Raw genomic sequence first — 57,462 nt, forward strand, 5'->3', positions numbered from 1 at the left:
CGCCCACCCTGGTCCCCGGGGCCCGCCACCTCACCATGATCTCCAGCCCCCGCCAGGTCGCGGCGGCCGTGGAAGACCTCGCGCACACCCGCGCCGCCGCGCCGTTGGCGACTGGCGGTCCGGGGCGGCCGTAACCGCTCGCCGAGGACGGCCTCCGACCCGGTGTGCCGTCCTGCCTCAGCGCTCGGTGCCGGAGGCGTCCTTCAGCCGTACCGCGCACTCCAGCAGCAGCGCGTGGACGAAGGCCTGGGGCAGGTTGCCGCGCAACTGGCGCTGTCGTACGTCGTATTCCTCCGCGAACAGCCCGGACGGTCCGCAGGCCGACCGGGTGCGTTCGAACCAGCGCAGCGCGCCTTCCCGGTCGCCGAGATGGCGGGTCGCCAGCGCCATGGTGAACCCGCACAGCAGGAAGGCACCCTCGGCCTCGCCGAGCGGGATGCCGGGGTGGTCGAAGCGGTACAGGTATCCGTCCTCCGTCAGACCTTCCTCGACGAAGGCGCGGGTGATCGCGTTGCTGGGGTCGTCGGCGGGCGGGCAGCCGCGGGCCAGGGGGAGCAGCAGGGCCGCTTCGGGGCCGTCGTCGTCCGCCGCCCGGCGCCAGCGTCCGTCGGGGCGCAGACAGCGGCGGCGGGTCTCGGCGTAGACCACGTCGGCGGTCTCGGCGCAGCGGCGGCCGACCGGCCCGGGCATGACCTCCGCGATGCGGCGCAGCCCGCACACCACGCTCAGCCGGGAGTGGGTCCACCAGCGGTCCTCCAGTTCCCACAGGCCGGCGTCGGGCCGCTTCCAGTGCGCCCGCACCGCGTCCAGCGCCACCCCCACCGCGCGCTCGGTGTCCCGGTCGAGCCGGTCGAGGCGGGCGGCGGCGGCGAACAGTTGGAGCGCCTCGCCGAAGGTGTCGAGCTGGAACTGGGTGGCCGCATGGTTCCCGACGCGGTCGCCGCCGCCCGGATAGCCGGGAAGCGGCAGTCGGCGCTCCTCGGGCACCGGACCGCCGTCCACGGTGTAGGCCGGGTGGACGCCGTCGCCGTCGGCGAGGACGCGCTCGGCGGTGAACCGTACGGCGTTGTCGAAGAGGGGATGGGGCCCGTGGGCCGCGACGGCCAGGCCCGCGTAGCACTGGTCGCGCAGCCAGGCGAAGCGGTAGTCGTAGGTGCGGCCGGTGTTCGCCCGCTCCGGCAGCGACGTGGTCGCCGCGGCGACCATGCCGCCCGCCGAACTGGTCAGGCCGCGCAGCACGGCATAGGCGTGGCGGGCGTCGCGGGGCGCGACCAGCGTGGAGCAGTCCGGGATCGCGCGTCGCCACTCCGCCTCCGTACGGCGCCACAGTTCGCCTGGATCCAGGGCGTCCTCGGCATCCGCGGTGGCGAGTTCCAGGACGAGGTCGTGCTCCTCGCCCTCGCCCAGCCGGAACTCCCCGCGCAGTCCGGACGCGGGGTCCCAGGACGCCCGGTGCGCGCCGAGGAGCCGCAGCCGCAGATCGCCCGCCCGGGCCGCCCACGTCCGCCCGTGGAGGCGCGCTTCCCGCATCCGGTCCGTTCCGAAGCCGGGGCGGGGGTCGAGGGACAACCGCAGGCGCGCCCGGCCGCGTTCGACCCGTATCCGGCGCAGCAGCACCAGCCGGTCCACGGACGCCGGCATGGCCAGCGCGTCACGGCACTCGATCACGCTGTCCGCCGTCACCCAGCGGCTGACCCGGATGAGGGTGCCGTCCTCGTAGTAACCGCCCCACACCCGCCACCGGTCCACGGGCTCGACCGCGAAGTGGCCGTTGCCGCCGATGAGGGAGGAGAAGACCGCGTCGCTGTGCCAGCGCGGCGCGCACAGCCAGACGATCCGTCCGTGCGGATCCACCAGCGCCCCGCGCTCGCCGTCGGCGAGGAGGGCGTACTCGCGCAGGACCCACGGGGGGCAGATGTCCTTGTCCTCTGGCATACCGTCTCTGTCGTTCATGGAACGGGGTCTTTCCGGGCGGACGGGCCGCGAGCCGGCCCGTGCGGGACAGCCGAGCGCCGACGGCAGCCCTGCCCGGTGCGCGCGGCGGGCCTCCCAGGAAGAACCGCGGCCGCGTCCTCGTGCACCCAGCGATACGCGCCGCCGCGACAGGCCCGCCGCGCCACCGGCCAAGGCTGCCAGCACGAGGAGTGACCCGCCTTCCCCGACTTGAAACCCCCTGCCGCGGCTCTCCCCGACTTCGCCACCGATGCCGCGCCCGTGACCGCGAGTCCGGCGTCCTCGGCGGAACCTCCTGCGGCCGGCCGGGGGGCGGATCTGTCAGCGGATGACATGGGTTCGCGTCCTCAATCCTTGAGGTGGAAGAGTGCCGGCATGCGTCGAAGCGGTCTTCCACGCCATCCACCTCCAGTTCGGCCCGCTCCAGTCCGTCCCCGGCCTGATCGTCGCCGACTCCACCCTGGCCGTGCACCCCACAACCCGTCACGACGGCCGAGGCGTTGACACGTCGGCGACCGTGCCTTCCCGCTCCAGAAACGAGACAGCCTTCATGACCGCCGCCCTCTCCGGCCCGGCCTTCTCCGTCCGAGACATCCCCTTCAGCACCTACGGGTCCTGGTTCGACCTCTCTCCCGTGGTGGCGGAGAAGACGTACGCCGAGGACCTCCACCTCGTCTCGCACCAGAACGGCATGCACGCCGTCCTGCGCCTGCTGCCCGTCGCCCCGGCCACCGCCGGCCGGGTCCCCACCCGTGTCGAGGCGACACCCGGCCTGCTCACCTGGCGCGCCGACAGCGGACACATCGACCTCGCCTACGAGTCACCGGACACCGTCCGCCTGCGGGGGAGCGGCCCCGGCATCGGTGTCCTCGCCGCCGCACACAGCCTCACCCCGTTCAGCGGAACGTACTTCTTCCACGACCCGGCGGCGGACGCGCACGTGTTCACGTCGTACGAGACAGGACGCCGCTACCGCGTCACCGTGCTGTCCGGCAGCCTCGCCGGCGTGACGGGATCCCAGGCCCTGGGCGGCGGCGACCGCGGACTCACCGTGACCGGGGGAGCCGACGGCACCTGGGAGATCGCGATCGAGGAACTCGACACCGCCCGCCCGCCGTACAGGTCCCGGGCGGCCTTCGACGAGGTCGTGGAGTGCGCGCGGAGCAAGTTCGCCGCCTTCCTCGACGCGGTGGCCCCCTGGCGTTCGCCCGAGACTCCGGCCGCCGAACTCGCCGCCTATGTCGTCTGGTCGGCGACCGTACGGCCGACCGGCCTGGTCACCCGGCCCGCCGTTCTGATGTCCAAGCACTGGATGGACAAGGTCTGGAGCTGGGACCACTGCTTCAACGCCCTCGCCCTGGCGCCCGGCTGCCCCGAACTGGCCCTGGACCAGTTCGCCCTGCCCTTCGACCACCAGGACGCCGGCGGCGCCCTGCCCGACTCGGTCACCCACTCGGAGGTGCTGTACAACTTCGTCAAACCGCCCATCCACGGCTGGGCCTTCGCCCAGCTGCGCCGACGACTGCCCGCGCCCCCCAGCGGGGAGCAACTGGCGCAGATATACGACAGGTTGAGGCGCTGGACCGACTTCTGGCTGACCGCGAGACGCGCCCCCGGCGCCCGCCTTCCCCACTACCAGCACGGCAACGACAGCGGCTGGGACAACGCCACCATCTTCGACCCCGAGCGGGTCGTCGTGAGCGCCGACCTCAGCGCCTTCCTGATTCTTCAGATGCGTGAACTCGCCTTTCTGGCAGGCGAGTTGGGGAGGGATGGTGAGGCGCGCCGGTGGACCGAAACGGCTGCGGAGACCCAGACGGCACTGCTCGACCAGCTCTGGACCGGCGACAGATTCGTCACCCGCTCGGCAGCCACCGCAGACACCTGGAGCAGCGACTGCCTGCTCGACCTGATGCCCGTCGTGCTCGGCGAGCACCTGCCCGCCGAGATCGGCAGGGCCCTCGCCGACCGCGTCAAGGCCCATCTGACACCCCACGGCCTGGCCACCGAACTGCCCACCTCACCGCACTACCTCGCCGACGGCTACTGGCGCGGCCCGATCTGGGCCCCCGCCACCGTCCTCGTCGAGGACGGTCTGCGCCGCGCCGATCACCACCGACTGGCGGACGACATCAGCGCCCGCTTCCGCGCCCTGTGCGAGACCCACGGCTTCGCCGAGAACTTCGACGCCCTCACCGGAACGGGCCTGCGCGACCGCGCCTACACCTGGACCGCCAGCAGCTACCTCCTGCTGGCGGAAGCACACGCACACCGGCACGGCCGCTGACCGGCCACCCGGAACGCCCTACATTCCCCCAGGTCAGCGACATCTTATCGATGATGACAACGGTCACCGGTGCAGCCTTTGGTGATTCACTCCACCATGCGTTTCACTGCGGCGAGGACACCCGCCGCGAGGGGGAAGGCGTACGACATGAGCGATCACGGCCACGGTCACGGGCCGGGGCACGACCACGAGGCCGGCGGGCACGGGCACGGCGGGCACTCCCACGGGGTGTCGGCGGACGCGGACCGCCGCTGGCTGGGCATCGCCCTGACCCTCATCGCGGCCTTCATGGCGGTCGAGGTCGTCGTCGGCGTCATCGCCGGTTCCCTGGCCCTGATCTCGGACGCGGCGCACATGCTCACCGACGCCGCCTCCATCGTCCTCGCGCTGATCGCGATGCGCCTCGCCGCCCGCCCGGCCCGCGGCGGCTACACCTACGGCCTCAAGCGCGCCGAGATCCTCTCCGCCCAGGCCAACGGCCTGACCCTGCTCCTGCTGGGTGCCTGGCTGGCGTACGAGGCGGTACGGCGGCTGATCAGCCCGCCCGAGGTCGAGGGTGGCCTGATGCTCGCCACCGCCCTCGCCGGCATCGCCGTGAACGTGGTCGCCACCTGGTGCATCTCCCGGGCCAACCGCAGCTCCCTCAACGTCGAGGGCGCCTACCAGCACATCCTCAACGACCTGTTCGCCTTCGTCGGCACCGCCGTCGCCGCCCTGATCGTCGTCCTGACCGGCTTCGACCGCGCCGACCCCATCGCCACCCTCGTGGTGGTCGCCCTCATGGTGAAGGCCGGCTACGGGCTGCTGCGCGAGTCCGGCCGCATCTTCCTGGAGGCGGCGCCCGCCGGCATGGACCCGGACGCCGTAGGCGACCAGCTCGTCGGCCACCGTGCCGTCGTCGAGGTGCACGACCTGCACGTCTGGCAGATCACCTCCGGCCAGTCCGCGCTCTCCGCGCACGTCCTGGTCGAACCCGGCGGCGACTGTCACGCCGTCCGCCGCGACCTGGAGGACCTGCTGCGCCACGACCACGGCATCACCCACACCACGCTCCAGGTCGACCACCTCGGCGAGGGGGCCCGAGCCGGAACCCTGCTGCAGATCACCGCCCCCACGGCGGACGCCCCCGAACACTGCGACGACGCCCACGGCCCGGTCCACCGCCCGGGCCCGCACGACCACTGATCCGGGCCCGCGGCAGCCCGTGCCCACGCCGCGGTCCGACCGGCGCACGGACGGCTCAGCCGAGCCGCAGGATGTCGTCCACGGGCCCGAACGTGACCATGGCGGTCACGCCGCCCGCGATCTCGCCGCGCAGGGGCGACAGGGCGACGCGCGACCGGGCGGCGAGTGAGTCGTCCCCGAGCAGGGTGGCCGTATGGGCGTTCACGGCCCACAGCGAGTCGTACAGGTGATCGGCAGGAGGTGCGGGCAGGGCGGCGGCGGCCCGGTGGGCCGCCGTACGGTCGCCGCGGGCGAGGTCGAGGAGGGGCTGGACCCAGGGTCGGTAGGGACCCCAGTCGAGGCCGGGGTCGGTCGGTGCGGGGCGCCGATGGCGGATGCGGACCGACAGCAGCGCGAGCGGGAACAGGCCGGCCTCCACTCCGGGCATACCGGCCCCGGCGAGATCGGCGGCGAGGCCGCGATAGGCGTGAGCGACCTCCGCGGGGTCGCTCGATCGCGCGGCCAGCAGCATCGTCCGGAACCCGGCGGTGAGGACGTGGACCAGGGGCGTCTCGTGACGGTCGGCGAGCCGTTCCACGGTGACGACGTGGTGGTGCGCGGTCTCGGCGTCACCGCGGGCCGCGCAGACCTGCATCCGGATCAGACGGCCGAGGATCTCGAACAACGGCAGGTCGTGCCGCGTGGCGAGGTCGATGAGCTCGCCGCCGATGGCGTCCCGTTCGGCGGTGCGCCCGGGACGCTGGAAGGACTGCACGAAACGGGCGTTGAGCGCGAGCACCAGCAGGCCCGGGTCGTGCAGCTCCCGGGCGAGACGCTCGGCCTCCGTCGCCGCCTCGGCGGCCCAGCGGTCCCGGCTCCCGCGGTGTTCGAGCCCGATCGTGGCCAGCAGCCGTGCCCGCAGCGCGGCCGGCGCCTGCGGTCCGAGCCGCCGCAGGGTGCGGCGGGTGGTCGTGACCAGCGCCTCGGCGCGTACGGGGTCGTCGGCGCGCGTCCAGACGGTGGGGACGTCGTACGCCGCGATGACGCGGGCGGTGAGAGCGGCATCGCCCGTCCGTTCCGCCTCCGCGACGGCCGCGGCGCGCTGCTCCTGGGCCAGGACCAGGTTGGTGCCCCCGGTGATCGCGGCGGCACCGGCGACGGTGCTCATCGTGCGCAGCCGGGTGTAGGTCCCCGTCGCCTCCGTGCGGGTGAGCAGGCGCCACCGGTCCTCGTCCCGCGGCGCGGGCGTGAGGTGGGGAGCCTGCCGGAGGATGTCACGTTCGAGATGGTCGAGGCCGTCCGCCGAGGTGAGCCCGAACTGTTCAAGGAGCCGGGCTCGTGCGTCACGCAGCACCGCCAGCGCGTCGACCTGGCGGCCTGCTTGGTAGAGCGCGTGGGACAGCAGTCCCCAGGCGGGCTCCCGCCAGGGGTGCGCGGCGGTGAACGCCTCCAACTCCGGGACGAGCGGGGCGCCTCGTCCGAGGTCGAGCACGGCCCGGGCCCGCAACTCGACGGCCTGACTGTGCAGTTCGGCCAGCCGGGCACGCTCCGAGGTCAGCCAGGGCGAGGAGTCGAGGTCCCCGTACGGCTCTCCCCGCCACCAGGAGAGCGCCTCGCCGAGCACGTCGACGACCTTGCCGTCGGGTACGTCGGCCACCGTGCGAAGGGTGTCCTCGAACCGGTGGGCGTCGATGTCGGTCCGCGGAACGCGCAGGGCGTATCCGCTGCCGACGGTCTCGATGACGGACGAACGGCCTCGCGGGGGACGCTCCGGCTCGAGGGCTCGGCGCACCTCGGCCACGAAGGTACGGATCGTCCCGGCCGCGGTGGACGGAGGGTCCGCCCAGAGATCGTCGGCCAGCACCGCCAGCGGGACGGCCCGGCCGCCGGCCGCGACCAGCCGGCCCAGCAGCTCACGGCGGCGCCGACTGCCCACCGGCAGCGGGCGGCCCTCGGCATCCGTGACCTCGATGGGCCCCAGCACCCTGACCACGATCTTCATGCCTCCATTGTCATCGGCGGGCGCTGACCCACTGCTGACCGGCCTCGCCGAGGCTCTCCTCGTCCCCGCACCGACCGGTGAGCCGCGGTGGCTCACGGCTTCGGACGGGGCAGAAGGAGACGGCACCGATGAGCATCACCATCCCGGGGTTCGAGACCCGGTCGTTCGCAGGGGCGGACGGGATCGAGCTGAACGCGGCGGTCGGCGGCCAGGGGCCGGCGATCGTCCTGCTGCACGGCTTTCCCCAGACGCGTCTGATGTGGCGGCACGTCGCCCCCGCCCTGGCCGAGCAGCACACCGTGATCTGTCCCGATCTGCGCGGCTACGGCGCCAGCGGCAAACCGGAGGCGGTCACCGAGGACACGTACGCGAAGCGGACGATGGCCGCGGACGTCGTCCGTCTGGCCGACGCCCTCGGGTGCGAGCGGTTCGCCCTCGTCGGGCACGACCGAGGCGCGCACGTCGCCTTCCGGGCCGGTCTGGATCACCCCGACCGGGTCAGCCACCTGGGCCTGCTGGACATCGTCCCCACGCTGGACACCTGGAACGTCCTGCACGGGGTGGGCGCGGCGGTGGCCTTCCACCTGTACCTGATGGCGCAGCCGCCCGGTCTGCCCGAGCGGATGATCGCGGACAGCGCCGACGCGTTCTTCGGCCACTTCCTCGACGTCTGGGCCACGAGCCGCGACGCGATCCCGGCGGACGTGCGTGCCGAGTACCTGCGCGCCTGCCGGAACGCCGTTCCGTCGATCGTCGCGGACTACCGCGCCACGGCGACCGTCGACATCGCACACGACCAGGCCGACCTCGAAGCCGGCAACCGGCTGACGATGCCGGTGACGGTGATCCAGCAGGACTGGGGCCGGCAGCTGGGGTTCGACGCCACGGCGATCTGGCGTCCGTGGACCACGGATCTCCAGCACTTCACCACCCGTGCGGGCCACTTCATGGCGGAGGAGGCGCCTGAGGACATCACCACGCTGATCCTGGGCCTGCTGAAACGCTGATCACCGGCCCTGCCGCGAGGGGTGGAGCTGCGGGGCAGGGTGTTCGATCCCTTACGAGGGAGAGGGTGCCGTCCTCTCCGGAGAGTGCCTGGCCCCGGCGGCCCCGCCCGAGGCCGGTTCGGGCTGTGCGTAGAGGATGTCGCGCGCCTGTTCCGCGGCGCGCATCATGCTGTCGGCGACGAAGTCGACGAAGCGGGCGACGTTCTCGAGGCGGACGGCGGCGGGTGTGTCGGGGCCGAGGAGGCCGACGCCCTGCCGCGCTGTCCTGGCGAGGTCGGCGTTGGACCGGGCGGCGGCGATCATGCCCGTGAAGAAGACGTCGTTGTCGACGAGGTAACGGTCGCGGCGGCGTTCGTCGCGTTCCCGGCGGATGAGGCCCTGGCTGACGAGGAACGCCGTCGCCTTGGAGACGGAGGCGGGGCTGACGTCGAGCCGCTGGACGAGTTCGGACGCGGTGAGGCTGCCCGCGTCGGTGGTGTACAGACAGGTCAGCACCCGGGACATCATCCTGGGCAGCCCTTGCTGCATGAGGAGGGTGGTGAAGGTCTCCTCGTACTCGCGTACGGCCTCACTGTCGCGTCCCTGGTCCCGCTGGGCCGTCCGGGGTCCCCGGGGGGCCGTCTGCCTGCGCCGGTGGGCGCGGCGTTCGGTCGCCCGGTGAGCCAGATCGGCGCGGTAGGCCGTGGGGCCGCCGTTGCGCATCACCTCGCGCGTGATCGTGGAGGTGGGGCGGTCGAGACGCCGGGCGATCTCCGCGTAGGCGAGCCCGTCGGCCAGCCCCGTCGCGATCTGCTGGCGCTCCGGCTGAGTGAGCCTGCCTCCGGGCATCCCGGTCTCCCCTCGATCTCCCTTGCAGCGCCCGAGCATAGCGTTCGCTTTTCTTCAAATGCAACGAGCGGGACCGCTCCTCATCGTCGGTCGGCGACCAAGCGGAGAGCCGGTGCCTTGCGGAGCCGGGTGAAGGTGACGATCAGGGCGACGGCCTGGACGACGGCGCAGGCCATGAGGACGCGGCCGAGGTGGGCCGGTGGAGTGAGCGCGACGAGAACACCGGCCGCGGGGAAGGGCAGCAGCAGGATCAGCATGGTCAGCGAGAGCGTGGCGCCGAGTGCCGTGGACGGGATGATCACGGAGCGCACCGTACGCAGCACGACCGTGAGGCCGCCGTCCCCGGCCATGAAGATCGCCACCAGGATGGTGTAGGAGGCGTAGGACGGCGCCTGGGGGACGGCCAGGCAGGCCGCGGAGGCGAGCGTCGCGGACACCACGCCCACCGCCCACAGGTCGAGCCGGCTCAGGACGAGACGACAGCAGGTGATCGCCAGCAGGGTCGCCACCGCGGCGGCGGACCACATGGTGCCGACGCTGGCCGAGGAGCGGTGGAACGTCTCCACGACGATCACCGGGCTGGCGGACTGCAGCAGACCGAGGGCGAGGTTCGAGCAGGTCAGTCCGGCCACGAGCCAGCCCAGGGCGGGCAGCTTCAGCAGAGTGCGCATCCCTTTCCGCAGTCCGCTGACCTGTCCCGCCCCGTTCGTGGACGCGGCGCGCAGCGGCGTCGGCGGCGTCTGCAGACCGAGCACGGCCGCGAACAAGGACACCGCGCTCAGGCATCCGAGCATCCATCCGGGTCCGGCCAGCAGCAGGAAACCGGCGAGCAACGGGCCGATGACCGTGGCCGTCTGGTCGATGCCGACGAGGACCGCCTGGATGCCGTGCGGCCGTGCCGCCCCTCTTCGCGTGACGACCGCGCCCACGGCCTCGTTGGCGACGAAACCGAACTGGGAGAGGGTCCCGGTCACGGCCGCCAGCACCAGGATGACCGCGGTCTCCGCGGAGCCCCGCGGCAGCACGATCAGGGCGACCGCCGCGACCCCCACCACCGTGGCCCGTCCGAGGGATGCCAGGAAGCACACGATCGCCGCGCCGCGCCGGTCCACCACGTTCCCGGCGAGGACGAACGCGGCGATTCGCGGGGTCCATTCCAGTGCGAACGCGAGGCCCGTCAGTGACGCCGAACTGGTAATGGTCAGTACCAACAGCGGCATCGCGTACGTGGACATGGAAAAGGCCAGCGCATCACTCGCGCGCGGAGCATAGATTCGCCGAAAGAGGCTGCCGGACGGAATGGCGGCATGCCGACCCGCGGGCCGGTCCTCGTGCACGGTGATGGCCAAGAACAGGGCTTTCGGTGAGGAGTGCTGAGGGGGACGGAAAGCGGCGGTTTCCCGTTCGGAAATACGCTGTGCGGAAATGAACTGTGCTGCGGCAGATCTCGCAACGGTGACAGGGAAGGGAAACTGACCTGCCGACGTTGGCAGTTGACGCCTGAACTATACCGCCCTCATACCGCTCGTATAGATGCGGTGCCGAACCCTTCGGCCGGTCCTGCGCGCGGATATGAGGTCATACCAGACGGATACCGATACTCGCCCTTTCGGAGTCCGGTTCGTTACGTACCGGCAATGGCGGAATCGTGCCTTCCGTGATGCAGTCGAGCTGTGGCCCGATTCGACGGAATTCGGAAGAAGATCGGCAATCGCCGGAGACACGGCGAGGGCGAAACCGCCGCCATGGCGGAACGGCCCTCCCGGCTGACGGACCTCGTGGTCGCCCTGGTGCTGGGGGTTGCCGATGCCCTGGCGTTGGCGGGCTTCGCCATCGTCATCGTCCTGGTCGGAATGGGCAACTCCGGAGACGGCACGGGTGGAGGTGCGCCACGTCATCCTGGCTTCTCCTACTCGGGACTCGCCCTGGCCTGGGTGCTTCCCGCCCTTCTCGCGCTGTCGACGTTCATCCACGCGCGTCTGCGGATGCCGGTCACCACGGTGGTCCAGGCACTGTCCTTCGGCGTCGGGACCCTGCTCGCGCTGGCCGCGACGAACATGCTGCTGTCCATCGCCTGACCCCTGTCAGGACGCCGCGTTCATCAGGTCGAGGGCGCTTTGCTGGCGGGCGGCGTCCGACGGGTCGAGCGGGCCGGCCCAGTGGAGTCCGTAGGCGTCGAGGGCGTTGCGGTCGCTCGCATGGGCCGAGTCGGCCTGGCGGGCGATGTAGGAGGTGTAAGGGCGGTCGGAGAGCTGGGCGTTGAAGGCGCTCAGGCCGCGGATGAAGGCGCCCTTGAAGGAGGGGCCGTCGCCGCCGCAGCCGTTCGTCTCGCACGGTTCGCGCAGGATTCCGCCCAAGTTGAGCGCCGAGGACGTCGTCGAGGCGTCACCGATCTGCCGTCCGGCCGTCAGCAGACTCGAGTCGCCCGTGGCCCGGAACAGTTCGGTCAGTCCCCCCAGGAGCACGCCCTGGTTGTACGACCAGGCCGTGGACCCGTTGTTGCCGCAAGTGGACAGGTCGATACCGTCGTTCACGAGGTGCGAGCCGTTGATCATCCCGGTGCCCCTGAACCAGGACCACTCCGCGTTCGCCCGGCCCAGATAGACCGTGTCGCCGCCGATGCGGTTGTGCAGGGCCGCGTTCAGCTCCAGATAGAGGGAGTTGGCGATGGCGTTCTTGTACGTCCGCGCCGTGCTCCACCACACCCCGCCCCCGCACGTGGAGTCCCAGTACCGGGCCATGTGGTCGGCGTCGGCGCGGGCGGTGTTCAGATAGCGGCTGTCACCGGTCAGGTCGTAGGCGTCGACCCAGGCCAGCCCCCACCAGCCTGTGTCGTCGATGTAGTCGTTGCGGAACTGGCCGCCCTGGGCGTCCAGTTGACGGTCGTAGGTGGTGGCCAACGCGTATGTGTAGCTGGGCATCCCCGAGACGCGGATGTTGTCGATGATCGCGGTCAGGGCGTTGGCGGAGTTCCACCAGCCGGTGGTGTCGAACAGACCCGTGGAGGTGTCGTACGACTGCATCAGCGCGGTCGCCGCCGCCGTGGACCGGCTCCAGGCGTTCCAGGTGGTACGGGCCCACGGCGTGCAGGCGATCTCGGTCCGGTCACCGGCCTTGCCGCAGGCCCGCAGCGCGCCGACGCCGTGGGCGTTCCAGTCGTCGACGTTGTACATCAGCGTGCGCCAGCCCCGTTGTCCGGAGGGGACGGTGGTGTCGCCGAGCTTGCTGCCCGAACTCCAGGTGCGGCCGCCGTCGAAGGAACGGTCGAGCCAGACCTCGTCGCCCGGGCTGCCGTTGTCGACCGAGGCCCAGCCCATCGCGTCGGTGTCGTCGAAGTGCAGCGTGACGGCACGGGAGTAGACGGTGGCGGTGACGGGCTGCCGGTCCTGCGGGGACAGGGCCGGGTCGCGGGTGTCGCAGTACTTGTTGCAGATCACCGCCGTGTCGGCGGCGCCTGCGACACCCGTGCCGACCGGGGTCAGCAGGGCCAGCGTGGCCACCAGACAGGTTCCGATGCTGCGGATGTGCCGTGCCGTCGGGTTCATGTCGGCTCCAGGGACGTGGGGGTGGGAGCTCAGGGAGTGAGATAGCAGGTCTTGCGGACGCCGGGCAGCGGATCGGTGCCGAACGCCGTCGTCGCGCAACTCACGCCGCCCGTGAAGGACTTGTAGACGAAACTGCCGCGTGCGCCGTAGGCGACGGTCTGCTGCCCGCCGAAGGCGCAGCTGCCGCCCTCGTCGGCGCAGGCGGTCGCGTAGCCGGCCGGACCGCCGGTGGCGGTGTAGCAGGTCTTGGCCTCGCCGGGGATCGGGTCGCCGAACCTGGTGTTGGTGCAGGGGGTGTCGCCGGAGGCGGTGAGGGTGGTGAACGCGCCGAAAGCGCCGTAGGCGACCGGCTGTCCCGCGACGGCCGGGCAGGTGCCGCCCTCGGTGACACAGGCGGTGTAGCCGGGCGGGCCACCGGCGGGCGGCAGGTAGCAGGACTTGACGACGCCGTCGACGGGATCGCCGAAGTGGGCGTTGGAGCAGTCGACGGAGCCGTGCGCGACCTGGTGCGCGAAGTTGCCGTTCCCGCCGTAGACGACGTCACGGTTGTAGCCGGGGACGGAGCAGGTGCCGCCCTCGCTCGCGCAGACGGTGTACCCGGACGGGCCGCCCGCGTCGGCGACGTAGCAGGACTTGACGAGATTCACCGCCGGGTCACCGCCGAAGGAGGCGTTGCCGCACGCGGTGCCGTCGGTCACCGTCTTGTACGTGTACGTCCCCGCCCCGTACGCCACCGCCCGGGTGCCGCTGAAGGAGCAGGTGCCGCCCTCGCCGGCGCACCGGGTGAAGCCCGCGCGCAGGGCGCTCGTGCCAGGGGTGGCGGGCGCGGGCGGATCACCGAGCCCGGTCGCGGTCACGCTGTAGCTGCCGGGGGAGACGCCGGTGAGGTACACGTAGCGGTCGTCCTGGCTCGCGCCGGCGATGCCGGGGACGGGGGTGAAGGAGCCGCCCCGCCACACGACGGCGCCGTTCACCGACACCGAGACGTCGCCGCCGGACTTCGGGACGCCGATCCTGCCGGTGGTCCCGCCCGGACTGGTCAGCCGCGCCGCGTAGGTGCCGGCGGCAGGATCGCGCGACCACGAGGCGTCGACGGTGCCCTGGGGCATGGTGATGCGGCCCTCGGCACTGCTCAGGTCGCCGGGGTGCGGGACGAAGCGGTAGGCGCCGGTCGCCGACTCGGGCGCGGTGCCGAGCACGTCGAAGGTGAGCGTGGAGGTGGGCGCCGTTGACCAGCCGTGAGCGAGGCTCATGTACGAACCGCCGTACGCGAGGCCGCCGTCGGCCCTCACGCCCTCCCAGAAGGTGCTCCGGGTGCCGATGTCGCTGTCCAGCATGTGGCCCCAGGTGCGGCGGATCTGGGCCAGTGCACCGTAGTCGTCACCGGCGGTGAAGCGGGCGTTGAGTTCCATCCCGCCGGCGAAGGGCGACACGTTGCCGCCCCACTCGGGGGTCGTCGGGCCGTAGGCGCCCCAGCGGGTCCCGAGCTGCGTGACGATGCTGCGGGCCTTGGCCGCGGAGTCGGTCAACCCGTACCAGACGGCGAGCGAGTTGCCGTCCTGCGGATACAGGGCGCTGCCGGGGTTGTCCTTGTACATGCCCTGCGCGGCGTCCCACAGCAGGGAGTTCGCCGCCGACTTGAGCGCGGCCGCCCTGCTGGTCCAGCCGGCGGCGAGCGCGCTGTCGCCCTCGACCGTGGCCAGGCCGGCGCCGGAGGTGAGGGCCGCGTACAGCAGCGCGTTGGCGGCGATGTTCTCGCCGCCCTGGCCGACCCGGGCCCAGTCCTGGGTGCGGGTCACGCCGAGCAGGCCGTCGGAGCCGATCTTGCCGGTGATGAAGGCCATCCCGCGCTTGTAGTTCGCCCACTCGGAGTCCAGCCATGCCCGGTCCGCCGAGTAGGTGTAGTAGGTGGCCGTGCCCAGCAGCGTCCAGGTGTGGTACGTGTCCGAGCCGGTGAGGCTGATCGGCGGCCCCGACCAGGGGATCTCGCCCTGCGCGGACTGCGCGTCGTACATCGTGGTGAGCGCGTTGCGGGTGGAGGTGAGGTCGCCCGAATAGGCGTACTGCGTGGGCACGGAGATGCCCAGGTCGCCGGGCCACACGGCACGGTCCCGCTTGGCCCCGTCGACCAGGACGGAGTCACCCGCGCCGACCGTCGCGCCGTTGTCCCAGCCCGAGGCGGGCGGGGGCCAGGCACGGCCCTGGTCGGAGGCGATCGTGTCCAGCTGCACGGTGTACGCGCCCGCGTACCAGATGCGGTTCAGCAGATCGTCGCTGGAGTGGAAGTAGTTCGCGTAGTCGGCCGGGTTGGTCCTGCCCGGATCCGCGGTGAAGGCGAGGGTGACGTCCTTGAGGTCCACCCACCCGGAGCTGTCGAGGAAGACGGTCATGTACCGGAATCCGCCGCGCAGTTGGGCGGTCGGCATGGTGTAGGTGCCGTTCGCGGGTGCCGCGCCGAGGAGGGCGCCGTCGTCCCCGCTGCCCCCGTTGCTCCGGTCGCTGGTCGTGCCGACGTACAGCGACGACTCGCTGAAGGCCAGGCCGACGCGTTGGCCGCCGTCGCTGGTGGCGCCGAAGGACAACGTTGCCAGGCCGCCGACCTCCTTGCCGAAATCGAGGGTGATGGCCGACTGTGAGCCGGAGATCCGCGTCGGCTGCCCGCTCAGGACGTTCTGCGGGTTCGCCACCGTGCCGGACGTGCGATGGACGGCGACCGGCTTGACCGTGCGTGAGGTCGGCGCGTAGTTGAGGGGGTCGACTGCCGCCGCGGATACGGCCGTTGTGGTCACCGTCCCCGCCGCGGCGGCGGACGGCGCGGGAGCCACGGCGAGTACGGCGGCCATGGTCGAGGCGAGGCCGAGCAGGCGTCCGAGGCGGGAGGGCCGGTTCAGTGGGGGGCGGTGGCGGCGCATCGGGACCTCCCGGAACGGGGCGGGGAACGCGAAGGGGCTGAATCGATTCAAAGACGCTGATCGCGACGGCCCGGGCCCGAAGGGATCGTGGGATGGTGAGGCACCTCGCCGAAGTGGCACCGATGATGGGCGCCCCGCAATCGGTGTGTCAACCCGACGGGGAGTTGTGGAACTCCCGTGTCAGGGAAGCGACTTGCCTCATTGGCAGGTTCCTGTTGGAGCGGTTCACTGCTGCGGTCTGACGGAGCGTCAGCCCGTCGCCTTGGGTCAGTGGGGTCGGGCGAGTTGCTCGACCCGGCCGTGGAGGTCCTCCACGTGGTGCTCGGACTCGGGCTTCATCAGGACGCTGCGCAGGATGCGTGCGCCGTCCGCGTCCGCGGTGATCTTCGGATGGCGTGCCGTGAACGCCTCCCGGTCGGCTCGGAGGGTGCTGAGGAACACCGGGTCGGCGCCGGTCATGCCGTCCGCGAGGGCGGACGCGGACGCCGCGTCGACCGCGCTCAGGGTGGCCGGCTCCAGCAGGGGGAAGTAGCCGACGATGTCCAACTCGGGCCACTGGTACAGCTCCAGCACCTCGGACGCGGTGATCAGGTCCGCCCAGCGCAGGGCTGCCCGTCGACCGGCCGCCAGCACGTGGCCGAGGCCGTCCGGGGTCGGCGGCAGCAGCCGGAGGGTGAGCCACAGCGCGGCGGCCGACGCGCCCGCCCGGGAGCACTCCAGACTGATCTCGCCGAGGTGGAGGTCGGGGGAGGTGAAGTAGGTGTACGGCGAGTCGTGGAGGTAGAAGCGGCCCACCTCGGGGTCGCGGAAGAGGACGGCGCCGCAGCCGTAGGGCTGGAGCCCGTGCTTGTGCGGGTCGATGACGACGGAGTCGCAGTGGGCGATGGCCCGCCAGGGCTCGGCGGGCAGCCCTTCGGGGCCGTCGGCCCCGGCCAGCAGGGTGAAGAAGCCGCCGTAGGCGGCGTCGACATGGAGGCGGACGCCGTGACGTTCGCGCAGGGCGAGGGCGGTGTGGATCGGGTCGACGGCGCCGAGTCCGGTGGTGCCGGCGGTGAGCACGACCGTTCCGACCTCGCCGGTGCGCAGGACGTCCTCCAGTGCGTCGAGGCTGATGCGGCCGCGGTCGTCGGTGGGGATCGGGTAGCCCTTCATGCCGAGGACGTGGCACATGCGGCCGTGGGTGTAGTGCGCGTCGGCGCTGTACGCGACGCCGCGGCCGGGGTGGAGTTCCCGGGCGACGAACAGGGCTTCCAGGTTGGCGATGGTGCCGCTGGTGGTGAGGTGGCCGAGGTGGGTGTCATAGCCGAACATCGCGGCGAGCTGTGCGACCGCCTCGCGTTCCATCGCGGCGGTGGCGGGACCGCCGTCCAGGGCGTGGTTGTTGGGGTTGATCAGCATCGCGGTCAGATAACCGACCACGGCCGCGGGATGCGGCGGCTTGAGCATCTGCCCCGCGTACCGGGGATGGAAGAAGGGGTAGTTGTCCGTGAGGCGTCCGGTGAGCTCCTCGAAGGCGGCGGCGAAGCGGGTGTCGTCGACATGCAGTGCCGGGTGCGGCCGGTAGGGGCCGTAGCCGTCGGCCCACTCCTGTACCGCTTCGGTGGCCCGGCCCAGCCAGTGCTGCAGATCCATGGGTTCTCCCTTGCGCGACTCTCTCCTCCGGGGCGCGCTCAGCTTACGATTTAGTTGACTACTCAGCAATTGACTGCTCAGTGGTTGAGACGTTGGTAGGTGAGGCGGCAGTAAACTGGCCCCGGACCGGGCCCCGCACGGAGCCGACGGCGTGAGAGGACGACGACTGGTGAATGCCGCCACTCGGCGGGGCGGCGAGGCCGCCGCCCGCGCCGCGAACAGCCGACGCGTTCAGGAGTTCGGGCTGCTGATCAAGGCCGCCACGCTGCTGGAGCAGCGGATCGACACCGTCCTGCGGCGCGAGTGCGGGATCGGGCACACGATGTTCGAGGTACTGATCCGGCTCTGCCGGCAGCCGGACGAGCGGGTCTCGCAGCGCGAACTCGCCGACGACCTCACCCTGACCAGCAGTGGCATCACCCGGCTGATCGACCGCATGGAGGAAGCCGGCCTCGTGCGCCGCGTGCCGGCACCCGGAGACCGCAGAAGTGTCCTGGTCCAGCCGACCGAACACGGTCACGCCGTGTTCCTCCGGGCAGCGGCCGCTCACGCCGAGGTCGTCGAGCGGTACTTCGTCGCGCCGGTGGCCGGTGAGGACTACAGGCGGCTCACCAACGCACTGGAAGTGATCAACAAGGCGCTGCGCGAGGGCTGACGGAGCGGCGGCGCGCAGCCCTGCGTCAGGGCCCGAACGGGTCGAGTGGAGCGCCGGCGGCGCTTGCGGCGAGTGTCCGCGTCGGCCAAGGGCCGGTGCGCGGAAGCCGGCGTCGCCGGGGAACGCGGCACGCAGGTCCGCCGGGTCCCACGCGCCGGCGCCGGTGCGGTGGGCGTCCAGGCGCGGACCGGGCCCGGCGATCCCGGCCCGGCGCGGTTCGATGTGCAGCGCGCCCAGCCGGACGGTCCGAAGGCGTCGCGTCTGCGGACGCTGAGGGAGACGACGACCGCGGCCCGTCGGGACCTCTCGAAGCCGGAGATGCTCGGCGGCACCCAGGCCGTCTTCCCCCCGCGGCGCATCCGGGAACGGGCAGGGCTCGTGGGTGAGGGGCGTGGCTGTGTAAGTTCTCGTACGGGGTAGGTGACCCGGGCCGTCCCGGGTCCGTTGTGAGCGTGGAGGTGCGGTGTGGTGACACGGGGTCGGGTCGTGCGGTTCGACGAGGTGCGGGGATACGGCTTCATCCGCCCCAGGGACGGGGGTGAGGACGTCTTCATGCACGCCAACGACCTCATCGACGAGAAGTACCTGTACCAGGCGGGCAGTGAGGTCGAGTTCTCCCTGGAGCAGGGCGAGAAGGGGCCGAAGGCCTCGGACATCCGTCTCGTCCGCCACGCCGGCCATGACCACCATGACCACCGGACCAACCGTGCGGCCCCGTCTTTCTCGGAGGTGCCGCTGCGGCACGGGGACGTCCAGGACATCGACGGCGAGGTCGAGTTGCTGTCGGTGGAGGACTTCCGCATCGATCTCACCGAGGCCCTCCTGGAACACGCGGGAAGCCTGACGGTCGCCCAGCTCAAGGAGGTCCGGGCCTGTGTCGTCGACCTGGTCCGCAAACGCGGCTGGATCGTGGACTGACCCCGGAATCGAGCTGGCCGGTCAGTCTCTCGGGGAGACCGATTGCGGTGGGGACGGGATCGGGGCCGTGGTGATCGTCATGGGGGTGCCGGTGACCGCGATGAGGTAGGTGCGCGGACGCTGGTCGGCCGGCATCGGCAGAAAGCCTCCGGGGGGTTCCACGAGGTAGTCGGCGGACGCGTGGGGGGCCAGTTCGGCGGGGCCGGCGGCGATGGTCCACCAGTCGGAGGCGCCCTGCCCGACGCGATCGGCGAAGTGCGGGGTGAGGGTCGTACCCGTGGTGTTGACGGCGTGCACGCGCACGGCCGTGACGCCGGCACTCGAGCGGTGCGCGGTGAAGTGCGGGGCGAGGCTCAGCCGCAGGGGCGGCGGGCTCGCGGCGGCGATCGCCACGCACACGAACGCCGGGGCGAGCAGACCGGCGGCAAGGAAGCCCTTGGCGCGGTGGCCGGTGACCCGGGGCAGCCGCGGCTGCCAGGCGGTGGCGAACGCGGCGGCCGGGACGGTGGCGACGGCCGCCAGCCACAGCGGCGTCATCAGCATGTAGTAGCCGTCCTGGGACCGCGTGGCCAGGTAGAACGCGCACCAGGGCAGCACGGTCAGGGCGGGACCCAGCCGCCGTACGAACAACAGTGTGGCGGCCAGGAGAGCCAGCAGGAGCAGCAGGCTGCCGTAGGAGTAGTAGTCGAGGCGGCTGCTGCCCGCGGTGAAGTAGTAGGAGATGCCCATCACGCCCTGACCGTGCAGGATCGCCTTCTGGTCGAGCGGCAGGAGCGTGCCGTGCAGCCAGGAGGAGAACTGCTGGACGGCGAAGTAGGCGTTGATGGCGGCCCAGCTCAGCGCGGCGGTGGCGGCGTAGCGGGCGGTGACCGCCAGACCGCGCCGGCGACCGAGCTCCCCGCGCCGGAGGGCGTACAGGCCGATCAGCAGGAACGGGAGCAGGAACCACGCCAGTTGCTGGGCGGCACAGGCGGCCCCCAGACAGGCCGCGCGCAGCACGCCGCCCGGCCCCAGCCGGCCGCCCGCTCCGGTGGCCGGCCAGCGGACCACCACCGGGACGAGCAGGGCGAGCGCGGTGATCGCCGTGTAGCCGGAGTACGCGTAGTGCGGCAGGAGGCCGAAGCCCAGGCACACGGCCGTGGCCGCGGACCGCCAGGGAACCGGCAGCAGGAACCAGAGCAGGACCGAGGAGGCGGCCAGCGCGCCCGTGGTGACCAGCGTGGCGGCCGCCGTCGAGTGGACGACGGCGTGCACCGGCGCGGCGAGCAGCGCGGTCAGCGGCGGATAGCCGTAGGTGTAGTCGGCGCCGCCCGACATGGTCTTGGTGACTCCGACGGACGGTGTGTCGAACAGCCAGGGCCAGGGCTGGCCGTAGACCGGGTGGCCCCGCAGGATCTCGCTCGCGGCCTGCGCGGTCAGCACCCCTTCGTCGGCGCCCGCGTGATCGAGGACGTAACCGCAGGCGACGAGCGTGAGGGCGGTCAGCAGGACCAGGACGTCGACACGGACCAGCGCCTGCCGGCTCCGGACGAGCAGGCTGAGGACGCCGCACAGCAGGATCGAGGCGTAGCAGACGGAGATGACGCCCGCGACGGCCGGATGCGAGTCCATCGCGGTGGTCCACGCGTCGCGCGTGCCGATGAAGAGGCTGATCGTGGCCACCAGGGTCATGCCCCGGTGCAGTTGCCGCGGCGCGTCGGCCGGCAGGCCCGACTCCGGGACGGGCGGCGAGGGAGGAACGGCGGGACGGGTCAGCGGACGGCGACGGATTTCCATGCCCGGACCTGCCTCATGGGTGTCGGCCATGGCGGCCACCTCCTCAGCCCTCTCCGCCGCCAGGACGCCCCCTTGAGTCCGGGCAGCGGAAACCCTCCCCTACTACATCATGTAGAGGCGATTTCCGCGGTCCGGGTTCCATCGGACGGGTGGCGGCGAGTCGACCCTCCACTTCCATCAGCCGGGCGGCGACTTTGACCTTCGACGAGCAACCCTCAACCCCCGGACCCCCTCTACACAGTTGAGGCCGCGCGGACCGCGTCCTCGGCCGTCCCGGCGCCGAAAGCGCACGGAGGGAAAGGACAGGGTGTGCGGAACCGGGAGACGGTGGGGACCGTGCCCGTGCTCGACGACGGGGAACGGACCGGCCGGCTCAGATGGCCCCTGGTGCGGTGGCACAACCTGCTGCTGACCCTGTGGACGGCGGTCTGGTTCGTCGTCGCCGAACGCCACGAGGCCGTGTCCTGGCACTATCTGCGCACCGGCCAGCAGCTCCTGTTCAACCAGATTCCCGGCGGCGGCCTGGCCCTCTACGCCAACCACCCCGAGCTGCAGATCGGCCCGGTCAGCTTCCTCGCCGCCGGACTGTTCGCGCCGTTCCCGCCCGAGCTCGGCGAGAAGCTCGCCGACCTGTTCATGTCGGTGCTGGGCCTGTACATGCTGGTCCTGGTCGGCAGGACCGCCGCGGACCACTACCGGGGCACGGGGATCAACCACCGCCGGCTCCAGCAGCGGGTCCTGGTCGCGGGGGCGGCCTTCATCCCCATGTGGGTGGAGGTCGCGGTGCGGTTCGCCCACCTCGACGACGTCCTGGCGCTGTTCTTCACCACCCTCGCCGTGCGCGCCCTGGTGCGCGGCAGAGCCACCGCGGTCGGTGTCTTCCTCGCGCTCGCGGTCGGCTGCAAACCCTGGGCGGTCGGCTTCCTGCCGCTGCTGCCGGCACTCCCGCGGGCCACGTGGGCGCGGGCCGCCGCCTGGCTGTTCGGCCTGGTGGCGGTGGCCTGGCTGCCCTTCTACCTCACCCACACCGAGACCCTGGCCGCGGCCCGCTTCACCATCCCCAACCAGCCCGCGTCCGCGCTGCGCTGGTTCGGCGTGCACGATCCCGTCACCCCCTCGTGGGACCGGCCCGCCCAGATGGCGCTCGGTGTGGCGCTGGGCGCCCTCGCCGTGCGCCGGGGCCGCTGGCCGGCGGTCGTGCTGCTCTCCGCGGACGCCCGTATCGCCCTCGACCCGAGCGTGTACACGTACTACAACGCCTCGGTCCTGCTGGGCACCCTGATCTGGGACTCCATCGGCCAGCGGCGCCTGGTCCCCTGGGTCAGCTGGATCGCCCTGATCTCCCTCTACGGCAGCGCCCTGCTGGTCCCCTCCGCCTCCGCCCAGGGGCTGATCCGCCTGGCCTTCGCCGTGGGTTCGGCGGCCTACGTCCTGTGCTGGCCGCAGCGCACCCCACGCGGCAGACGCGGCGGCGGACGCCCACCGGCCCCGCCGTCACCCGAGCGGGGCGCCGCGGGCGGACCACCTCTGCGTACGGCGCCCCCACCCGCGCGCCGCTACCGCGCCGAGCCCGGCCGCACCCGCTCAGGACGCCCGGGACGCCGGCTGCCCCGCTGCTCGACGTGAGAGGGGCGGGCCCGCAGGCAGCCCCGGAGCCTGGTCGCCCGCGCCGCCAAAACCAGGTGCGAGCGGGGCGCCGTCGTTGGCAGGCTGCGGCGGTGAACCGTGAACGCATGTCCATGATCGCCCACACCGGGCACCCCATAAAAGCCCCGCTCGACGACGACTCGGTACGGCGGCTGCTGGACCGCGGGCTGCCCAGGGGCGACGAGCGGGTGCTCGACCTCGGGTGCGGCAGCGCGGAGTGGCTGCTGCGGGCCCTGGCCACACGGCCGGACCTCCGTGCCGAGGGCGTCGACATCTCCGGCGACGACCTGGCGCGGGCGCGGCGGGCCGCGGACGGACTCGGCGTCGGCGACCGGCTCGTCCTGCACCACCGGAAGGCCGAGGAGTTCGTCTCGCCCGAACCGTTCGACGTGGTGCTCAGCTTCGGCGCCACCCACGCCTTCGGCGGCCTCATCCCCACGCTCGCCGCCGCCCGCCGACATCTGGCCCCCGGCGGCCGGGTCCTGATCGGAGAGGGGATCTGGGAGCGGCCTCCGTCCCCGGAGGCGGTCGGCATCCTCGGGGACCTCGGCGACCTCGCGACCACCGTGGACCGTGTCGTGGCCGACGGCTGGACCCCCGTCGACGGGCACATCAGCACCCGTGCCGAACTGGACGCCTACGAATGGGCCTGCTGGGGCTCCCTGGCCGAGTGGGCCCTGGACCACCCGGACGACCCGGACGGCCCGGCGGTCCTGCGGACCGCCGGCACCCGCCGCTCGGAGTGGCTGCGCGGCTACCGGGACACCTTCGGCTTCGTCTCCCTGGTGTTGCGCCGCACACAACAGGGCTCCTGAGCCTGGCTCTTGGCCAGGGAACGCGCCACTGTGGACAGCAGCGACCACGTCGAGGAGGACCCATGAGATCGAGCAGTTGGCCGTGGTTCTGCGCCTGGCTCGCCGTAGGAGCCCTGGCCTCGCTCGGCCTTGTCGCCATCTTGAGTATCGGCGTCTACCTGCTGCCCCTCGCCCTGCTGGCGGCCGCCCTGCTGGCCACCCGGCGCGGTTCCGCGGCCGGGCTGCCGGGACTGGTCTCGGGGCTGGGGGTGCCGCTGCTGTACGTGGCCTTCCTCAACCGCGGCGGCCCGGGGAACGTGTGCACGACGACATCCACGAGCCAGTCGTGCGTGGACGAGTACAACCCCTGGGTGTGGCTGGCCGCAGGGGTGATCTTCCTGCTCGCGGGGATCGTGCTCGGCGCGGTACGGCAGCGCCGGGCGACGCTCCGCTGAGCGCGCCGGGGGTCCTTCGGGGCCCCCGAGGGGCCGGTCGGCCCCTGCCGCACGGAGGCCGTACCCCGGACAGTCGAAGGACGCGGGGAGTCGCTCCTGAGGTGCCGGAGCGCCAGGGCGCCCGCGAGGGGACCGCTTGTGCGGACAGGCGACGGACCCGTCGAGGCGCGGGAGGATCGACGACCGGGCATCCGTACGTCCGCTGCCATGCGGACGGCGGATGCGTCCCCGCCCTGCCCCGGGCCCTCGTCCTTGCGGCCGGTTTCGAGCCGGGGCGCGGCCGTGCGGACGGCCGGCGTCCGCGTGTCACGGGGCCGCCGCCGTGCGGTGGTTCACCGCATCCAGTAACGGAGGTTGCGGAAGCGGGCCTCCGCGCGGCCGGAGCCGTGGTTGTAGACGCCGTTCTTGAAATAGCGGGTGGCGGGACCCCGGTCGGCGACGGTCAGCACGAGGGAGTCGTCGAAGTAGACCTTGACCGTGCCGGTCCCGCTGCTCGCCCGGTGGGCGATCTTCACGTTGAACCAGGTGTCGTACACGCCCGTCCTGAGCACCGTTCCGTCGTAGCGCCGTACCGTTCCGCCGTTCGTGTCATAGGCGTTGAGCATGATGTCGGTGGCGGGGGTGCCCGAGGGGTGGACGCTCCGCAGGATCTGCACGAAGGAGGCGCCGTCCGTGCCGGACGGGAGGTACACGTCCGCGTCCCACATGTGGTCGCCCGTGGTGTAGTCGACCTTCCAGCGCATCTCGGTGCGCGGGTCGGTCGAACTGCCCTTCTCGAAGGGCTCGTCGGTGGCGTACACCCACATCCGGTGCACCCCGCCGCTGTAGCTGTGCCGGTCGCCCAGGTCGAGGTTCCACGGCTTGTGCCAGCTGTAGTCGAACGACGCCTGTGTCCAGCCGTCGGTGGGACCGGCGGCCACGGCGGCACGCGCGACGGACGGCAGCGCGAGCGCGGCGCCCCCGGCGAGCAGGCCCGTGCCGGCCCGTAAGACGGATCTTCTGTTCATCGAGTGACCTTTCCGGTGAGGGAGTTGAGGTCGACGGCGTCGGCCATCGCCTGCAACCCGGCGTCGTTGAAGTGCAGATGGTCTCCGGAGTCGTAGGCCGGAAGGATCCGGTCGGGCGCGGCGGGATCGCGGACCACGGCGTCGAAGTCCACCACCGCGTCGAAGATCCCGCCGTGCCGGATCAGTTCGTCGACGGACTGCCGGACCGCCTCACGAGCCGCGGTCCAGCCGCCGTTGCCGCCGTACGGCGTGATGGTGGCGCCGACGACGCGGATGCCCCGGGCGTGGGCGCGCGCCACGATCTGGCGGTAGGCGGCCTCGAAGGCGGCCGGGTCCGTCTGGTTGGGCGTGCCCTTGATGTCGTTGATGCCCTCCATCAGGATCACGGCGCGCACACCGCTGCGGGAGAGTACATCGGCGTCCAGCCGGTCCAGGGCGCTGGGCCCGGTGCCCTCCAGCAGCACACGGTTGCCCGCGATGCCGGCGTTGAGCACGCCCAGCCGCCTGCGCGGGGGCAGTTGGCCCAGCCGGTCGGCGAGCCGGTCGGGCCAGCGGTGGTTGGCGCTCGCCGTCGAACCGGACCCGTCGGTGATCGAGTCGCCCAGCGCGACGACGCTGCCCACGGCCGGCGCGCCCAGCACGTCGACGCCGGTCAGGTAGTACCAGGAGCCGGTGGTCGCGGTGTAAGCGGCGCCGGCCGGGTCCGCCGTGTGGTCCCCGGCCGGGGCGATGAACGACGTCTGCAGGGCGGAGCGGTGATAGGTCGCCGGGCCCGAGTCCTCGGGCGTGTAGAGGCTGACCAGCAGGTTGGCGTCCGCGGGCACCCGCAGCGGTACCGGATCGCTCACCGCGTCGCTGCCCGCCGGTATCCCGACGGAGGCGGCGCCGTGGAAGGTGACCGTGCGGACCGAACCCGCCACGGCCTCGGGGCTCTTGGGGGCACCGGGCTCCTGCACGGCGACCGTCACGGCTCCCAGGTCGAGCGGCGCGGTGCCGAGTCGGTTGGACACGCGGACGCGGGCCGCGCGGCCCCCGACGCTGGTGTGGATCACGTTGCGCACCGTCTTGCCGGGCAGTTCGGCGACGGTGCCGGCCGCGGCCGCCTCCCAGGTGCCCGTCCAGGCGGGCCTGTCGGACCGGTGCGTGCCCGGGGCGGCCGCGCTCGCCGAGAGCGGCACAAGGGCAAGGGGCAGTGCCGCGGTGAGAGCCGCGAGCGAGTACCGGATCGTGAACGTGCGCATACCGTGCAGTCCTTCCGGTCGGAGTCGGACGCAGGCAATCGCAATACATCGGAGGAGTCAAGATATTGGACAGCGGTTGTGGATGTGATCGACGGGTGAATCCGCTTGTAATCAGGCGCTATTGGACAACTCACCCCCTGGGAAGGCCGTTGACAGGTGAAATGCGGTCCGCCTAGGTTCGCTATACACCCGATGTATCCATGAGCCGTCAGTCTGGAGGACGATGATGACCTCGCAGCCGGGGAAGCGCTTGCCGCTGCGGTTGAGAACGACGGTCACGGCACTGTGCGCCGGCCTGGCGGCCGCACTGTGTCTGACCGTGCCCGCGCGGGCGGAGCAGGACACCGCACCGCGCGCCCATGTCTGGTCCCTGTCCGCCGCCGCGCACGACGCACCCCACGCACGCGTGTCCCTCGACGACTCCACCGGCGCGCTGAGCCTGTCCGTGTCCCGCGAGGGCCGTACCGTCATCGAGCCCTCGCCCGTCGGCATCCTCACCGAACAGGCCGACTTCTCCCAGGGCCTGCACTTCCTGCGCCGCACCGACCGGCTGGTCGACGAGCACTACCGGACCAGGTCCGGCAAGCGCCTGGACCGCAGGGTCCGGATGAACGAGACCCGGCTGTCCTTCGCCACGCCCGCCGGCGCCCGCATCGACCTCGTCGTACGCGCATCGGCCGACGGCATCGCCTACCGCTATGTCCTGCCCGCCGGACACGGCGACGTCCTCGGCGAGACCTCGGCCTTCAACCTCCCCCCGGACGCGAGCGCGTGGCTCGGCACCTACCGGGTCGACAACGAGGGGCAGTTCAACCAGTACACCGCCGCCACGGCCCCCACCGGCGAGTACTCCGACCAGGCCCTCTTCTCCACCGCCGGCGGCTACACCCTGCTCGCCGAGTCCGACCTGACCGGCCGCTACTCCGGCGCCCGGCTCGCCCACGACCAGGGCACCGGCACCTACCGGATCAAGCTCGCCGACGACCGGGTCCACACCACCGGCCCGCTCACCACCCCCTGGCGGGCCATGATCACCGGTGACCTGGCCACCGTCACCCGCTCCACCTTCACCGACGACCTCGCCCCCTCCTCCAAGGTCGCCGACACCTCGTGGATCCGCCCCGGCACCGTCCTGTGGACCTGGCTGGCCGGCGGGCGTGAGGCCGGGCAGAGCCTCGCGGCGCAGAAGGCGTACGTCGACTACGCGGCCGCACGCCACTGGCCCTACGAGGCCGTCGACGCCGGCTGGTACTTCAAGAGCGACGCGTGGGACACCACCGACCCGAACTGGCAGACCGACAGCTGGATGCCGCAACTCGTCGACTACGCCCGCGCCAAGGGGGTCGGCATCGTCGTCTGGATCCATCAGCGCGACCTCGCCACGGCCGAGCAGCGCGCCCAGTGGCTGCCCACCCTGGAACGCTGGGGCGTCAAGGGCGTCAAGATCGACTTCATGAACTCCGAGGCGCAGTCCATGCTCCAGTGGTACGACGACGTCCTCAAGGACACCGCCGCCCACCACCTCATGATCGACTTCCACGGCTCCACGATCCCCAAGGGCATCCAGCGCACCTGGCCGCAGGTCATGACCCTGGAGGGCGTCGGCGGCGAGGAGAAGCGCACCAACACCGCGACCCACCTCACCACCCTGCCCTTCACCCGCAACGTCATCGGCTCCATGGACTTCACCCCCGGCGGCTTCCAGCGCGTCGGCCAGCGCCCCGACTCCGACGCGGCCGAGGTCGGCCTCACCGTCGCCTACGAGTCGGGCCTGCAGATGTTCGCCGGTACCCCCGAGTCGTACGACGCCCGGCCGCTCGCCCGTGACTTCCTCCAGCAGCTCCCCGCCGCCTGGGACGACACCCGGCTCCTCGCCGGACAGCCCGGCCAGGAGGCGGTGCTCGCCCGCCGCAGCGGCCGGCGCTGGTTCATCGGCGGGGTGTACGCGGGCGCCGCGCACACCGCGCAGGTACCGCTGTCCCTCGGTCCGGGGCGGTGGCTGGTGCAGACGATCCGGGACGGCGCCGACGGGCTCGTCCAGGACCAGAAGGTGCTGCGCGGGGGAGCGACGCTCAGCGTCGACGTCGTGGCGGGCGGCGGCTTCGCGGGCATCGCCTGCCCGTGGCATCCGGGGATCACCACCTGTTACCGCTGACGGGAACGACCGGCCCGGCCGACGGCGGGGAAAGCCGCCGTCGGCCGAGCCGGCGACGCAAGCACGCGTGCCCCACACGCCTTGGACCGAGCCCGGCGGGTGAACTCCCCATGCGGCAGCACGATCTGAGGAACTATCGCCTGCGCCTGCGGATGAACTGCGAGGGCATGGACGCGGAGCAACTGCTCGCGGTCGGTCGGCGAGCCCGACGGCGACTTCGACGGAGCCGTCGCCGACCCGGCGGTGGTCGAGGAGGCGTACGCCGCGATGGAACGCGAACAGGCCGCGGTCAACAACGCCGGCGGCTTCGCCGACCTCGACATCCACCAGCCGGAAGCCGCGCTCGCCGGCCTGGTGGCGTGCGCGCCGCTGCTGCTGGGGTTCCTGCTCGCGCGGCGCTTCCTGCGCACGGGGCTGCGGGCCGGAGACGGAGAAAGGCTGACATGAGACCCACGACTGGAGACGGCACATGAGACCGAGGCATCTGTTCACCCTGGCCGCCGTGACCGCCCTCCTGGCCGTCCCGGTCCAGGCGCAGGCGGCGGCCCCCGCCCGTACCTACCAGGTGGCGCCCTGGGGCGACGACAAGGCGCACGGCTCCCCGACGGGCCCCCTGCGCACCATCGGCGCCTGTCTGGACCGCGTCCGCCCCGGGGACACCTGTCTGATCCACCACGGCACCTACCGCGAGGAGGTCACCCCGCCCTCCGGCACCAAGGACGCGCCGATCACCCTCGCCGCGTACGGCGACGGCCCGGTCACCGTCGACGGAACCGAGAAGGTGTCCGGCTGGAAGGACGCCGGCGACGGTCTGGTCGCCGCCGACACCGACCTGCCGCCCGACCCCGACTTCAACGCCGTGTTCCTCGACAACGAGCGGGCGGCGGAGGGGCGTTGGCCCAACTCCGGCCCGGATCCGCTGAACACCACCTGGGCCGAGGCCGACCCCACCTCCACCGACCAGCACATCGACGACACCGACCTGCCGGACGCCGACTGGACCGGCGCCACGGTCCATCTGTGGGCGGGCTCCAACCCCTGGGCCCAGCAGACCGGTACGGTCACCGCCACCGCGCCGGGCAAGCTGGACTTCAAGGGCGGCAACCACCGCTGCCCGCCGCTGTGCATGGGCAACCAGAACTACCGCAACTACTACCTGGTGGGCTCCAAGGCCGCCCTGGACCAGCCCGGGGAGTGGTATTACGACAAGACCGCGCACCGCCTCTACATGGTCCCGCCGAAGGGCGGCATGGCCGGGCACACGGTGACCGCCAAGCACCGGCTGTGGGGCGTCGACCTGACGGGCAGCTCCCACGTCACCGTGCGCGGCCTGAACCTGTGGGGCACCTCCCTGCGAACGGGCGCCTCCAGTACGGGAGTCGTCGTCGACGGACTGCACGCCACGTACATCTCCGAGTTCTCCACCCTCCCCATGCCCCCGGACGGCGACCTCGCGATCCCGCCCTACGAGGGGCACATCGTCGCCTCCCGCATCCTCGACTCGGGCGTACAGATCCTCGGCACCGGCAACACCCTGAAGAACAGCGAGATCTCGCAGTCGGCCGGCGACGGCGTCCTGGTGCGCGGCACCGGCAACACGGTCACCGACAACTACATCCACGACGTCGGCTGGATGGGCAGCTACACCCCCGGCATCGAGATCAACGGCAACGGCCACAACGTCACCCACAACACGATCCGCCGCACCGGACGCGCCGCCATCGACACGGCCTGGCAGCTCAACGGCACCGAGTTCCACGGCAACCGCATCGCCTACAACGACATGTCCGAGGCGATGCGGACCTCCCGCGACGGCTCGCCCTTCTACGTCTGCTGCAGCCTCGACGCCTCCGGCACCTCCGTCGACCACAACACCGCGCACGACGCCGACGGGCAGGTCGGGTTCTATGTCGACAACTACTCCGGCCACTTCCTGCTGCACCACAACGTCGCCTGGAACACCGGCAGTCGGGGCACTTTCTTCAACGGTCACACCGGTCCCAGCATCGCCAACCAGGACCACAACTCCAGCTACGGCGTGGGCATCAACGGCACCTCGGTCCAGCTGAGCGGAGCGACGGACGCCTCGGGGTCGTACATCAGCAACATCGTGGGACCGATGCCGGTCAGCGTGACCCAGAAGGGCGATCCGCTGCCGGTCGTCCGCTCCAACGTCATCACGGACAAGCCCGGTTACACCGACGCCGTCAACGGCGAGCTGTGGCCCACCGCCGGCTCACCGGTGATCGACGCGGGCGAGACGATCGACGGCGTCACCACCGACGTACACGGCACGGCCCCCGACGTCGGCGCCTACGAGTACGGCGCACCGGTCTGGTCGACCGGCTGCGACCTCCCCGGCTGCCGGCAGCGCGTACGGCACGGCGAGTGGACCGCCACCGCGAGCGACGGCACCGACGCCTCCGCCGCCGCGGACGGCGACATCAACACCCGCTGGACGGCAGCGAGTCCACAGGCGCCCGGTCAGTCCCTGACCGTCGACCTGGGGGAGGCCAGGACCTTCGACCGGCTCTCCCTGGACGCCGGACGCGACACCAGCGGCCAGCCCTACGGCTTCACGGTCTCCGTCAGCCGCGACGGCAGCCACTTCGGCGGCGCCCTCGCGCGGGTCGCCGGCCGCTCCTTCACCCAGGACGCCGCGTTCCCCACGCAGACGGCCCGCTATGTCCGCCTCACCCTGACCGCGAGCGGCCCCGCCGCCTGGGTCGTCAACGACCTGCGCCTGTACGGCGACGGCCCCGACGCCTCCACCACCCTCCAGGCCGAGCAGGCGACATCCGTGCACGGGGTACGGCAAGGAGAGGCCGCGACCGACGAACTGGCCTCCGGCGACTGGATCGCCTACCGGCACGCCAGCCTGAACGGCGACCGTCTCACCGTCCGCCTCGCCTCCACCTGTGCCACCGGTTGCACCCTCCAACTCCGTCTCGACACCCCGCACGGCCCCCTGGCCGCGACCCTGCCCGTGCACACCACGGGTTCCCCCGACACCTGGCAGGAGCAGTCGGTCACCCTGCCCCGCGCCGTGACCGGAACCCACGACCTCTACCTCGTCGCGAAGGGAGGCCCCCGGGTCGCGGCCCTGGACTGGCTGACGATCCGCCCGTGACACCGGCGGGCCAGGTGTATTGATCACGAGCGTCCTCGACGCGGTCCGGTCTTGATCGTGGCGAAGGCCTCCGTGTGTGGTGGAGGTGTCGAATCTTCACCGCACGGAGGCCTTCATCTCCCACCGTGATGCCCGGCCGACCGTTCACAGCCGCGGCGACCGGCGGACGGTCAGGACCGCGATGTCGTCGTGCTGGCCGCCCTCGCCCGCGAACGCCCGGGCATCCTCGTACAGGGTCTGCGGCAGAGCGGCGGGGGAGAGGTCCAGCTGTTTCGCCAGCCGCTCCTCGACCGGGTAGAACGTGCCGTCCGCCGCCCGGGTCTCGGTGAGCCCGTCGGTGCTCAGCAACAGCGTCGCGCCCTCCGGGAAGTCGAACCAGCTCACGGTGGTGGGCTCCTCGGCGAGCTCCGCCAGCCCCAGCGGGACACCGGTCTCCACCGGCGGCTGGGCGACCGCGCCCTCGTGCACCACGTACGGCGGGACATGCCCGCAGTTGACGGCCTGCACCTCGGTGTCCACGTCCACCCCGATGATCAGCGCGGTGACGAAGCGTTCGTCGTCCCCGGTGTGTGCCGCATAGGAGTTGTGCCGTACGACCGAGGCGTCCAGGGCGTCGACGAGCGCCGTCAGTGTGGGCTCCCGGTGGGCCGCCTCGCGGAAGGCGCCGATGACGGCGAACGCGGCACCGACGGCCGCCAGCCCCTTGCCCTGCACGTCGCCGATGAGCACCCGGGTGCCGAAGGGCGAGTCGACGACGTCGTAGATGTCGCCGCCGACCAGCCGGTCCTCCTGGAGCGGCTCGTAGACGCCGTTGACCAGGACGTCCCCGGTGAGCAGCGGCAGCGGATGCAGGATGTGCCGCTGCATGGCCGCGGCCGTCGACCGCAGCCGCAGCATCTCGGCCTCGCGCCGGATACGGCGGTGGCAGGCGTACACCGAGGTCACACACAGGGCGAGGGTGAACAGGACCAGCAGGGTCCGGTCCAGCCAGTGCCCGCCGGCGGGTGCCCGCAGCGCCGTGGTGATCGTGACGATGACGGTCGTCCACGCGGCCACGAACCCGGTCTGGCGGACCGTGCACAGCGCGGACGCCGTGCTTGGCAGGAACACCAGCAGCGCCAGGATCCACACCTCGGTCCCCGACAGGGCGCTGAGGATCTCCACCAGCAGCGTCGCGGTCAGCGCGCCCACGACCACTTCGGCGTTGCCCGGCGGCTCGATGGCGTCGAGGACTTCGTCGGGTCTCTTCCGTCGTCGGCTGTCGGCGGCCATGCGAACTCCCGGGCAGGTGATGATCTCCCCGTACGGTATGCCAGACCCCGCCGTGCGCGAGAGGCGCGCCGCGTGCGGCGGCCCCGGGGTCGGTCCCGTCCCGTCAGGGTACGACGGTGAGCACCTGGCCGGCCGGGCGCGTACCGGCGTAGGCGTAGACGTGGACCTCGACCGACCTGCCGGGCCTCGCGGGGACGAGGGAGAGCGCGAGGACGCGACCGGCGCCGTCCTTCGCCACCGTCCGCAGCCGCACGGAGGCCGCGGGGGAGACGACGACGGTACGGCCGTGGGAGCAGTCGGAGGAGACGGAGACTATCCGGGGCGGCGGACCGCCGTCGTACGGGGCCGAGGCGGGAAGCCGGGAGGCGGCCGGGGCGGCGGGCATGCCCCGGCTGGACGCGGTGAGAGGGGTCGTCCCGATGTGATCGGCGCCGCTCCAGAAGGTGACCCCGCACAGTTTCACCGGGGGCCCACCGCTGCGGATGTCCGGTCCGGAACAGCCGGCGACCGCGAGCGCCAGACAGACGGCCGCCGACGCGGTACGGCCACGGCGGCGCGGAGTTCGAACCATCGGCGTTCCCTTCGTACGGCCCGGCACCTCATGCGCCGGCCGTTTCCTCAGACGCCGAAGGCACCGCGAACGTTCGTCACGAGCTCTCCCGGAGCACCAGCTCGGTACCGGCGAAGGTCGGCGCCGGGGCCTCGTAGTCGCTCTCCAACTGGCCGCGCAGCAGGGCGAAGGCGTCGCGCCCCAGCCCCTGGAAGTCCATCCGTACGGTGCTCAGGGCCGGGGTGAGGAAGCCGGCGTGCGGGGCGTCGTCGAAGCCGATGACGGCGACGTCACCCGGGACCGACCGGCCGGCGTGGTGCAGGGCGCGCAGCACGCCCAGCGCCAGGTCGTCGTTGCCGCACAGGATCGCCGTCACCTCCGGGTCACCGGCGAGTCGCTCTCCCTCGTCGTAACCGGTCTGCGCGTCCCAGCCGTTGCCGCCGCGCGGTTCGGGCGGGGTGACGCCGGCCTCCTCGAGTGCGGCGCGCCAGCCCTGGGCACGGAGGCCCTCGGAGCGGCCGGTGCCCACCGAGGTCGGGATCGCGACGTAGTGGACGGTCCGGTGTCCGAGCCGGAGGAGGTGCGCGGTGGCGGCGCGGGCCGCCTCCCGGTCGTCGGCCCACACGGCCGGGCGGGGAGGCCTCCGGCCGTGCGGGGGAGCCTCGACGACCGCGGCGCACGGGACGTCGGCCGGGATCCGGCGCAGCGCCGACGCGCCGAGCCGGTCGAAGCCGATGACCATCAGACCGCCCCCGCCGGCCACGGCCGAGGAGATCGTGCGGTCCAGGTCGTCCTCGGGCGTCAGTACCCTCACGCCCAGCGAGTAGCCGGCCGCCCGGGCCGCCTCCTCCAGGCCCTGCAGGGTGGCCGCGTAGCCGTAGAGGGTCGTGTTCGCCGTCAGGACGGTGACCGACCGGGTCACTCCGCTGGCGAGCGCGAACGCGGTGGCGTTGCGTCGGAAGCCCAGTGTCTCGATGGCCGCCTCGACGCGCGTGCGGGTCTCGTCGCGGACGTTCGGGTGGGCGTTGATGACCCGCGAGACCGTCTGGTGGGAGACGCCCGCGGCGCGGGCGACATCGCGAATGCTGGCGGCCTTGCGGGGTTCCTGACCGTGGTCGGCGGGCCTTGTGTGACCGGTCACATCCATGGAACGATTGTGACCGGTCACATGACGCCCGTCAACGCGGCCGTCCGGTGTGACTGTCAGGGCGACAGTCGGTGCGACTGCCAACGGAAGGGAAGCCATGTCTCTCCTCTGGTCCCACGAGGTCCTCGGACTGCACGTCGTCGCGGATTCCACCGGGGCCGTGCGGATGGGGGCGCCGGGGGAGGACCGGGACCGGCTGCTGCCGCTGGTGGAGATCACCGCCACCGGCCACGGCCGTACCTGGTCGGGGGAGCGTTTCATCGACACCGCGATCGGTGAGCGCCTGACCTACCGCGGACACGAGACGGTCCAGGACGGCGTCTGGCAGTGCGCCGTCGTCCGACTCGCGGACCCCGAGAGCGGTCTCGCCGCCGAGGTGAGCCTGCGCACCCGCCCCGGCGCCGGCTTCCTGCGGGCGCAGGTGCGAGTGGTCAACGAGGGGGAGACCGCACTGCGGTTGGAGAGCGTCTCCTCCCTGACGCTCGGCGGTGTCGCGGGCGGCGCCCTCGACACGCTGACCCTGCACTGGGCGGACAACGACTGGCTCTCCGAGTGCCGTTGGCGCACGGCTCCCTTCCGCGACCAGGTCGTCGACCTCAGCCGGTCCGCGCACGGTCGCGACGGGCGTGGCTGCTTCGAGCGTTGCTCACAGGGGAGCTGGTCCACGGGACGGCATCTGCCGACGGCCGGGCTCACCGACCCGTCGGGCCGCGCCTGGCTGTGGCAGATCGAGTCCAGCGCGGGCTGGCGCTACGAGACCGGCGAACGCGAGGGTGCCGCCTATCTCGCCCTGTTCGGACCCGACGACGCCCACCACCAGTGGCGCCAAGTCCTGGCCCCCGGCGAGGAGTTCACCACGGTCCCGGCCGTCCTCGCGGGGTCCGCGACCGGCGGCCTGGACGCCGCGTTCGGCGAACTCACCGCCTACCGCCGCCTCATACGCCGTGAGCACCCGGACCACTCGGCGCTCCCGGTGATCTACAACGACTACATGAACACCCTGATGGGCGACCCGACCACCGACAAGCTCCTGCCGCTCATCGACGCGGCGAGCGCGGCCGGGGCCGAGGTGTTCGTGATCGACGCCGGCTGGTACGACGACGACGCGCAGGGCTGGTGGGACGCCGTCGGTGCCTGGGAGGCCGCCGACAGCCGCTTCCCGGGCGGCATCCAGGAAGTCCTGGACGCCATCAGGGCGCACGGGATGACCCCGGGGCTGTGGCTGGAGCCCGAAGTGGTGGGCGTGCGCAGCCCGTTGGCCCGGACGCTGCCGCCCGAGGCCTTCTTCCGGCGGGGCGGAGTACGGGTCACCGAGCACGGCCGCCACCACCTGGACCTGCGCCACCCCGCCGCGCGCGCCCACCTCGACCGGGTCGTCGACCGGATCGTGGGGGAATGGGGGGTCGGCTATCTGAAGCTCGACTACAACATCAACGCCGGACCGGGCACGGAGAACGGCGACGAGAGCGCCGGCGCGGGGCTGTTGGGCCACCACCGCGCCCACCTCGACTGGCTGAACTCCCTGCTGGACCGTTATCCCCGACTGATCCTGGAGAACTGCGGTTCGGGCGGACTGCGCATGGACTACGCCCAACTCGCCGTCGTACAGCTGCAGTCCACCAGCGACCAGCAGGACCCGCAGCGGTATCCACCCATCGCGGCCGCGGCGGCCACCGCGGTGGCCCCCGAGCAGGCCGCCGTATGGGCCTATCCGCAGCCGCGGTTCACCGAGGACGAGATCGCCTTCACCCTCACCGGCGCCCTGCCCGGCCGCATCCATCTGTCCGGGTTCCTCGACCGGATGAACCCGGAGCAGTTCGACCTCGTCCGCGCCGGCATCTCCGTCTACAAGGAGCTCCGCTCGCGCATCCCGGACAGCCTCCCGTTCTGGCCGCTGGGCCTGCCGGCGTGGGAGGACGAGTGGATCGCGTACGGCTGGCACGACGACACGGACACCTGGGTCGTGGTGTGGCGGAGGGAGGCGGTCGCGGACGGTCCCACGCGTACGCTCCCCCTCGCCCGTCTGCGCGGCGCCGACATCCGCCCCACGGTGTTCTACCCCGCCACCGCCGACGCCACCGCGACCTGGGACGCGCCCGGCGGGGAGCTCACCGTGACCTTGCCGCGCCCCGGCACCGCCGTACTCCTGCGCCTCGGTTCGCCTCCCCGGTGAACGGGTCACCGGCCCCGCGCTCGACCTCCACCGTCGTGGTGACCCGCACCAGGCAGGGGGTGCGCGGGGTGGAACCGAACCCGAACCCGACCGGTGGATCCACCCGGGCGAGGCGGCCGAGCGGTTCGCCCGCGTACGTGGCGGTGGCCGACATGATCAGGTGCAGGTCGTGGGCGCCGTACCACTCGCGCCGCCCGGCCCCCGCGCTCCCGTGGGTGCGGACGCCCAGCAGCAGAGCGGGCAGCCCGACGGCCGTGGCCCAGACGGGCCGGGCCGACAGGGGACGGGGCGCGGCGCGGAGCAGAAGCCCCACGGCACTCCGCCGGCCCGTGGTGAAGCGCAGTTCCAAAGGCCCCGCGAGGACCGTCCAGGTGCCGTCGGTGACGGACACGTCGACCGGCACGACCCGAACCTCGTCGAAGACATATGTGCCGGCGATGAAGTCGGCCGTCCGACGCGAGGGAGCCAGCAACAGCCGATGCCCGTCGGGGCGTTCGAGCATCACGTCGCTGAAGGCCCCGAACGGCGACCGCGTCCAGTGCCCGAGCACCACGCGGGTCCCGGAGGTGGTCCCGACCCCGGCTATGCGTCCCTCGAAACGCAGCCGCTCGCGCCCGGTACCCGCCCTCACCGGGCCGCCGAACCCTGGTCCTGCGGCCGGGCGGTGAGCAGCGGGTTCATTCGATCGCTCCGATCGGGTCGGTGGCCGGGCGGACGGGCCGTGACACTCCCATGCGCACCTGCCGGACGCCGTCCGAGAAGTGCACCAGAGGTTCGGTACGGGGCGCGGGAAGACCGGCCGCGCGTGTCACCGTCTCGTCCAGCTCGTGCAGGGTCCCGGCGCGCAGCGGCCAGGGCTCGTGCGCGACAGGGGTGTCCCACAGGGCGCCCAGACGGCGGGTGTAGGCCCGCCAGCGCGAGGTCAGCCACACGTCCCGCTCCGTCGGCGTGACGGGCTCGCCCGGGCGGACCACCAGGCGGTACGAGGATTCTGCCGCCCAGCGTGATCCCGAATAGGCGAGCAGCCCTTCGCGGCGCGACACGTCGAGGCGGCCCGGGTGATAGGGCGCCCCCACCGCGCGCGCCGCCAGCATCAGCGGGAAGGCCACCTCGATGGCCAGGAACCACACGCCGTCGCGGCCGCCGGGACCGCGCACATAGGTGCGCAGATTCGTCTCCGGGAAGGTGGGCAGTCCCGGCATCGAACGCGGCACACCCGGCGGCCTGACGTCGCTCATCACGAACGGCGTGAGGCCCACCCACGCCGTGCCGTCGTACTCGTCCACGGCCAGGCCCTTCGGCAGTAGCGCCTGGACCTGGTCCGGGGGATACGCCCAGTGGACGAAGGTCTGGGTCGTCCAGCCGGCCCGCAGAACGGGAAGCCGGACCTGGTGCTCGGGCTCACGGGCGACCATGGGGAAGGCCCTTCTGGGTGGTGTTCCGTGCCGGGTACCCCGCATCCGCCCGCCGACGGATGCCCTGGCTGACCACCGCCCGGGCCGGTCCGTTTCGCGTGGGGCGCGTCGGGCACCCGGCACGCCCACGGGAGGATCCGCACGTCACCGCGTACCGCGGTCGGCACCGGTCACTGAACACCCGTGCCCGGCGGATCAGCCCGCCGACACACCGGACGATCCTGCGGAGGGCCTTTGATGACCGAGTACACACCGTCCCAGGCCGAAGGCGAACGGGACGAGGACACGCCGAACGAGTCCGGACCCACCCGCGCCGACCTGCCCCGGACCACCCCCTCCCAGGCGGAAGGGGACCGCGAGGACGAGGCCGAAGGGGATCAGGAACCGCCCGACGGCCCCCGCCGGACCGGGGCGCCGTCCGGTCCGGTCACCCGCGAGCACGTACGCGAACTGCTCGCCGCACGCGAGGACTCCGCCACGCTGGTGCTGCTGGAGGGCCGGGCCAGGGTGATCGCCGCCGCGGAACGGAGCACGGACTGGTACGCGGGCGCCGTCGACGTCATGTCCGGCGAGGAACTCGCCCGCCGGATCGGCACGGATTCGCCGTCGGACCGCGAACTGGACGTGCTGGCCGGCACGTTGAACACCATGGTGGCCCAACTCGGCGCCTGAGCGAGGCGCGGACGTCACCTCGCCGGGCCGTCAGCCGTCGTAGGCGCGGTCGGGCGCGACACCGGGTACGGCGGCGGACAGCAGAGCCGTGATGGTGGCGCCGATGACCAGGAAGACGACGGCGCTGGCCAGTTGGGAGCCCGTGCTCAGACCGGTGGTGAAGGGCAGCAGCATCATCGCCACCGTGACCAGCGAGGCGATCCACGTGAAGAAGGCCCGCGGCCGGGCGACCGTGACCAGCAGCAGGTGCAGCAGACCGGTGGCCACCAGGGCGGCGACGGCGGCCCATGCCGCGAGGTAACCCGTGGTGGCGTCGCCCCACACCCCGGCCCGGTGAGGTGCGAACACCGCCACGTCCAGCACCCCGCGCATCAGCAGTGTGGCCACGACGGCGGCGAGCGCCGCCACCGCCGCCGTGGCGGCACCGGTGGCCCACAGCCGCCCCGCCGCCACGTCCGACGGAGGCCGCTGCCCACGTCCGTCCTGGTAGGCGACGGGGCCCTGGGGCGGATAGTTGCCGTACGGGGTGGGACCGGACACAGGATCACCTCACTGGAGACGTGTCAGTGCGCCCTGTCGGGTGCCCCGTCCGCGCTCCCTGATTGCAGCGCGGGACGACGGGCGGGGCGACCGGCTAGACCTGGTTCCCGCCGGGCGTGCTGTCCGCCGCGGCCCTGACTGCCGCCGGACGTGCCCCGGCCGGGGACAACAGCGCTGAGGCGGCCCGGTCGTGCAGCTCGTCGACCCTCGTGATCTGCCGTTCGGCCCGGCGCAGCAACTCCTCCAGCCGGTCGGAGTCCAGGCGCGGCTCCGCCGGAGCGGCGGAGAGCAGCGAGTGCCAGAGCATCGCCTTGCCGGTGATGCCCGTGCGCAGCGCCTCGAGTTCGACAAGCACCGTGAGGCCGGATCGGCGCAACAGCCGGCCGTTCGGTTTCACCCGTGCGAGCTTCTCGCCCACCCACGCCCCGTACACCTTGTAGCGCCGCGCGGGGGCGTGCAGCTCCGTCATCAGCCGCAGCAGGGCCCGCCGGTCCTGGGAGATCTCCGCCTCCAGGCTCCGCAGCTCCTCGCCGTACGGGGTGTCACCGTGCTCCTGGACCATGCGGCGGGCCAGCTCCACGCCGGCTGTGGCACCCGCCAGATGGTCGTTGAGATAGATCCCGAGGATTCTCTGCCGCCCGGGCCCCTCGCCCGGGCTTCGCACGTCGGTGCTCATGGTCTTCCTCCACCTTCGGCAACCTCTTGACGATCGGCGAGTGCCCCCGATGACGCGGTCAACCGCCCCATTCGCCGCGCACGGCGCTTCCGGGCGCGTCCGCCGGCCGTGTACCAGCACACTCACAGCGCGGCTTCCACCACGTCGCCACCGACCGGCTGCTCATCAGCGGTGCCGCCCTCGACCTGCCCGCTCGGGATCGGAGGCGCATCCTGTCCGTACTGGACAGCACCTACCGCCACCGACCGCAGGCCGCCGACCAAGGAGGCATCCCGTGTGTCGTCTGTTCGGTCTCAGCAGCGCCCCGGAGCGCACCCACGCCACCTTCTGGCTTCTCGACGCCCCCGACAGCCTCAGCCGGCAGAGCCATCACGACCCCGACGGCACCGGCCTGGGCTACTTCGACGCCGACGGCGCCCCGCACGTCGACAAGGCCCCCATCGCCGCCTACCAGGACCGCGCCTTCGCCCAGGACGCCCGGCAGGTACGGTCCGCCACCTTCCTCGCCCATGTGCGCTACGCCTCCACCGGCACCCTGGAGGCCCGCAACACGCATCCCTTCCAGCAGCACGGGCGCCTGTTCGCGCACAACGGGGTCATCGAGGGCCTCGGCGACCTCGACGCGCACCTGGGCGACGACCGGTCACTGGTCGCGGGCGACACCGACTCCGAGCGGTTCTTCGGCCTGATCACCCGGGAGACCCGCGACCGCGACGGTGACATCACCGCCGGCATCGAGCACGCCGCGCGCTGGATCGCCCGGCACCTGCCCGTCTACGCCCTCAACCTGGTCCTCGTCACCCGCGACGAACTCTGGGCCCTGCGCTACCCGGACACCCACGAGCTGTTCGTCCTCGAGCGCCCGGCCGGTGGTCTGCACGGCGACCGGCACCTGGACCACAGCGGCTCGCACGGCCGCATGCGCGTCCACTCCGAGCACCTGGCCGGCCACCCCGCGGTCGTCGTCGCCAGCGAACGCATGGACGACAACCCCCACTGGCGGGCCCTGCGGCCCGGCGAACTCCTCCACGTCGGCCCCCACCTGCACACCACCCGTCACCTCGTCCTGCCCGACCCCCCGGCCCACCTGCTGACCCTGGACGACCTGCGCCCGGACGCCGCGGCCTCCCAGCGAGCCGCCTGAAACGGGCCCGTCAAACGTACATTTCGGGCTTATCGATCAGCGCGTTGGGCACCTGGTGAGCAGCGCCGGAGTACATCGAGGAGTGCCGTGACCATACGCATCGGAGCCGAGGAGGAGTTCCACCTCCTGGAGGCCAAGAGCGGAGTGGTCGTGCCGCGCGCCGACCAACTGCTGCGACGGCTGCCCCGGCGGACCTTCACCGCGGAACTGCACCAGTCCATCGTGGAGACGAACACCGGAGTGCACGCCACCCTCGACGAGCTGTACACCGACCTGGCACAGACCAGACGGCGGCTGGACGCCGCCGCGTCCTCCCTCGGGCTCGCGGTGCTGGCAGCGGGCACGGCACCCCTGGCCCCCGCCGCATCCGGGCACCCCACCGACGACGCGCGCTACCGCCACATGGTCGAGGAGTACCGCCGGGTCGCCGACGAGCAGCTCATCTGCAGTGCCCAGATCCATGTGGACGTACCCGACCGCGACACCGCCGTCACGGTCATGTGCGCGCTCTCGCCCTGGCTGGCCGTGCTGCTGGCACTGTCCGCCAGCTCGCCCTACTGGCAGGGGACCGACACCGGCTACGCCAGCTGGCGCACCCTGCTGTGGCAGCGCTGGCCGACCGCGGGCCCGGCCGGCTGTTTCTCCAGCGCGGCCGCGTACGACGCCGCGGTGGACGACCTCGTACGGTCCGGGATCATCAGCGACCCGGGAATGATCTATTACGACGTACGGCCCTCCGCGCACCTGCGGACGCTGGAACTGCGCATCTGCGACGCCTGCCCGCGGGTCGAGAGCGTCGTCCTGGTCGCCGGCCTGTTCCGCGCCCTGGTGACCGACGTCCTGGAACACCGCGGGGCCGGTGCGACGCCCTGCGAAGGCCGCCACGAGTGGTTGCGCGGCGCGTCGTGGCGGGCCGCCCGATCCGGTCTGGAAGGCAGCCTGGTGGACCCCGAGACCCATCGGGACGCCCCCGCCGCACAGGTCGTCCGCAAGCTGCTCACCCGGCTGCGTCCCGCGCTGGAGGCCCACGGCGACTGGCAGACCGTCGGGGAGCTGACCGAGGCGGCCCTGGCCGAGGGCAGCGCCGCCCGTCGGATACGCCGCACGGCCCAGGCGGAGGGGCTGCCGGCCTGTGTGGACATGCTGATCGACGAAACCCGCGGCGAGCGCCGCGGGCCGGGACCGCGACCGGCCGGGCGGGAGACGGCCGCGCCCCCCGTCACCGGCGCGGCGGCCTCCCGTCCCGGCCGGCCGCGCGAGCTGCGCGGCGTTTGAGTACGCCCACGTGGTCAACACGGAGCCCAGAGCGCGAAGACCGCGCGCCCGTCCGGCATGGTGCCCGGACTCGGGGACGGACGTGGGAGGAACCATGGATCACTCACGGGTGCCCGTGCTGGAGGCCCTGGAGGAGTTCCGGCGCCGCGGAGACGTCGTCTTCGGGCCGCCCGGTCACAAACAGGGCCGCGGCGCCGACCCGCGCGTGGCCGAGATCGTCGGCCTCGACGTGTTCCGCTCGGACGTCCTGTCCCTCAACGGGCTCGACGACCGCCGCCAGTCCCAGGGCGTGCTGAGCCAGGCCCAGGAGCTGATGGCGGACGCGGTCGGCGCCGAGCAGGCGTTCTTCTCCACGTGCGGCAGCTCCCTGTCGGTCAAGACCGCCATGCTGGCCGTGGCCGGTCCCGGCGAGAAGCTGCTGATCTCCCGCAACGCGCACAAGTCGGTGATCTCCGCCGTCGTCGTCAACGGCGTCGAGCCGATCTGGGTCCACCCCAAGTTCGACGAGAAGCGGCACATAGCCCACCCGCCGGAGCCGGACGACGTGCGCCGCCGCCTCGAGGAGCACCCCGACGCGAAGGGCATGCTGCTGATCACGCCCACCGACTGGGGGACCTGCGCCGACATCCGGGGCGTGGCCCGGGTCTGCCACGAGTTCGACGTCCCGCTCATCGTCGACGAGGCCTGGGGCGCCCATCTGCCCTTCCACCCCGAGCTGCCCGCCTGGGGCATGGACGCCGAGGCGGACCTGGTGCTCACCAGCGTGCACAAGATGGGCGGCGCGATCGAGCAGAGCTCCGTCTTCCACCTCCAGTACGACCGCGTCTCGCCGGAGGCGCTCAAGCAGCGGGAGGACCTGCTCGGCACCACCAGCGCCTCCACGCTGGTGTACGCGACTCTCGACGGCTGGCGGCGCCAGATGGTCGAGCACGGGCACGAACTCCTGGACGCCGCCCTGCGCCGCGCCGAACGCATCCGTACGGCCGCAGGTGATCTGCCGGGCCTCAGGCCCATGGGCCAGGAGATCGTGGAGGAGGGCCTGGCCGCCGACTTCGACCCCCTGAAGATCGTGATCGACGTACGGGAACTCGGCATCAGCGGCATGCAGGCCGCCGAGTGGCTGCGGGCCGAACGGCATGTGGACGTCGGCGGCTCCGACACCTGCCGCCTCAGCGCCTCCATCACCCACGCCGATGACGACGAGACCGAGAAGGTCCTGCTGGACGCCCTGCGCGCCCTGGTCGACGGCGCCGGCACCATCGAGCGCCGGCCCCCGGTGCGGCTGCCCGCGCCCTCCGCCCTGGAACTGGAGCAGGCCATGCTGCCCCGGGAGGCGTTCTTCGCCGAGGTCGAGCACGTGCCCGCGGAGAGCGCCGCCGGCCGGATCGCCGCCGAGATGATCAGCCCCTACCCTCCGGGCGTACCGGCCGTCGCTCCCGGCGAGGTCATCACCGACGCGGTCCTGGACTACCTGCGCAGCGGCGTCGAGCACGGCGTCCTGATCCCGGACGCCGCCGACCCCTCGGTGAAGACGCTGCGGGTGGTCGCGCGGGGCTGACCCCGGTCACCGACTCGGCGTCCCCGTGCCGCACCGCGTCCCGCGCCGCCTGCGTCTTCCCGGCCGGCTGCGCCGAGTTGACGGCCACGGCGTCCGGTGCGCGGTCGTGGCCGAGCAGGCCGGCGATCTGGTCCCGCTGGAGGGCGATGAGAGGGGAGACCACGACGGTGGGCCCGGACAGCAGCAGCCCGGCCACCTGGTACACCGCCGACTTCCCGGCGCCGGTCGGCATGACCACCAGGGCGTCCCGCCCCCGCACGACCACCTCCATGGCGCTCAGCTGCCCCGGCCGCAGCCGGCGCCGGCCGAACACGTCGGCTGCCGTGCGCCGCAGCCGCTCCGAAACACCGAGGCCCGAACCGTCCGGCATGCTCGCCCCACTTTCTCGGCACCGCGCCTTCACGGGATCCGCGAAAGCAGTCGCGTCCGACCACCCGCCCGGGCGGACCTCAAGGCCGCGGGTGCACGCGATGCCGGCGCGGGCGGGCGTCGCCGCCGCGCCGTCCGGCCACGGAGGCGCAGCGCGGGCACACCCGCCGCACCCGGTCGGCCGCACCCCCGGACTCGGGGAACGTGTCCGTCCAGGTGACGTGCGCGAAGCGCACCAGCTGCGAGCGGCTCAGGGACAGCCCGCACACGGTCTGGTTCATGCCCGGCTCCCAGGCGTGCACCTCGCCTGCCGGCACCCTGCGTCGGCCCTCCTCCTCGTCCGTCCACCGCCCCGACGGCGTACCGCCCGACACCTGCCATGGCCGTTCCCTCCTCGCTCTCCCGCCGCACATCACGGCGTGAGCCGGTCCTCGTGGCCGCCGCGCCACTCGGTGAGCAGGACGGTCGCATCGTCCTCCAGCCTGCCGTCGTGGTGGTCGAGCACGGCGGCCATCAGCCGGCGCAGGGTCTCGTGCACGGTGTGGCGGCCGGAGTGGTGACGGCGCACGAAGTCGATGAAACGGTCCCGGCCGAACTGCCGGCCACGGGCGTCGCGCGCCTCGATGACACCGTCGGTGTACATCAACAGCCGGTCACCGGGCTCGAGTTGCTCGTGGCACTCGTGCACGGGCAGTCCCAGACGCACCCCCATCGGGCCCGCGGGCGGACAGGCCAGGTCGAGGGTCCACCGGTTGTCGCGCAGCAGGATCGGCAGAGGATGCCCGCGGTTGATCCAGGACAGCCGGCCGGTCGCGATGTCCAGATCCGCCAGGGTGGCCGTGACGTAGCGACTGGTGCCGAACTGCTCGACCAGGGCGTTCTCCACCAGACGGCTGGTCTCCGTCAGCGTGGCGCCCTGGCGGCGGGCGTTGCGGCAGGCGGCCACCGCGACGCTGGCGGTGATCCCCGCGGCGGTGTCGTGACCCATCGCGTCGAAGACCCCGAGGTGCAGGCTGCGGTCGGCCACCGCGTAGTCGAAGGCATCACCGCCCATCTGGTACGCGGGCTCCATCACGGCACCGACGACCGCGTCGTGCCCGGCGTAGGCGAGCGGGGGCGTTAGGTTCCACTGCATCTCCGCCGCCACGTTCATCGGCTCGGTGCGCACCAGACGGGCATAGGAGTCACTGAAGGAACGCTTGCTCAGCAGCAGAAGCGCCGTCATCGACCCAAGGTCACGCAGCGCCCGGCGGGTGTCGGCGTCGTCGGCTTCGGTGTCGGCCCGCAGCACGCCCAGCCGTTCCACCCCGTCGGTGACGGCCGCCCACCACCGGTGCCGGTCCGGACCGTCCTCGCCTCCCGCGGTTTCGGAGAGCAGGGTGACGCGCTGATAGGCCTGGCCGGGCAGGCTGCCCCCCACGGTGAACTCCTGGCCGCCGGCGCCCGCGTCCGGCCCCGCGCCGGTGAGCTGGCGCAGCACCGTCTCGCGGAGGTCGACGACGAAGACGAGCGCGTCGTACAGACCGACCGCGGCGGCGTACTCGGCGATCATGCCCGGGAGTTGTTCAAGAGTGGCGGTATGGCTGTCCTGCATCAGCCGTACCAGCGTTGCCGCGGCGCGGTCCGCCACACCGAACACCTCCCTCTGTCTTTCGCTGTCCTTCGCTGGAGGAACACCAGGCTCCACCCGGGTACCCCGACAACGGCGAGCGGCCACGGCTCCCGGCGGTTTCGTTTCCGGCGGTCGGCGGTCGGCGGTCGGCGGTCGGCGGTCAGCGGTCAGCGGTCGGCGGTCAGCGGTTCGGGGTGCGCAGGGCCAGCAGCGCCACGTCGTCGTCGTTCCCGGCGGGGCGGACGCGACGCAGCAGCTGGTCCGTGAAGGCCCCCAGCGGGCGGTGGGCGAGGGCGGCGGCGTGCTGGCGCAGCCTGTCGAGGCCGGTGTCCAGCGCGTGGCCGCGGTCCTCGATGAGACCGTCGGTGTAGAGCACCAGGGTGGAACCGGGCGGCAGGGAGAGGCCGGCGTCGGGGCGCGGGGTGCGGGCCCCCGTCCCCAGCAGGATGCCGTGGCCCGCGGTGAGGTACCGGGTCAGTCCGTCGCGGCTGATCAGCAACGGCGGGGGATGGCCCGCGTTGGTCCAGGACAGCCGCCAGTGGCCCTGCTCCTCGGCCTCTATCCGGGCGAGGACCACGGTGGCCATGGAGACGTCGGTGATGTGCTGGATCGCCTCGTCGAGCCGCTCGACGATCCGGCTGGGCGGTTCCTGCTGGGACCAGGCGTAGGCGCGGAGCATGTTGCGCACCTGCGCCATGCCGGCCGCGGCCTCCAGGTCGTGTCCGACGACGTCTCCGACGGCGAGGGCCGTGGAGCCGTCGGAGAGCGAGAAGGCGTCGTACCAGTCGCCGCCGACCTGCGAGGCGTGGGGCGCGGGCAGATAGCGGACCGTCATCTCCAGGTCCGTGACGCTGGGCATCTGGGGCAGCAGATGGTTCTGCATGGTCTCGGCGATCTTGCGCTGGCGCTGGTAGAGACGGGCGTTGTCAAGCGCGAGTCCGGCACGCCGTGCGATGTCCTCGATCAGCGGCAGATCGGTGGGGGTGAACGGCACCGGGTTCTCGGACCGGCCGACGGTCAGGGCGCCCAGCACGTCGCGCGTGCTGCGGATGGGGGCGATGGCCGCGGAGTGCATTCCGGTGGCGTCGAACAGGCGGCGCTGCTCGACCGCGATGCCCGCGTCCGGGGGCTGCCGGTACGTCTGCTGGTCCGCCAGGGTCGAGGCGACACCGCGCAGTGCCCGGGACAGCGGCATGGGGGACGACTCCGGCACCGGCGGCATCGGACCCTCCAGGTCCTCGCGCCGGCTCAGCGAGCCCTCCTCGGCATGGGCCACCACGGTGCGCCACACCTCGTCCCGCTCGCTGATCAGGTCGACGACCGCCCAGTCGCCCAGCCGCGGTACGACCAGCTCGACCAGCCGGCGCAGGGTCTCCTCGATGTCGAGCGTCGAGGTGAGCCGGGTGGTGGTCTCGGCCAGCAGGGCCAGCCGTTCGAGTTCCGGCATCGGCTCGGCCGCCGGCTCCGGCTCGGGGACGGTATCCAACGGGGGCTCGACGGGGTGGAAGACGACGAGCGTGGCAGTGTCGCCGCCGTCCCCGTCGACGTCGTACGGGGCCAGAGTCCAGGAGATGGGCAGCAGCGAGCCGTCCCCCCGGGCGAAGTGGTCCTGGTCGGCCTGGGCCGCGCGTCTGGCGTGGAACGCCTGCCGCATGGTGCACTGCGTCCGCGGCAGGAGCTGGCCCTGCGGCCCGCGGTGCAGCAGATCGTGCGCGTCGTGCCCGAGGAGATCGTCGGCGGACCGCGCCAGCAGCCGCTCGGTGCGGGCGTTGACGGCGATGATGCAGCCTTCCTCGTCCACCACGTAGGCGCCGGTCCCGATGGCTTCCAGCGCACCGGCCAGCCCGGCGGAGGGGGCGGGTACGGCCCGCTGCCGCCGGTTCTGCCTGTTCACCGGCTCCGCCACGTCCTGCCTCCCGCCGATCGAGCCACCGCCGGCCGTCGTTCGCCCGGCCGCGGCACGCGTCCTGTTCCGCATGTCCTTCCCGTATGCCCCCTCGCGGAGAAACGCCACGGGGATCACCACCGGGACGCATCACACCGAGGAGGGGGCGCCACTGAGAAGAGGCGACAAGAGCAGGACATCACGCACGCCACGAACCGCGCACGGCGTGACCGGGCGAGGGCCAGGACTTCCGGGCCTCGGCCCTCACGCCGCCAGGGCGTCCTCGACGGTCGGATGACAGGACACGAGGCTGTCCAGGCCCACGAGCTGCACGGTGCGCAGCACCGCGCCCCGGGCCCCCGCGAGCCGCAGCCACCCCTGCGCGGCCTGTGTGGTCTGGTGGGCGGCGATCAGGGCGTTGACGCCGCTCGAGTCCATGAACGTGACCCCGCTCAGGTCGACGACGATCCGCAGGCCGTCACCGCTCGGCTCGGGCACGGCCTCGCTCAGGGCACCCACGCTCTGGTAGTCGACCTCGCCGCGCAGGCCGAGGACGGCGATGCCGTCGACATCGTCGCGGACCACGGACAGCTGGCCGTGACCGGCTGCTTCCTTGTTGTCTGCCACTTGCGTCCTTAGCGCACTCGGTGGGGGCTGAGCCACGTCTCTGTTGCCACGTTGCCCCGGGATCGCCGCCTCGATGCACGCTTCGGCGCACGAGTTGCTCCTGACACAGGAGTAGTCCGCGCGACACAGGAGTAGTCCCCGCGTCACGGGGTAGTCGCGCGACCATGAACGGGGTACTTGCTTATGTCGGCAAGGAGCCTGTCCCGCCCGAGGAGTGTTCCCGGATGCCGGATGCACCTGCCGACGTGACCGTGGCCTTGGACGGGGCCGAAGGCTGTATTGCCAACGCCAGGAACGAGGCGTCGCGCTTCCTGACCCGTGCTCAGTCCGAGCACGGGCTGCCGGTGTCGGCCCGCACGCTGGACCTCGCGCAGCTGGTGGTCAGCGAGCTGGTCACCAACGCGCTGAAGTACGCGCCGGGGCCGGTGCTGCTGCAGTTGGGCATCGCGGACAGCGCGCTGGAGATCGCCGTGTGGGACACCGATCCGGTGCTTCCGGTGGCCCGGGCCGCCGACGCCGGACGGGTCGGGCAGCACGGTCTGGAGATCGTGCTGGCGGTGGTGCAGGGCTTCGAGGCGAGGAGGGAGCCCGTGGGCAAGCGCATCAGCGCCCGGATCGCGCTGTATGACGATCCGCTGTCGGCCCTGGGACCCTGAGCCGTAGGGGGTTGGAGAGCCCTGGCGGGCCGGCGAGCCGTAGCGGGCCGGAGAGCCGAAGCGGACCGGCCGCGGAAGCGGATACCGTGCCGTCCATGCCCCCGCCACCCGTCAGCCGCCCCAGGTCCCGCGACCTGGGCATCACCGTCGGCGAGCTGCCCACCGGCCGGTACAACGCGCTCACGGACGTGCCCGGCGTCCGCGTCGGGCACACCACGCTGATCCGTCCGCCACGGGTGCACAGCGGGGTCACCGCGATCGTGCCGGACGGAGTGGGACCCGGCAGTGCGCTGCCGGCCGGGGTGTTCGCGGGCAACGGCTACGGCAAGCTGATCGGCGCCACCCAGATCGCCGAGCTCGGCACGCTCGAGACGCCCGTCCTGCTCACCTCGACCCTCTCCGCCTTCCGGGCGGCGGACGCCCTGGTGGGCTGGGTCCTTCAGCGGCCGGAAGGAGCGGAGGCACGGAGCCTGAACCCGGTGGTGGGGGAGTGCAACGACGGGCTCCTGTCGGACATCCGCTCGCGCCCGGTGCGCGAGGAGCACGTGCGCGCCGCGCTCGACACGGCGTCCGGCGGGCCGGTCGCCGAGGGCTGTGTCGGCGGGGGCACCGGGCTGACCGCCCTCGGCTTCAAGGCCGGCATCGGCACCTCGTCCCGGCGCCTGCCGCTCGCCGGCCGGGAGATCACGCTCGGCGTCCTCGTGCAGGCCAACTTCGGCGGCACGCTGCGGGTGCGGGGACGCACGGTCACGCCCGCCGACGTGGGCCTGCCCGCCGAGGGGCCCGATCCGCAGGCCGGTTCGTGCATGGTCGTGGCCGCCACCGACGCGCCCCTGGACGCCCGTCAGCTCACCCGGCTGGCCCGCCGCTGCGTCTACGCGCTGGCCAGGGTCGGCGCCGCCTACGGACACGGCAGCGGCGACTACGGCCTGGCCTTCGGCACCCGGCCGCCAGGCACGCCCGCCGGGCCCGCCGTCGTGCCCGACGAAACGCTCGACCCGCTGTTCACCGCTGCCCTCGACGCCGTCGAGGAATCCGTCCTCAACGCGCTGCTGACGGCCACCACGACCACGGGCCCGCACGGCGACACCCGTCACCCGCTGCCCGCGCGCCCCCTCCTGGCCCTGCTCGAGTGACCAGGAAGACGCGGCGAACGGGCATGCCGCGGACGCCGAAAGCGTTCGCCCGGGATGAGGCCGCGTCCTAAGGTGCGGCCCAGGTGAGTCACGGGGAAGCTGTACCGGGGACCAGGCCGGCAGCCGCGAGAGAGGAACGTCATGGACGAGCAGGGCGAGCACTTCGACGTCGTGGTCCTCGGAGCCGGCCCCGGCGGATACGTCGCCGCCGTCCGCGCCGCCCAACTGGGCAAGCGCGTGGCCGTCGTTGAGGAGAAGTACTGGGGCGGCGTCTGTCTGAACGTGGGCTGCATCCCCAGCAAGGCCCTGCTGCGCAACGCGGAGCTGGCGCACATCTTCACCCGCGAGGCGAAGACCTTCGGCATCAGGGTGGACGGCCAGGTCAGCTTCGACTACGGCGAGGCGTTCCGCCGCAGCCGCAAGGTCGCCGACGGCCGGGTCAAGGGCGTCCACTACCTGATGAAGAAGAACAAGATCACCGAGTTCGACGGCCGCGGCACCTTCGTGGACCCGCACACGCTGCAGGTGGCCGGTTACGACGGCGAGACCCGCACCATCCGCTTCGACCACTGCATCATCGCCACCGGCGCCACCCCGAAGCTGCTGCCCGGCACCAAGCGCAGCGCCCGCGTGGTGACGTTCGAGGAGCAGATCCTCGCCGAGGACCTTCCGCAGTCCATCGTCATCGCGGGGGCCGGCGCGATCGGCGTCGAGTTCGCCTACGTGCTGCACAACTACGGCGTGAAGGTGACCATCGTCGAGTTCCTTGACCGCATGGCGCCCCTGGAGGACGCCGAGGTCTCCGCCGAACTCGCCAAGCAGTACCGCCGGCTGGGCATCGACGTCCTCACCTCCACCCGCGTCGACGCCATCGACGAGTCCGGGCCGCGGGTCCGCGTCACCGTCACCGCCAAGGACGGCTCCCAGCAGGTGCTGGAGGCCGACAAGGTGCTCCAGGCGATCGGTTTCCAGCCGAACATCGAGGGCTACGGCCTGGAGAACACCGGCGTGAAGGTCACCGAGCGCGGCGCGATCGACGTCGACGGCCGCTGCCGTACCTCCGTGCCCCACCTGTACGCCATCGGCGACGTGACGGCCAAGCTGATGCTCGCGCACGCCGCCGAGGCGATGGGCATCATCGCCGCCGAGACCATCGCCGACGCGGAGACGATGGAGCTGGACTACGTCATGATCCCGCGCGCCACCTACTGCCAGCCCCAGATCGCCAGCTTCGGCTACACCGAGGCCCAGGCCCGCGAGCTCGGATACGACGTGAAGGTGGCGAAGTTCCCCTTCACCGCCAACGGCAAGTCGCACGGTCTGGGCGACGCCACCGGCTTCGTGAAGCTGATCAGCGACGCCAGGTACGGCGAACTCCTCGGCGGCCACCTCATCGGCCCGGACGTCACCGAGCTGCTGCCCGAGCTGACCCTGGCCCAGCAGTGGGACCTGACGGTCCACGAGCTCGCCCGCAACGTCCACGCCCACCCCACCCTGGGCGAGGCCGTCAAGGAGGCCGTCCACGGTCTGGCGGGACACATGATCAACCTCTGAGACGGTGGCGGCCCCGCCACCGCACGACCGGTGAAGGAGAGCGCCGATGGGACGTTACGAGGATGTCTTCCGCGCCGCCGCCGAGGATCCGGAGACCTTCTGGCTGCGGGCGGCTCAGGCCGTCGACTGGGAGGCGGCGCCCACCCGCGCCCTGGACTCCTCCCGCGCTCCCTTCCACCGGTGGTACCCGGACGGGCGGCTCAACGTCTGCTTCAACGCCGTCGACCGGCACGTCGAGGCCGGCCGCGGCGAGCAGCCCGCGCTCGTGTACGACTCCCCGGTGACGGGGACCCGGCGCACCTACACCTACGCCCGACTCCGGGACGAGGTGGCCGCTTTCGCCGGGGCGCTCACCGGGCTCGGCGTGAGCCACGGCGACCGCGTGGTCATCTACCTGCCGATGATCCCCGAGGCGGCCGTCGCGATGCTGGCCTGTGCCCGCATCGGCGCGATCCACTCGGTCGTCTTCGGCGGCTTCGCTCCGCCCGAACTCGCCGTCCGCATCGACGACGCGGCCCCGAAGGTGGTCGTCTCCGCCTCCTGCGGCATCGAGGGCAAGCGCGTCATCCCCTACAAGCCGCTGCTGGACCAGGCGATCGAACTCGCCGCGCACCGGCCCGAGAAGCGGGTGATCGTCCAACGGCCTCAGGAGCGGGCCGAGTTGGGGCCGGACGACCTGGACTGGGCCGATCTGGTCGCCACCGCGCCCGCGGCCCCCTGTGTGCCGGTGGCCGCGACGGACCCGCTCTACATCCTCTACACGTCCGGAACGACCGGGAAACCCAAGGGAGTCGTCCGCGACTGCGGCGGCTACGCGGTGGCCCTGCTCTGGTCGATGGGCGCCGTCTACGACATCGGCCCGGGCGAGACCATGTTCACCGGCTCCGACGTGGGCTGGGTCGTCGGGCACTCGTACATCGTCTACGGACCGCTCCTGGCCGGTGCCACGACCGTGCTGTACGAGGGGAAGCCGGTCGGCACGCCGGACGCGGGCCAGTTCTGGCGCGTCGCCGCCGAGTACGGCGTCAAGACCATGTTCACCGCGCCCACCGCCTTCCGCGCCATCAGGAAGGAGGACCCGAAAGGCACCCTCACCGCCGGGTACGACCTCTCCCGCCTGCGCTACCTCTTCCTCGCCGGAGAACGACTCGACCCCGAGACCTACCACTGGGCAAGTGCCCTGCTGGACATCCCGGTGATCGACCACTGGTGGCAGACCGAGACCGGCTGGCCCATCGTCGCCAACCCGGTCGGCATCGAGGCGGCGCCCGTCAAACCCGGCTCGCCCACCCGGCCGCTGCCCGGCTGGGACGTCCGTGTCCTCGACCCCTCCGGGCAGCCCGTGCCGCCCGGGGTCGACGGCGCGATCGTCGTACGGCTTCCGCTGCCGCCGGGTGCGCTGCCCACCCTCTGGAACGACGACGCCCGTTTCGTCGCCTCCTACCTCTCGGCCTACGACGGCTACTACCTCACCGGCGACAGCGGGCACATCGACGAGGACGGCTACGTCTACGTCATGGGCCGCACCGACGACGTCATCAACGTCGCAGGACACCGGCTGTCCACCGGCAGCATGGAAGAGGTCCTGGCCACCCACCCCGACGTCGCCGAGTGCGCCGTGATCGGCGTCGCCGACGCCCTGAAGGGACAGGTGCCGCGCGGCCTGGTCGTCCTGAAGGCGGGCACCGCCCGCGAACCCGCCGAGGTCGAGGCCGAACTCGTCCGGCTCGTCCGGACACGCATCGGCGCGGTCGCCTCCCTCAAGGAGGTCGCCGTCGTACCGGCCCTGCCCAAGACCCGCTCCGGGAAGATCCTGCGCAAGACCATGCGCGGCATCGCCGACGGCCTCGACGAGCCCATCCCCTCCACGGTGGACGACCCGAACGTCATCGAGACCCTGCGTCCGGTGCTGCGCCGCCCGGAGCGGGACGGGTCATGACTCGTTCAGCCGGCGCAGGTCCGCCTCGTCCCACTTCCGTGTGTCGCGCGGCTCGGTGTAGGGCTCCCGGTCCGGCGGCAGGCCCCCGGCGATCGCCCGCTGCCGTACCGTCTCCGCGTCGAACTCCAGGCCGAGCAGGATCGCGAGATTGCTGATCCACAGCCAGATGAGGAAGACGATGACGCCGGCCATGGTGCCGTAGGTCTTGTTGTACGACGCGAAGTTCGCGACGTAGATCGCGAAGCCGGCGGAGGCGATCATCCAGATCACCAGGGCGAGGAAGCTGCCGGGGGTGACCCAGCGGAACCCCTTGACCTTCGCGTTCGGGCTGGCCCAGTACAGGATCGCGATCATGACCGTGACCAGGACGACCAGCACGGGCCACTTGGCGATCGACCACACGGTCAGGGCCGTGTCCCCGATGCCGAGCGCGGTCCCCGCCTGCCGGGCCAGGGCCCCGGTGAACACCACGATCAGGGCGCTGATCACGGCCAGCACCATCAGCACGACCGTCAGCCCGAGGCGCACCGGGAGGATCTTCCACGCCGGCCGGCCCTCGGGCATGTCGTAGACCTTGTTGGCCGAGCGGATGAACGCGGCGACATACCCGGACGCCGACCACACCGCGAGCGCGATGCCGACGATCGCCATGACCGAGCCGGTGCCGGAGTGGTTCTGCAACTGCTCCACGGCCCGGGTGATGATGTCCCGGGCGGAACCGGGGGTGAGCTGCCTGAGGTTCTTCAGCACCGAGTCCGTTGCCGACTTGCCGGTGATGCCGAGCAGCGACACCAGCACCAGCAGCGCCGGGAACAGCGACAGCACCCCGTAGTACGTCAGCGCCGCCGCGCGGTCGGCCAGTTCGTCGTCCGTGAACTCGCGCAGCGCCCCCTTGAACACCGCGCCCCAGGCCCGCCTGGGCAGCTTCGTGGGGGCGTCCGGCGCCCGCCGCTCGACCTCCGGCCCCGGCCCGACCTCCTGCGGCTCGGGTGGCTCGGGTGCCTGGTCCGTGTCCTCGTGGTTCTTCCGACCCGGAAGATGCAGTCTCGCCATACCCGGCGGGTAACCCCGGGACGGCGGCCCACGCATCCGGAAGGCAGCAGGCCGATGGCATCCTCGGCGGCATCGCCATCCAGACCGTCGTCCTGGCCGTCCTGGACGCCGCCGGGGTACGTCCGCGCGCCCCGCTGACCCGGCTCGCCGCCAGCCTCCAACTCGTTCTCGAAAGCGCCCTCGTCGTCGTCATCCTCGCCGTGGTCGTCATGGGCACCCAGCTCCCGCCCGACCTGCACGCCGGCCCTCTGGCGCCCGCCTCCGCGGCGATCGCCGTGCTGTGGCTGCTCGGACTGGTCCTGCTCGACCGGGCAGGCCACGGGCTGCCGTGGCGGGAGGGCGGCGACGCCCCCGACAGCCGGCCCGAGCCGCGCGGCCACTCCCGCGGCAAGAAGGAGAAGGCCGCCACCGACCAGGGCGTCGGCTCCGGCCGCGCGGCGCTGATCTTCGCCTCCGCGGCCCTGGCGACGCTGGTCGCGGGAGTGGCCATCGAGCACACCGGCGAGGAGTTCTTCGCCCGACAGGGGCTGAGCGGTGTGCTGTTCGGCGCGACCGTGCCGGCCACCGCCACCTCCCTGCCCGAGATCAGCACCGGCCTGACCTCCACCCGTCTGGGCGACTACCAGCTCGCCGTCAGCGACATCTTCGGCGGCAACTCCTTCCTGCCCGTGCTGTTCCTGCCCGCCGCCCTGATCTCGGCAAGCCGGTCCTCCCGGCGGCGCACGACACCGACATCCACCTCACCGCTCTCGGCGTGATGCTCACCGTCGTCTACATGGCCGGGCTCGTCTTCCGCCCCCGGCACCAATACGCACGTCTGGGCGTCGACAGCGTCACCGTGGTGGTCGTCCACCTGGTCGGCGTCGCCGGGCTCGCCACCATCGTCCTCTGAGCGGGCGTCACGTAAGCGGGTGAAGCCTGGGCCACCGCCCGTCGAGCGGGGCATGCATGAAGATCCCGGCCGTATCCGGACGAGTCGGCGGAGGCGACACGCTGGAGGCGCGTGATGAATGCAAGAACCGAGCAGACAGGCGGAACGGTCCACAAGGTGCCGGTCCTGATCGTCGGCGGTTCACTGGTCGGTCTGTCCACCTCGCTCTTCCTCGGCCGACTGGGGGTGCGGCACACCCTCGTGGAGCGCCATGCCGGCACCTCCATCCACCCCCGCGGCCGGGGCAACAACGTTCGGACGATGGAGCTGTTCCGGGTGTCCGGCACCGAGCCGGCGATCCATCAGGCCGCGTCCACCCTCGCCGACAACCACGGCATCCTGCAGACCCCCACCCTGGTCGGCGACACGGGCGAGTGGCTGTTCAAGGAGATCGACCCGGGCGGCGGACTGGCCCGCTTCAGCCCGACCGCCTGGTGCCTGTGCAGCCAGAACGACCTCGAACCGGTCCTGCTCGACCACGCCGCGCGGCTCGGCGGCGACCTGCGCTACTCCACCGAGATGATGTCCTTCGACGCCGACTCCACCGGCGTCACCGCGTTCGTCAAGAGCAGGCAGACGGGCGAGCACACCACCATCCGCGCCGACTACCTGGTCGCCGCGGACGGCCCCCGCAGCCCGGTGCGCGAACAGCTCGGCATCGGCCAGAGCGGACCCGGCGACCTGTTCCACAACGTCAGCATCACCTTCCGCTCCCGCCGGCTCGCCGACGTCGTGGGCGAGCGCCGCTTCATCGTCTGCTACCTCACCAGCCCCGACGCCGACGGCGCCCTGCTGCCGGTCGACAACCGCGAGCACTGGGTCTTCCACGCCCCCTGGCACCCCGAACACGGGGAAACCCTCGAGGAGTTCACCGACGAACGCTGCGCCGACCACATCCGCCGCGCGGTCGGCGACCCGGGCCTCGACATCGAGATCACCGGCCGGGCCCCCTGGCACGCGGCCCAGCGTGTCGCACGCAGCTACAGCTCCGGACGCGTCTTCCTGGCCGGCGACTCGGCCCACGAGATGTCACCCACCGGCGCCTTCGGCTCCAACACCGGCATCCAGGACGCGCACAACCTCGCCTGGAAACTGGCCGCCGTGCTCGGCGGCTGGGCCGGTCAGGGCCTGCTGGACAGCTACGACGCCGAGCGCCGGCCGGTCGCCGAGGCCACCAGTGCCCGCGCCGCCGTACGGTCCGCCGAGCACAGCCACCCCGGCTTCGCCGCACCGCCCGGCGCCGGCAGCGGTCCGCAGCGCGGCATCCTCAACGTCGCCCTCGGCTATCGCTACCCGCACGGGGCGGTCGCCGGAGCCGATCCGGCGATGCCGGTCGTCCCGGAGAAACTCGCCCTCAACGGTGAACCGGGCAGCCGTGCGCCCCATCTGTGGGTCCGTCACCAGGGCGAGCGGGTCTCCACCCTCGACCTGTACGAACGCTCCCTGGTCCTGCTCAGCGACGGCGCCACGCCGAACGGCTGGCACCAGGCCGCCCTCCGGCTCGCCGAGCAGCTGTCCCTGCCGCTCGTCCCCTACCGGATGGGTGAGGAACTGGTGCCGGAGGAGGGGGCGGACTGGGCGGCGGCCCACGGCACGACCCGTGAGGGCGCCGTCCTCGTCCGGCCCGACGGATTCGTCGCCTGGCGCTGTGAAGGCCCGGTCGAGGACCCCGAGTCGACCCTGCGCGAGGTCCTGACGGCGGTTCTCGCGCGGAGCTGACAGCGGAGCAACCGAGTGAGCCGCCTTCCACCCGTCCCGGAACGGGCGGAAGGCGGCTCGTCGTGCGTGTGTCCTGCACGGATGCGATGCGCGTTGCTCCGGACGGGCGGTGTCCGGGACGTGCCCGCGTCACCCGGGTGAGCCGCCCAAGTGGTGAGGCGGGCGCCCCTGACTGACGGTGGTTCACATCGGGGCCGGGTCACCTCAGCTGACGAAGCGCCAGCTGCCCGGTCACGACGGAAGGAACGTCATATGCGTTCTGCTCGCATGCTTCTGGCCACCGGAGCGGTCTCGGCCGTTCTCGCCCTCGGCGCCCCCGCCGCCTACGCCTACGGCGGCGACGGGGACCAGTCGGGCTCGTCCTGGAGCCACGACGGCTCCTCCGGCCACGACAGCTCTTCGTACACCAAGGACCACGACCAGGACGGCGGCCACGGCCGGCCGCACGGCG

General features: G+C 72.2%; 49 protein-coding genes and 1 pseudogene (1 of these 50 only partly in view). 27 read left to right on the forward strand and 23 right to left on the reverse strand.

Going from position 1 to position 57,462, the window contains the following annotated elements:
• Positions 1–177: 177 nt before the first annotated feature.
• Complete coding sequence (locus GRC12_RS02135; RefSeq protein ID WP_244371914.1) at positions 178–1,935, reverse strand: glycoside hydrolase family 15 protein; 1,758 nt, start codon at positions 1,933–1,935, stop codon at positions 178–180.
• A gap of 568 nt (positions 1,936–2,503) precedes the next feature.
• On the opposite strand from GRC12_RS02135, the gene GRC12_RS02140 reads away from it, so the two are divergent.
• Together GRC12_RS02140 and GRC12_RS02145 are read left to right on the forward strand one after the other, a co-directional pair.
• The gene (locus GRC12_RS02140; protein WP_208776946.1) at positions 2,504–4,240 is read left to right on the forward strand and encodes an amylo-alpha-1,6-glucosidase; all 1,737 of its coding nucleotides are present in this window, start codon (positions 2,504–2,506) and stop codon (positions 4,238–4,240) included.
• A gap of 147 nt (positions 4,241–4,387) precedes the next feature.
• A complete protein-coding gene (locus GRC12_RS02145; protein WP_208776892.1) occupies positions 4,388–5,425 on the forward strand; it encodes a cation diffusion facilitator family transporter in 1,038 nt (345 codons plus the stop codon).
• A 55-nt stretch (positions 5,426–5,480) separates the two neighbouring features.
• Here the strand turns inward: GRC12_RS02145 and GRC12_RS02150 are convergent, their stop codons facing one another.
• Positions 5,481–7,406, reverse strand: a complete 1,926-nt coding sequence (locus tag GRC12_RS02150; RefSeq protein WP_208776893.1) for a BTAD domain-containing putative transcriptional regulator — start codon at positions 7,404–7,406, stop codon at positions 5,481–5,483.
• Between the two features lie 128 nt (positions 7,407–7,534).
• On the opposite strand from GRC12_RS02150, the gene GRC12_RS02155 reads away from it, so the two are divergent.
• Entirely contained in the window at positions 7,535–8,413 is an 879-nt protein-coding gene (locus tag GRC12_RS02155; RefSeq protein WP_208776894.1) for an alpha/beta fold hydrolase, read from the forward strand.
• A gap of 51 nt (positions 8,414–8,464) precedes the next feature.
• On the opposite strand, the gene GRC12_RS02160 is transcribed toward GRC12_RS02155, so the two are convergent.
• Both GRC12_RS02160 and GRC12_RS02165 read right to left on the reverse strand, forming a co-directional pair.
• Positions 8,465–9,241, reverse strand: coding sequence for a helix-turn-helix domain-containing protein (locus GRC12_RS02160; RefSeq protein WP_208776895.1), 777 nt, complete (start codon positions 9,239–9,241; stop codon positions 8,465–8,467).
• A gap of 80 nt (positions 9,242–9,321) precedes the next feature.
• A complete protein-coding gene (locus GRC12_RS02165) occupies positions 9,322–10,590 on the reverse strand; it encodes an MFS transporter (protein ID WP_208776896.1) in 1,269 nt (422 codons plus the stop codon).
• A gap of 396 nt (positions 10,591–10,986) precedes the next feature.
• On the opposite strand from GRC12_RS02165, the gene GRC12_RS02170 reads away from it, so the two are divergent.
• The gene (locus GRC12_RS02170; RefSeq protein ID WP_208776897.1) at positions 10,987–11,319 is read left to right on the forward strand and encodes a hypothetical protein; all 333 of its coding nucleotides are present in this window, start codon (positions 10,987–10,989) and stop codon (positions 11,317–11,319) included.
• Between the two features lie 6 nt (positions 11,320–11,325).
• Here the strand turns inward: GRC12_RS02170 and GRC12_RS02175 are convergent, their stop codons facing one another.
• The 3 genes from GRC12_RS02175 to GRC12_RS02185 all read right to left on the reverse strand — a co-directional run bounded on the left by GRC12_RS02175 (position 11,326) and on the right by GRC12_RS02185 (position 17,330).
• Positions 11,326–12,786, reverse strand: coding sequence for a glycoside hydrolase family 76 protein (locus tag GRC12_RS02175; RefSeq protein WP_208776898.1), 1,461 nt, complete (start codon positions 12,784–12,786; stop codon positions 11,326–11,328).
• 29 nt (positions 12,787–12,815) lie between these two features.
• Positions 12,816–15,698, reverse strand: a complete 2,883-nt coding sequence (locus tag GRC12_RS46300; protein WP_280117401.1) for an alpha-L-rhamnosidase-related protein — start codon at positions 15,696–15,698, stop codon at positions 12,816–12,818.
• 267 nt (positions 15,699–15,965) lie between these two features.
• Positions 15,966–17,330: a pyridoxal phosphate-dependent decarboxylase family protein gene (locus GRC12_RS02185; protein ID WP_208776899.1), complete on the reverse strand. Its 1,365-nt coding sequence runs from the start codon at positions 17,328–17,330 to the stop codon at positions 15,966–15,968.
• Positions 17,331–17,499: 169 nt separating this feature from the next.
• Here GRC12_RS02185 and GRC12_RS02190 point away from each other — a divergent pair, with 169 nt between their 5' ends.
• The 3 genes from GRC12_RS02190 to GRC12_RS02200 all read left to right on the forward strand — a co-directional run bounded on the left by GRC12_RS02190 (position 17,500) and on the right by GRC12_RS02200 (position 18,903).
• A complete protein-coding gene (locus GRC12_RS02190) occupies positions 17,500–17,985 on the forward strand; it encodes a MarR family winged helix-turn-helix transcriptional regulator (protein WP_208776900.1) in 486 nt (161 codons plus the stop codon).
• Between the two features lie 63 nt (positions 17,986–18,048).
• The gene (locus GRC12_RS02195; protein ID WP_208776901.1) at positions 18,049–18,405 is read left to right on the forward strand and encodes a hypothetical protein; all 357 of its coding nucleotides are present in this window, start codon (positions 18,049–18,051) and stop codon (positions 18,403–18,405) included.
• A gap of 45 nt (positions 18,406–18,450) precedes the next feature.
• Positions 18,451–18,903, forward strand: a complete 453-nt coding sequence (locus GRC12_RS02200; protein WP_208776902.1) for a cold-shock protein — start codon at positions 18,451–18,453, stop codon at positions 18,901–18,903.
• Positions 18,904–18,924: 21 nt separating this feature from the next.
• Here the strand turns inward: GRC12_RS02200 and GRC12_RS02205 are convergent, their stop codons facing one another.
• Positions 18,925–20,709 carry a hypothetical protein gene (locus GRC12_RS02205; protein WP_208776903.1) on the reverse strand — a complete coding sequence of 595 codons (1,785 nt, stop codon included), beginning with the start codon at positions 20,707–20,709 and terminating at the stop codon, positions 18,925–18,927.
• 279 nt (positions 20,710–20,988) lie between these two features.
• Between GRC12_RS02205 and GRC12_RS02210 the strand changes: the two genes are divergently transcribed.
• From GRC12_RS02210 to GRC12_RS02220, 3 genes are all read left to right on the forward strand, one after another.
• Complete coding sequence (locus GRC12_RS02210) at positions 20,989–22,305, forward strand: hypothetical protein (protein ID WP_439959863.1); 1,317 nt, start codon at positions 20,989–20,991, stop codon at positions 22,303–22,305.
• Between the two features lie 92 nt (positions 22,306–22,397).
• The gene (locus GRC12_RS02215) at positions 22,398–23,141 is read left to right on the forward strand and encodes an SAM-dependent methyltransferase (RefSeq protein ID WP_208776904.1); all 744 of its coding nucleotides are present in this window, start codon (positions 22,398–22,400) and stop codon (positions 23,139–23,141) included.
• A 62-nt stretch (positions 23,142–23,203) separates the two neighbouring features.
• The gene (locus GRC12_RS02220) at positions 23,204–23,575 is read left to right on the forward strand and encodes a hypothetical protein (protein ID WP_208776905.1); all 372 of its coding nucleotides are present in this window, start codon (positions 23,204–23,206) and stop codon (positions 23,573–23,575) included.
• A 332-nt stretch (positions 23,576–23,907) separates the two neighbouring features.
• On the opposite strand, the gene GRC12_RS02225 is transcribed toward GRC12_RS02220, so the two are convergent.
• Positions 23,908–24,582 (reverse strand): polysaccharide lyase family 7 protein, encoded by a 675-nt coding sequence (locus GRC12_RS02225; RefSeq protein ID WP_208776906.1) that lies wholly within the window; start codon positions 24,580–24,582, stop codon positions 23,908–23,910.
• Positions 24,579–25,823, reverse strand: a complete 1,245-nt coding sequence (locus GRC12_RS02230) for an SGNH/GDSL hydrolase family protein (protein ID WP_208776907.1) — start codon at positions 25,821–25,823, stop codon at positions 24,579–24,581. Before GRC12_RS02230 ends, GRC12_RS02225 begins: the two co-directional genes overlap by 4 nt.
• Before the next feature lie 223 nt (positions 25,824–26,046).
• Between GRC12_RS02230 and GRC12_RS02235 the strand changes: the two genes are divergently transcribed.
• The 3 genes from GRC12_RS02235 to GRC12_RS02245 all read left to right on the forward strand — a co-directional run bounded on the left by GRC12_RS02235 (position 26,047) and on the right by GRC12_RS02245 (position 31,108).
• Positions 26,047–27,978 carry a glycoside hydrolase family 97 catalytic domain-containing protein gene (locus GRC12_RS02235; RefSeq protein ID WP_439959864.1) on the forward strand — a complete coding sequence of 644 codons (1,932 nt, stop codon included), beginning with the start codon at positions 26,047–26,049 and terminating at the stop codon, positions 27,976–27,978.
• A 267-nt stretch (positions 27,979–28,245) separates the two neighbouring features.
• Positions 28,246–28,425: a hypothetical protein gene (locus tag GRC12_RS02240; RefSeq protein WP_208776951.1), complete on the forward strand. Its 180-nt coding sequence runs from the start codon at positions 28,246–28,248 to the stop codon at positions 28,423–28,425.
• A gap of 22 nt (positions 28,426–28,447) precedes the next feature.
• On the forward strand, positions 28,448–31,108 hold the full coding sequence (locus GRC12_RS02245) for a carbohydrate-binding protein (RefSeq protein WP_208776908.1): 2,661 nt from the start codon (positions 28,448–28,450) through the stop codon (positions 31,106–31,108).
• A gap of 144 nt (positions 31,109–31,252) precedes the next feature.
• On the opposite strand, the gene GRC12_RS02250 is transcribed toward GRC12_RS02245, so the two are convergent.
• The 3 genes from GRC12_RS02250 to GRC12_RS02260 all read right to left on the reverse strand — a co-directional run bounded on the left by GRC12_RS02250 (position 31,253) and on the right by GRC12_RS02260 (position 34,077).
• Positions 31,253–32,380 carry a PP2C family protein-serine/threonine phosphatase gene (locus GRC12_RS02250; protein WP_208776909.1) on the reverse strand — a complete coding sequence of 376 codons (1,128 nt, stop codon included), beginning with the start codon at positions 32,378–32,380 and terminating at the stop codon, positions 31,253–31,255.
• Positions 32,381–32,483: 103 nt separating this feature from the next.
• Positions 32,484–32,951: a hypothetical protein gene (locus GRC12_RS02255; protein WP_208776910.1), complete on the reverse strand. Its 468-nt coding sequence runs from the start codon at positions 32,949–32,951 to the stop codon at positions 32,484–32,486.
• A 76-nt stretch (positions 32,952–33,027) separates the two neighbouring features.
• Positions 33,028–34,077 (reverse strand): LacI family DNA-binding transcriptional regulator, encoded by a 1,050-nt coding sequence (locus GRC12_RS02260; RefSeq protein WP_208776911.1) that lies wholly within the window; start codon positions 34,075–34,077, stop codon positions 33,028–33,030.
• A 97-nt stretch (positions 34,078–34,174) separates the two neighbouring features.
• Here GRC12_RS02260 and GRC12_RS02265 point away from each other — a divergent pair, with 97 nt between their 5' ends.
• Entirely contained in the window at positions 34,175–36,250 is a 2,076-nt protein-coding gene (locus GRC12_RS02265) for an alpha-galactosidase (RefSeq protein WP_208776912.1), read from the forward strand.
• On the opposite strand, the gene GRC12_RS02270 is transcribed toward GRC12_RS02265, so the two are convergent.
• Positions 36,186–36,881 (reverse strand): hypothetical protein, encoded by a 696-nt coding sequence (locus GRC12_RS02270; RefSeq protein ID WP_308286450.1) that lies wholly within the window; start codon positions 36,879–36,881, stop codon positions 36,186–36,188. The two genes, GRC12_RS02265 and GRC12_RS02270, sit on opposite strands and share 65 nt — an antisense overlap.
• Before the next feature lie 46 nt (positions 36,882–36,927).
• Positions 36,928–37,665, reverse strand: a complete 738-nt coding sequence (locus tag GRC12_RS02275; protein ID WP_208776913.1) for a YqjF family protein — start codon at positions 37,663–37,665, stop codon at positions 36,928–36,930.
• Between the two features lie 237 nt (positions 37,666–37,902).
• Here GRC12_RS02275 and GRC12_RS02280 point away from each other — a divergent pair, with 237 nt between their 5' ends.
• On the forward strand, positions 37,903–38,337 hold the full coding sequence (locus GRC12_RS02280) for a hypothetical protein (protein ID WP_208776952.1): 435 nt from the start codon (positions 37,903–37,905) through the stop codon (positions 38,335–38,337).
• 30 nt (positions 38,338–38,367) lie between these two features.
• Here the strand turns inward: GRC12_RS02280 and GRC12_RS02285 are convergent, their stop codons facing one another.
• The gene (locus GRC12_RS02285) at positions 38,368–38,877 is read right to left on the reverse strand and encodes a DUF6069 family protein (protein ID WP_308286451.1); all 510 of its coding nucleotides are present in this window, start codon (positions 38,875–38,877) and stop codon (positions 38,368–38,370) included.
• Between the two features lie 94 nt (positions 38,878–38,971).
• The gene (locus tag GRC12_RS02290; protein WP_208776914.1) at positions 38,972–39,553 is read right to left on the reverse strand and encodes a hypothetical protein; all 582 of its coding nucleotides are present in this window, start codon (positions 39,551–39,553) and stop codon (positions 38,972–38,974) included.
• Between the two features lie 274 nt (positions 39,554–39,827).
• Here GRC12_RS02290 and GRC12_RS02295 point away from each other — a divergent pair, with 274 nt between their 5' ends.
• From GRC12_RS02295 to GRC12_RS02305, 3 genes are all read left to right on the forward strand, one after another.
• Positions 39,828–40,697, forward strand: coding sequence for a class II glutamine amidotransferase (locus tag GRC12_RS02295; protein ID WP_208776915.1), 870 nt, complete (start codon positions 39,828–39,830; stop codon positions 40,695–40,697).
• Positions 40,698–40,784: 87 nt separating this feature from the next.
• The gene (locus GRC12_RS02300; RefSeq protein WP_208776916.1) at positions 40,785–41,972 is read left to right on the forward strand and encodes a carboxylate-amine ligase; all 1,188 of its coding nucleotides are present in this window, start codon (positions 40,785–40,787) and stop codon (positions 41,970–41,972) included.
• Between the two features lie 94 nt (positions 41,973–42,066).
• A complete protein-coding gene (locus tag GRC12_RS02305) occupies positions 42,067–43,530 on the forward strand; it encodes an aminotransferase class I/II-fold pyridoxal phosphate-dependent enzyme (protein WP_208776917.1) in 1,464 nt (487 codons plus the stop codon).
• 13 nt (positions 43,531–43,543) lie between these two features.
• On the opposite strand, the pseudogene GRC12_RS45270 reads toward GRC12_RS02305, so the two are convergent.
• Together GRC12_RS45270 and GRC12_RS02310 are read right to left on the reverse strand one after the other, a co-directional pair.
• Positions 43,544–43,900 (reverse strand): annotated as a pseudogene (locus tag GRC12_RS45270) (DEAD/DEAH box helicase); the annotation flags it as partial.
• A gap of 79 nt (positions 43,901–43,979) precedes the next feature.
• A complete protein-coding gene (locus tag GRC12_RS02310) occupies positions 43,980–44,216 on the reverse strand; it encodes a hypothetical protein (RefSeq protein WP_308286452.1) in 237 nt (78 codons plus the stop codon).
• On the opposite strand from GRC12_RS02310, the gene GRC12_RS46635 reads away from it, so the two are divergent.
• Entirely contained in the window at positions 44,179–44,322 is a 144-nt protein-coding gene (locus GRC12_RS46635) for a hypothetical protein (protein ID WP_308286456.1), read from the forward strand. The genes GRC12_RS02310 and GRC12_RS46635 overlap by 38 nt on opposite strands.
• Here GRC12_RS46635 and GRC12_RS02315 read toward each other — a convergent pair.
• The 3 genes from GRC12_RS02315 to GRC12_RS02325 all read right to left on the reverse strand — a co-directional run bounded on the left by GRC12_RS02315 (position 44,312) and on the right by GRC12_RS02325 (position 48,023).
• Positions 44,312–45,529, reverse strand: a complete 1,218-nt coding sequence (locus GRC12_RS02315) for a PP2C family protein-serine/threonine phosphatase (protein WP_308286453.1) — start codon at positions 45,527–45,529, stop codon at positions 44,312–44,314. The genes GRC12_RS46635 and GRC12_RS02315 overlap by 11 nt on opposite strands.
• A 163-nt stretch (positions 45,530–45,692) precedes the next feature.
• Entirely contained in the window at positions 45,693–47,417 is a 1,725-nt protein-coding gene (locus GRC12_RS02320) for a SpoIIE family protein phosphatase (RefSeq protein ID WP_308286454.1), read from the reverse strand.
• Positions 47,418–47,660: 243 nt separating this feature from the next.
• Positions 47,661–48,023 carry an STAS domain-containing protein gene (locus GRC12_RS02325; protein WP_208776920.1) on the reverse strand — a complete coding sequence of 121 codons (363 nt, stop codon included), beginning with the start codon at positions 48,021–48,023 and terminating at the stop codon, positions 47,661–47,663.
• A 224-nt stretch (positions 48,024–48,247) separates the two neighbouring features.
• On the opposite strand from GRC12_RS02325, the gene GRC12_RS02330 reads away from it, so the two are divergent.
• The 4 genes from GRC12_RS02330 to GRC12_RS02345 all read left to right on the forward strand — a co-directional run bounded on the left by GRC12_RS02330 (position 48,248) and on the right by GRC12_RS02345 (position 53,308).
• The gene (locus tag GRC12_RS02330; protein WP_208776921.1) at positions 48,248–48,679 is read left to right on the forward strand and encodes an ATP-binding protein; all 432 of its coding nucleotides are present in this window, start codon (positions 48,248–48,250) and stop codon (positions 48,677–48,679) included.
• Between the two features lie 95 nt (positions 48,680–48,774).
• Positions 48,775–49,815, forward strand: coding sequence for a P1 family peptidase (locus GRC12_RS02335; protein WP_208776922.1), 1,041 nt, complete (start codon positions 48,775–48,777; stop codon positions 49,813–49,815).
• Positions 49,816–49,956: 141 nt separating this feature from the next.
• Positions 49,957–51,369 carry a dihydrolipoyl dehydrogenase gene (lpdA, locus tag GRC12_RS02340; RefSeq protein WP_208776923.1) on the forward strand — a complete coding sequence of 471 codons (1,413 nt, stop codon included), beginning with the start codon at positions 49,957–49,959 and terminating at the stop codon, positions 51,367–51,369.
• Positions 51,370–51,415: 46 nt separating this feature from the next.
• Positions 51,416–53,308, forward strand: a complete 1,893-nt coding sequence (locus GRC12_RS02345) for a propionyl-CoA synthetase (protein WP_208776924.1) — start codon at positions 51,416–51,418, stop codon at positions 53,306–53,308.
• Here GRC12_RS02345 and GRC12_RS02350 read toward each other — a convergent pair.
• Positions 53,303–54,361 (reverse strand): YihY/virulence factor BrkB family protein, encoded by a 1,059-nt coding sequence (locus tag GRC12_RS02350; protein WP_208776925.1) that lies wholly within the window; start codon positions 54,359–54,361, stop codon positions 53,303–53,305. The genes GRC12_RS02345 and GRC12_RS02350 overlap by 6 nt on opposite strands.
• On the opposite strand from GRC12_RS02350, the gene GRC12_RS02355 reads away from it, so the two are divergent.
• The 4 genes from GRC12_RS02355 to GRC12_RS02370 form a co-directional block, all read left to right on the forward strand.
• The gene (locus tag GRC12_RS02355) at positions 54,307–55,119 is read left to right on the forward strand and encodes a hypothetical protein (protein ID WP_208776926.1); all 813 of its coding nucleotides are present in this window, start codon (positions 54,307–54,309) and stop codon (positions 55,117–55,119) included. The genes GRC12_RS02350 and GRC12_RS02355 overlap by 55 nt on opposite strands.
• Entirely contained in the window at positions 55,116–55,253 is a 138-nt protein-coding gene (locus GRC12_RS02360; protein ID WP_208776927.1) for a hypothetical protein, read from the forward strand. The genes GRC12_RS02355 and GRC12_RS02360 overlap by 4 nt, the downstream gene beginning before the upstream one ends.
• 114 nt (positions 55,254–55,367) lie before the next feature.
• Positions 55,368–57,011, forward strand: a complete 1,644-nt coding sequence (locus tag GRC12_RS02365; RefSeq protein ID WP_208776928.1) for an FAD-dependent oxidoreductase — start codon at positions 55,368–55,370, stop codon at positions 57,009–57,011.
• 252 nt (positions 57,012–57,263) lie between these two features.
• Positions 57,264–57,462, forward strand: partial view of a hypothetical protein gene (locus GRC12_RS02370; protein WP_208776929.1) — the 5' end (the start) only. Its footprint extends 314 nt past the window's final position; 199 of the gene's 513 nt are visible here — the first part of the coding sequence; the start codon lies at positions 57,264–57,266; the stop codon falls past the right edge of the window.

It is taken from the genome of Streptomyces griseorubiginosus (assembly GCF_017614965.1).
Classification (GTDB): Bacteria; Actinomycetota; Actinomycetes; order Streptomycetales; family Streptomycetaceae; genus Streptomyces; species Streptomyces griseorubiginosus_B.

Coding starts and splice junctions, on each gene's coding strand:
- GRC12_RS02160 (WP_208776895.1), bottom strand. CDS start 9,241: ATGCCCGGAGGCAGGCTCACTCAGCCGGAGCGCCAGCAGATCGCGACG.
- GRC12_RS02175 (WP_208776898.1), bottom strand. CDS start 12,786: ATGAACCCGACGGCACGGCACATCCGCAGCATCGGAACCTGTCTGGTG.
- GRC12_RS02220 (WP_208776905.1), top strand. CDS start 23,204: ATGAGATCGAGCAGTTGGCCGTGGTTCTGCGCCTGGCTCGCCGTAGGA.
- GRC12_RS02250 (WP_208776909.1), bottom strand. CDS start 32,380: ATGGCCGCCGACAGCCGACGACGGAAGAGACCCGACGAAGTCCTCGAC.
- GRC12_RS02245 (WP_208776908.1), top strand. CDS start 28,448: ATGAGACCGAGGCATCTGTTCACCCTGGCCGCCGTGACCGCCCTCCTG.
- GRC12_RS02265 (WP_208776912.1), top strand. CDS start 34,175: ATGTCTCTCCTCTGGTCCCACGAGGTCCTCGGACTGCACGTCGTCGCG.
- GRC12_RS02185 (WP_208776899.1), bottom strand. CDS start 17,330: ATGGATCTGCAGCACTGGCTGGGCCGGGCCACCGAAGCGGTACAGGAG.
- GRC12_RS02150 (WP_208776893.1), bottom strand. CDS start 7,406: ATGAAGATCGTGGTCAGGGTGCTGGGGCCCATCGAGGTCACGGATGCC.
- GRC12_RS02135 (WP_244371914.1), bottom strand. CDS start 1,935: ATGCCAGAGGACAAGGACATCTGCCCCCCGTGGGTCCTGCGCGAGTAC.
- GRC12_RS02350 (WP_208776925.1), bottom strand. CDS start 54,361: ATGGCGAGACTGCATCTTCCGGGTCGGAAGAACCACGAGGACACGGAC.
- GRC12_RS02205 (WP_208776903.1), bottom strand. CDS start 20,709: ATGGCCGACACCCATGAGGCAGGTCCGGGCATGGAAATCCGTCGCCGT.
- GRC12_RS02235 (WP_439959864.1), top strand. CDS start 26,047: ATGATGACCTCGCAGCCGGGGAAGCGCTTGCCGCTGCGGTTGAGAACG.
- GRC12_RS02145 (WP_208776892.1), top strand. CDS start 4,388: ATGAGCGATCACGGCCACGGTCACGGGCCGGGGCACGACCACGAGGCC.
- GRC12_RS02140 (WP_208776946.1), top strand. CDS start 2,504: ATGACCGCCGCCCTCTCCGGCCCGGCCTTCTCCGTCCGAGACATCCCC.
- GRC12_RS02255 (WP_208776910.1), bottom strand. CDS start 32,951: ATGGTTCGAACTCCGCGCCGCCGTGGCCGTACCGCGTCGGCGGCCGTC.
- GRC12_RS02155 (WP_208776894.1), top strand. CDS start 7,535: ATGAGCATCACCATCCCGGGGTTCGAGACCCGGTCGTTCGCAGGGGCG.
- lpdA (WP_208776923.1), top strand. CDS start 49,957: ATGGACGAGCAGGGCGAGCACTTCGACGTCGTGGTCCTCGGAGCCGGC.
- GRC12_RS02240 (WP_208776951.1), top strand. CDS start 28,246: ATGGAACGCGAACAGGCCGCGGTCAACAACGCCGGCGGCTTCGCCGAC.
- GRC12_RS02365 (WP_208776928.1), top strand. CDS start 55,368: ATGAATGCAAGAACCGAGCAGACAGGCGGAACGGTCCACAAGGTGCCG.
- GRC12_RS02290 (WP_208776914.1), bottom strand. CDS start 39,553: ATGAGCACCGACGTGCGAAGCCCGGGCGAGGGGCCCGGGCGGCAGAGA.
- GRC12_RS02275 (WP_208776913.1), bottom strand. CDS start 37,665: ATGGTCGCCCGTGAGCCCGAGCACCAGGTCCGGCTTCCCGTTCTGCGG.
- GRC12_RS46635 (WP_308286456.1), top strand. CDS start 44,179: ATGCCCGGCTCCCAGGCGTGCACCTCGCCTGCCGGCACCCTGCGTCGG.
- GRC12_RS02345 (WP_208776924.1), top strand. CDS start 51,416: ATGGGACGTTACGAGGATGTCTTCCGCGCCGCCGCCGAGGATCCGGAG.
- GRC12_RS02230 (WP_208776907.1), bottom strand. CDS start 25,823: ATGCGCACGTTCACGATCCGGTACTCGCTCGCGGCTCTCACCGCGGCA.
- GRC12_RS02330 (WP_208776921.1), top strand. CDS start 48,248: ATGCCGGATGCACCTGCCGACGTGACCGTGGCCTTGGACGGGGCCGAA.
- GRC12_RS02225 (WP_208776906.1), bottom strand. CDS start 24,582: ATGAACAGAAGATCCGTCTTACGGGCCGGCACGGGCCTGCTCGCCGGG.
- GRC12_RS02335 (WP_208776922.1), top strand. CDS start 48,775: ATGCCCCCGCCACCCGTCAGCCGCCCCAGGTCCCGCGACCTGGGCATC.
- GRC12_RS02260 (WP_208776911.1), bottom strand. CDS start 34,077: ATGGATGTGACCGGTCACACAAGGCCCGCCGACCACGGTCAGGAACCC.
- GRC12_RS02280 (WP_208776952.1), top strand. CDS start 37,903: ATGACCGAGTACACACCGTCCCAGGCCGAAGGCGAACGGGACGAGGAC.
- GRC12_RS46300 (WP_280117401.1), bottom strand. CDS start 15,698: ATGCGCCGCCACCGCCCCCCACTGAACCGGCCCTCCCGCCTCGGACGC.
- GRC12_RS02170 (WP_208776897.1), top strand. CDS start 10,987: ATGGCGGAACGGCCCTCCCGGCTGACGGACCTCGTGGTCGCCCTGGTG.
- GRC12_RS02305 (WP_208776917.1), top strand. CDS start 42,067: ATGGATCACTCACGGGTGCCCGTGCTGGAGGCCCTGGAGGAGTTCCGG.